The organism is Vibrio navarrensis, assembly GCF_000764325.1.
Taxonomy (GTDB): Bacteria; Pseudomonadota; Gammaproteobacteria; order Enterobacterales; family Vibrionaceae; genus Vibrio; species Vibrio navarrensis.
This window is the reverse complement of record NZ_JMCG01000001.1, coordinates 1153427-1211097: the sequence shown is the minus strand read 5'-3', so window position 1 is coordinate 1211097 and position 57671 is coordinate 1153427. Positions and strand designations below refer to the sequence as shown.

Genomic DNA, 57671 nt, shown 5'->3' with positions numbered 1-57671 from the left:
TTCAGAGCACATGCGAGTCAGCTTTGTTTCGATGACACTTCTTAGGGTGAACGCCGATTCATGACTGGCAATTTTGGTATGCATCCGCGGCCTAATCGCTGCTTTAATCTCACCAAACTCATACAACCGATACACCTCATCCGTTGTGCAAGAAAGCAATGTAGACACTTCTAAGGGGCTCAACAGCACATCGCCTAAATTTCCTTTTCTGCTTGAAGGTAGTGTTGCCATTAACTTTGTAAAGTAGGCTAACACTTGAGTGAGCACGCTATTACGCTCTAACTGCCTACTTGGTAACTGGCGGCAATCTTTAAGCAAAGCGCCAAACACCTCATTGAAAAACGTCTTTTTCCAATCTTTGATTCGAATGAGATCGGCTTTGTTTACCAACTCATCAAGTTCTTCCTGCATCACTCTTGGCCAACAAGAGCAATACTCAACAAATGACTCAAAACTGATGTTCTCAATATCGCCGTAACGATTAACGTACCATAGTAAAAAACCATAGCGCTCAGAGAGTGTCATTTCAGCCTTCAGTAATCCCAAAGGTTTTGAGTCATTTCCTGATAACCATCGAGCAACCAGTAGCGCAGCCACTGGCGCATCTTCTACCGGTGAGTTGCGGAGTTCAAAACCGCATTCGCATTGGCTAATACTCCCAGTGGTTTGGTATTCCAATCTCGATTGGCACTCTGGGCAGTGATGAACCAATTTACAACCATGGCGCTCACAAGCTTGCTGAGAAAGAAATTGCCACTGCTGGCGAATGTATGGAGCCTCACTAATACATAAAGGGCAAATAGGCGTGAAGCGTTTAGCAAGAAAAACGAAAGGATAATCAGAACCTAACCGTAAGCGCATCATAAACCCCGCATTCTAATCGTCTAGCCCGAATAATAAGATCAAACCTCCAACCCAAAGGAGATTTGAAATGGCCAAACGACGCACTAACCAAGAATGGCGAACCCTGTTCGAACACTATGAATCCAGCCAGTTATCACAACGATTATTCTGTGAACGTAACGGACTGAGTCTCTCCACTTTTTACGCTAAGCGCCAACAGTTAAAGCACTGCGAAAAACCGAACACGGTTGGCTTTGTTAAAACAGAAGTCGTTGAAAAGACCACAAAGTATCAAGCCACTCACGTTGCCGTTGCCAATATGACCCTGCTCGTCAATGATGTTGAACTGAGCATCCCACAAGGCACGCCAGCGACCTATCTCGCAGAGCTTATCGGTGCGCTGTCATGAAACGTATGCTCAGTGCTCCCGAAATCTATCTCTATCGCGAAAGCGTCGATTTTAGAAAGTCCATCAACGGCCTCGCGGCGATTATCGAAAGTGACACCGACTTACCCTTGGGCAGTGGTGCGCTGTTCCTATTCACCAACAAACAGCGCGATAAAGTCAAAGTGTTGTACTGGGATAAAACAGGCTTCGCTCTTTGGTACAAGCGCCTCGAAAAAGCCAAGTACAAGTGGCCTTCCAAAGAGCAAAATGAGGTGTTTACCCTAACTCAATTCGAGCTTGATAGACTGCTTTCTGGCTTCACGATTATCGGCCATAAACCCATTGAAATAAACGATTTTACAATGACTTAAGCGATAATAAAGTCTTATCCACCAAGCGTTAACGTCATGATTTTAGTATAATCAACGCCATGAAAAAGACGCTAAATATCAACCCAGAAAGCCAAGATGTTGCCGAGCTACAAGCGATGGTGAAAGTGCTGATGTCGGAGAAAAATGAGTGGCAACAAGAGCGTCAATCCCTACTTGAACAGCTCAAGCTTGCCTTCGACCGTCAGTTCGCTAAACGCTCAGAGGCGTTAAAGCCTTACAATGAATCCCAAGGTGACCTCTTCAACGAAGCGGAGTGTGAAGCTGCTAAGGAAGAAGAGGTTGATGTTGTCACAACGACCACCACAATGAAGAAACGCGGCAAACGTCAGCCCCTGCCAAAGAGCTTGCCTCGTGAGGTTATCGAACTTGATTTAGACGACGATGAAAAGCAGTGCACTTGCTGCCAACATCACCTGCATAAAATCGGTGAAGACCGTAGCGAGAAACTTGAGTTCACGCCAGCGGTACTCAAAGTGTTGGAATATGTTCGTCCTAAATATGCTTGCCGCCAATGCGAGCAAACTCAGGACAACAGCCGCATCGTTCAAAAGCCAGCGCCGCAAAGTATTATCCCTAAAAGCTTCGCTACAGAAAGCTTGTTGGCCAATATCATCCTCGGCAAATACCAATACGCGATGCCACTTTATCGACAAGAGTCGTTGTTTACCCAGTCGGGTATCGAACTCTCGCGCACCACCATGGCAAGGTGGATTATCCAAGTCAGTGAGAAGTTCGCTCCACTTTATGCGGCCTTGAAAGCGCACCTACTTGAGCAAATGGTGATTCAGGCGGATGAAACGCCGCTCAATGTCCTCAAAGAAGATAAACAGTGTTACATGTGGCTCTACTGCTCGGGCGCGGACTCGCCAGATGCCGCACTGCCCAATGTAAAAAATATCGTCTTGTATGACTATCAAAACAGTCGCGCGAGGTCGTGCCCTGTTGCCTTCTTGGGCGACTATGATGGGTATCTGCAAACCGATGGCTATGGTGTTTATGATGGGCTTCATCGAGTCACCAATGTCGGTTGCTTTGCGCATGCTCGGCGCAAGTTCATGGACGCGAAAAAGCTTCAAGGCAAAGGTAAGTCAGGCAAAGCGGATAAAGCGCTGGCCAAAATCCAGAAACTCTATGGGATAGAATCCCGCTTAAAAGGTGCCAGTGCCGAAAAACGGAAAGCAGAGCGCCAAGAGCATGCTAAGCCGATACTGGATGAGCTTTATGAATGGATGACAACTCAGAAAGTGCTTGAGTCTAGCCCGCTGGGTAAAGCGATAAAATACACGCTCGGTCAGTGGCCGAAGCTCATTCGCTATATCGATGACGGTCACTTATCGATAGACAATAACCGTGCTGAACGCGCAATAAAACCGCTGGTTATTGGGAGAAAGAACTGGCTCTTCTCGACCAATCCCAATGGAGCGGAAGCGAGCGCGATGCTTTACAGTATCGTCGAGACAGCGAAAGCCAACGGCCTTATCCTTTACGACTACATAGTCAAGTGCATGCAGGAGTTAGCGAAAGCAGAACCAGATATCGATGCACTCCTGCCTTGGAACTTCAAACACTAACAATATCGCCCCGTGGGTTCATGGGGCGGATACACCTAACCGATGAACTGCTTTGTATTCGGGAGAAAATTGAGCTTTTGAATGTGACAACGCAAGGCGAAGTGCACCAAAGTTATTGAGTTTTAATTGGTTCTCAAGATGGATAAGAACTCGCACCCGCATTTGGCTTGTGGTTTGCGCATGGTAGATATTGATCCGGTTGAGCTCAAGAGGGAAAGCGCCGGGAATCGCTTCATGCTGATCCAACGTGTCGAACCAGATGTCTTCAGCAAAATGAGAAAATCGCTCGTAGCCTTGTTCTTGCGATAAGCGCAGCAAAAAACTTTCGAGCGATTCGTCGGGGTAAAGTTGAATGTCTGTATTCACATATCACCACTAAAACTTAGAGTATCTAAGTTTTAGTATGATCGTGAATCCCCAAAAATCAAACTCTATGGAAACAAACCGTTAAGTTTAATCAACTTTAGAGAGGTAACATTTTAGTACGTCAATAATTTACGTATGAAATAATGCGGCCGCAATGGGATCGATACTTTCAGGGTGAAGCAGCTGATTCGATTTAGCCTTTAACACCTCTTCACTTTTGACTTGGGCAACTTGAAACAATTCCTTTAAGTCCCGTCTACTACTCTCATAATATGAAATATCATCATTTTTCAGCCAGTTGCAAAAGTCTTGAGTATTCAGCGCAACCTCTTTATCCTGACAAACTTGGATAGCAACTAACTCTTGTCGCTGTCTAAGTCCAAGAGAATTTTGCCACCTTAAATATGAGCATATTACAGCACCTTCTAACTGGGACGCCTTGCCAATAGAAGCCGTCAGTCCACCAAACTCATACGATTTCGCTTTTTTAAGTAAATACTTAAACAAAAAGTTATCGAGATCCATCATCTCGCAATTTTCACGACTCGCATGAAGAGCTCGGTCAAACGTAATCTGCCACTTAGTTCTCCTTACCCCCAAATCCGTTGCTACAGCATCATTTAGTTTAATCTGCCAGATAAGATCTTTATGGGTTTTACCTACAACTTCAATATTCAATAAATCAAACATTCCTTGCATAAAATACATCACATGCTCCGATGTAATGTTTAGCTCTTCTTTTGCCTCTTTAGGATCAAACCCTGCCGCATATTCGAATAGTTCACGCTGTTTACTCGCTGAATTTTTTGCTTTTTCTAGTGCTTCTTCGATACGTTCTCTGGTGCGAACTATACCATCGCTTGTAGCTTCCAGCAGGATATCTCCTACATCAACAAGGTCCGCGACTTCTCCCAAAATGTCATCACTTAAACGTTCATTGTATTCTCCGCTCAATGAAGCTAAGTCACCTACAACTTGTTCAATTCTTTCGTGCATCAGCTCCATGATTTGATCATCCATTGACTCAGGAGAATAAAGGTTAAAAACTACTACACGGTGCTTTTGACCATAACGATATAGGCGACCAATACGTTGAACCAATCTCATGGGGTTCCAAGGCAAGTCATAATTAATCATAATATGACACTTGTCTTGAAGGTTGATCCCTTCGCCACCAGCTTCCGTTGAAATCAAGAACTGCCCAACGTCTTCAAAGTTTCTGATAGCTTCTCTACGAACCTGATGCTTCATAGAACCATTAATCAAATTCACACAACCATCGCCATAATATTCTTCAAGGGCTGTCTTTAGATACTCTTGTGTTGAGCGATATTCTGTGAATATCAAGACTTTCTCTGATTTGTTATTTGCGAGTATTGACGGTATCAAAACCTCTTTAAATTCCTTTAGTTTGGGATCCGTTATAAGAACTTGTTCACTCTCTGCAATCAAAATATCTAACTGTTCTAACTCACCGTCAAAGAACTCTTTTCCTTGTGTAGTTTTCAAGTGTTGTTCTTCTGCTTCGCCAGAATAGCGCTCATCTTGTACCAATAGCTCATCATCAACATTTGCTGATTGAGACTCTTCAAGAAGCCTTAACTTCCGATTATGTAATGCTTGATTGATCGCTTTTGCGCTGGATGCAGCTAGTTTTCGGTAGACAGTCATAACAAAGCCAATTGCATTACCGGCTTGCCCCATCTCACTAGCTGTTTGATAACCTTTTCTCAGATAGGATTGAAGTGAACAATCAAAATCTTTTAATGCCTTGTCGTGCGTAACTCGTATCGCTTTTGTAGTTTTGCCTTTAAAGATAAAATTGCCTTCCAAATCGGTCACATCCGATTTATTGTTCCTAATAATCATCTCAGACAGGATCTCAGGGTTCAGTGCCAACGTCTCGATCTCGTCTTTTCTATCTGGGTTTAATAGCATCAATAAGCTTTGAAACTTGTCAGGTTTGCCTTGATGAGGAGTAGCAGTTAATAGCACCATGGCTTTTGTTTTAGCTCTCAAGAAATTAGCAAGTTGAAATCTATTCGATGCATCATATTTCATTCCATACTGTCTTCGACTAAGGCGATGAGCCTCATCAAAAATAACAAGATCCCAAGGCTCTGCTCGCAATAACTTTTCTAAATGATTATCTTCTTTGAACCTATCAATTGAGCCTATAACGTGTTTGTACATGCCCCATTCGCGCGCTTCATCAATATTGAAGTTCTCGCCATATATTCGGAATTCACTTAAGCCAAATTTATTATGCAGCTCTTCTTTCCACTGAGAAGTCAAGCCTGCTGGTGTAACTAATAGAACACGATCTGCTTGTCCTCTTTGCTCTAGAGCTTTTAGTAACATTCCCGTTTCTATAGTTTTACCTAAGCCAACATCATCGGCAATCATCCAGTTGAGGTGACCAGATGCTAGAATATGGTGAACCAAATGCACTTGATGTGGTAAAGGGTCAATGTCTAAGCGTGATAAAGACCCTGTATTTTCGTTCCAATTCTCAATAGCATGTGCAAGAACCTTTAGCTTAAATTTCATAGGTGTAGTTACATCACCAAAATCATTAGTACAGAATCGATGTTCTACACCTTTAATCCAAGACAGCCGCTCAAATGGTAACCAGCGAGTAATTGACGATTCAGAAAACTTGACTAGGACTTGATGGAAACCCGCAATTTCTTTTACTTTGAGTACGATCCCTTCTTTAAGACATAGCTCTACTTTAGACACTGGAACATGCTGTACCTCCATGCCAACCATAAAACCAGAAGCTACAGATGAAGCTGAAACGAGAGTCTGGCCATATTCACGATTTTGCCAACCAACCTTTAATGTAACTCCGTCGATATTATCCAAAACTTGGCGCACAAGACCGCGACCAAATTTTTCGTGTAACACCCAGCAACCTATAACAGGCTTGAGCCTCTTTTGAACATACATGGCCTTTTCCTCTCGTTCTATTTATGCTGTTTGGTTCCATAGCTCTAACAAGTAGTCATCAGTATAGTCATCACTGATAAACGATTTTTTACTCACGAACTTATTCGCCAAATCAATACCCATATCTTTAAGTAATAACATTTCATCCGAGTGTGGCAAATGGACCGATATTGCGTCTAAACCATCAAAAAACTCCGGGAGAGCAAAACCTCCAAACATCGAATCTATATTTCTGTAATGGAGACGATAACTAAATAAATAGTGATAAAAAGCAGGAAAACAGCGTCTAAGAATAGTAGACGCATACCAATGCTCAAACTCAACTTCTAAGAAATTATATATTTCTTCAAAAGCTGGGACGCCATTAAACAAATGAATTAAACGCAAAGCTTGTTTCCAACTACAATGTTTATAGGTTGAATCCGCACTCTCTCCGCTCAACCACGCTTTTGAGAAACTAATCCAATATCGTGAGCTATCTTTCCAAAATTTTTTAACTTCAAAGGCCAACTTTAACTCTTCTACTGTTGTCCCAGACTGAACTTCTCTTAATAATGCGACTTTTGTATTACTCCAACCTGGCCCACTGAATACATCAACCAAAAATGGTAATTCTCTGGCATGCCAGCCAAACTCGATTATACAGTCCACGGCAACAAAACGTGCTCGCTCTTCAATACTTAGACTGTTTTCTAAAACACTATTTTTTTCATTATTATCTTCATCATTAGCTTGCTCATCATCAATCCACAAATCATAAAGATCTAACTCGTTATTATCAGTTACATATAATTCCTCGTCTGAAATTACTTCTTCTACATAACTATATATATCAATCGATATATCATCATCCGTTTCTTCTTCATTTAATATATCGAAGTACTCATCTAGCCCTTCCACCACATAATCACCTAAACCATCGACTAGACTGTGTGATTCTCCACGTTGAACTTCGATGCAACTCCCGCTCGGGCTTGACTCTTGTGTACCAATTTTGGGTACTTCAGTTGCGACTTGCTTTATGGATGATGATCTGTCGGCAAGGTCTCCTTCATCCGACAGGTGTGAAGGTTTGAGGGTGACATTCTTTCTCTTTGAACGATGATATATTTTAACCTCTACTTCATCAGATGAGTCATTCACCCTTTTGTTTAAGCTCAAAGTTTTTCTGGATAGTTTTTTTGGCTGAGAGTCAGAACTTTCAAAATTGTACTCAACATCCACTAGCTCATTTGATTTGTCAGCCAAAAAAGCAACATCACTCTCATTTGGCAATTCAATCTCAGGATGGATAGCATAATGAGATGAATAATCAAAAACGGCTACGGTATGTTCTTTTGCTTTGGCATGGTTTCCAAGTTTCCGATAGAGATCATTTAAGACACCAAGCAGCTTATCTGAACGAGGTTTTTCATTATGTGCTTGCTCTAGTAACTTAACAGCCTGCGCTATTTCACCTATATCTACTAATCGAGCTGCCCGTATTAGGATGTCAGCCTCACAAGCAAGAGCTATTGATACAGTTTTACTCACCTAGGTTCCTTCTATTTGTAGCCCAGAATAATCTGGACAGAGCAAAAGATAAGATCAAAATCTAATATCCTTCCCTTCCTGGGTTACGACTGTAGATCCAAGCATCTAATGATGTACTTTAAGCACTAATACTTTCATTAACCACTGCATTCGCATTCACCTTGCGAATCACCCCAAACAACTCGACTACGGTGCCTTCATCAAAGAAGCCGTAGGCGCTTTCGCCGTGGTTATCAGTAAAGGGTGGCTCGAACAGCTGTGACATATCGAGAATGCCGTTGTTAACGAGGTAGTCGATCACTTGGTCGATGAATTCAATCTGTTCAGCGTTATAAGACGCTTCATCGAGAAAGGCACTAAATGCTTCTCTAGCCGCATTCTGATCTAAACCCACTAATTGACGGATAAAAGTACCTAGAGGCTTCTCTTGTAAGATTTTCTCACGGTAAGTTTCAACATCGCTAATCCCACTCGCTTCCAATAGCAACCCTTCTAAAACATCCAAATCCGCTTGTGTGATGGCCTTATTGCGCTTTAGCTTTTGGATTGTTAAATGATCTTGGTGGTCTTGAATATAGAGCTCAATTTTTTTGCGATACTGGGCTAAATCAACACTCGGGTTCTTGTACACGTTTGTCACGTCATGGACACCTTGCACCTCATCTTCAAAGTTGGTGTACACCATCTCTTTTTTATCTTTGTCCAACGCAAACATGAGATTTCGTAATTTACGACGCAGCTCTTCCAGCGTGACTAAGTGGATGTCTTGCCAAAACTCTTGAGTCTGAACATCTTGAATTAGCGGTAACTGAGCCTGTACTGCTGGAATGGTTGATTTGGCTTCTAACTGCTCGGCGAACTCGATCACTCTTCCACGGATCGTTTCAGAGATCATCCCTTTCTCTAACAGGTCTAACTGCATGGTTAGAACTAAGCTATCAAAGCGGTGTGATAGGTGATTAAGTTGCTCATCAGAATTAAAGGCTTCCGCTTCCGTTGGCAGCTGTGAAATCTGATTCTCTAGCTCACTAAACTTAGCGTCATCAATGTTATCCCAATACTTACGGTCTAAAAACGGCTCAATCGCTCGACGCTTCGGCCTTACGATAAAGTTATCGAGATTCATCCCGCTGACAATGTGGTGCAACATATCCAGTTGATAACGGTTTAACTCAAAATAGCGCTCATAGTCTTCTGGGTTTTGCTCGCGGAAATCTTCATTATTCAACTTGCTGTTGAGTAATGTGCTGAGTAAAACGCGTTTTTCGAACACCTGTTGAGTCACTGGTTTCGCGACTCCTACCGGTAAACCTTCGGGGTTCGCATCGAAGTATTCAAAGTTCTGGCAGTAATCAAACACCTTGAAGGTTTTCTTGTCGTCATTCGGGCCAAACAAGTCTTTGCACAAACGTGTTCCGCGGCCAATCATCTGGGTGAATTTCACCTTTGAACGAACCACTTTGAAGAACACAAGGTTAACCACTTCAGGTACGTCGATCCCGGTATCAAGCATGTCGACCGAAATAGCGATCCGGCAGGTAGGGTTTTTCGGGTCAAAGTCTTTACGCTCGTTTTCGTCACCGCTGAATTCATCAATTAAGCTTTGAGCATAAGTTTCTTTGAAGGTGATCACTCGCGCTAGCTTGCCCGCCCACTTAGGGTAGTTCTTATTGAATACTTCTTGTAAAAACTGAGCGTGAGGGTTATTAGCAGCAAAGATGATGGTTTTACCAATTACATCGCCGCCTTCAACGTGAACTCCACCATGCTCATCTTTACTCATTAACTGAGCAAACATCTTCTCGGCAGTATCAGTATTAAATAAGAAGTTATTCACCTCGGATGGCAATACTTCATCTCGATCTTGCAGCTCCGCTTTGTTTTCCCACTCTTCTTGTTCTTCAGGTGATAAGTCTTTGTACTTTACCCCTTCACGTAGGAACTTGGTCGCGACTGAAATCTTGGTTGGCGGCACAAGGTAGCCTTGGTCATACGCTTTTTCGTCTTCGTAAGCGTAGGTTGGCATCCCTTTTTGCAGGTCAAAAATACCATAGGTATCTTTTTCGACTTCATCTTTGGGTGTTGCTGTTAAGCCTAGGAGAAAGCCGTCGAAGTATTCAAATATCTGGCGATACTTTGAATACACGGAACGGTGCGCTTCATCGACAACAATCAAATCGAAATGACCGACGCCAAAGGGTCGCTCATTCGCGCCACGATCAAGCAAATTCTTCATGGTTGGGTATGTCGAGAAGTACAAACGACTATCGATGTTGTCTTTGCTTTGGCTGGAGTCAAGAATTGAGCAACTGACACGAGGCAGTAGCTTAACAAAGTTCTTCTTGGCTTGGGTGAGTAGTGCATTACGGTCAGCAAGAAACAGAATGTTCTTAACCCAATTATTCTTCACCAACAAATCAACAAGGCTGATCACGGTACGAGTTTTGCCCGTACCCGTCGCCATCACGAATAGCCCTTTGCGCTCATGTTCTAGCTCAAAATCTTGCAATAGTTTGGTGATGGCTGATTTTTGATAATGGCGGTTGGTGATGTCGTTGTTAATAACAAGATTGCTGTTCGGTTGGCCATTTTCAAAGAAAGGTTTACGGTCGGTACGACGCTTTACCATAAGCTCAAGTTCGGCTTTGGTGTAAAAGCCTTGAACTTGACGTGGCGGGTAGAAATGATCATCCCACAGATACGTTTCATACCCGTTGGTATAAAAAATCACAGGACGCACACCACACTGTTTTTCTAAGCAATCGGCGTAAAGCTTGGCTTGTTGTTGCCCATCTTCGGCTCGGCGGTGAGTGCGTTTTGCCTCAACAACCGCGAGCGCCGTGCCGTCGTCACCCCATAGCACGTAATCAACAAAGCCATTGCCATTAGGGTTGGCCTGCGAAATGGGCATGCCAGATACAGGGTATTCACGGTCTCGCTTATGCTCTAGTTTCCAACCGGCCTCGTGCAGAAGCACATCGATAAGATAAGTGCGTGTTTCTGCCTCGTTGTAATCGTGGGTATCTGTGACTTTTTCCGCACTTTGTTTGGCTTGTTCTATCTGCTCAAGTAAGGCTTGGTTCGCTGCTTTTAGCGCCTCGTTTTCTTTGAGCTGCTTGAGGTAAGCTTCACGCTCGACTTTGTCCGCTTGCTCTAGCAGCGTCTCTAGCTCTTGAACCCGCTTGATGCTGCTTAGCGCTTTCGTCGCCACTGCTGCATCAATTGACACTTGTTGCGAAATCAGTGCTTCATCAAAAGGCGGAACCACAAACTGACTGCGATCAAGATTAGGGGTGTAAGTGCGAATAAACCAATACAACACATGATGCAGCTCTTTCACCACTTGCAGGGCATCACGCTGTGGCAGTGTGGTTTTGCTGTGTACCGCCTCGTTACCCAGCCTAATCACCAGCTTGAGCTTAGGAAATAGATTTGTGGTGAGGTTTTGCTTAAAGCCCTTGTCATGAATGAGTGACATTAAGGCCACATCATGGCGCGGGCGAGTCATCCAGTTATCAATGTCAAATACGGTTTCAACCATTAACTCCAAGGCATTGCGGGCATAGAAACCAGCAATGCGCGGATCGGTCTTGATGTTGCGCTCCGCATTTTTGGCGCGAGTTTGAATTTCGGCACAACGGCTAGAAAACAGATCATCGCCTTTAATGGCAATATCCATAAACGCAAAGTTACTATCGCCTTGAGCGCCTTTTGAATCAACCGTATCTGACATTGAATTTCCTTTTTACATCATTATTCTTTTTAGTATTCGTTATAGCGTTAGCTTGCCTTTAAAAGCTTTTTGCATGAGAGCGTTGAAGTTATTTTCGGTTTCTTGATACAGACAAGCATTTTGCTTCAACTGTTCTTGGATCTTTGCCAGCTTCTTTGAATACGCTTTTTGATCCTTCAGATCGGGTAAATAGAACTCAAAAGCAGCTAGCTCTTTTCTATTAATTTTAGGGATATTTGCCCTAGAAGGTAAGGTTTCTAAATAATCATCAAAGGCATCTGACAAAATCAACCCCCAAATGAACTCTCTAGTCGATACTCCATCAACAGCCTCTAGAGGATACATATCTGCACTGCAAAGCCCACTAAACTCTGGAATAGCTACCTTTTTCAGATTTGGACGGATTTTCGAAAACAACACGCAACCTTTCTGAAAGTTAAATTTCCCACTTACTAGAGCATCCTCCCTTGCCGTTCTGTAAGGCAAGATTCGACCAGTTCTTTTTTCAAGATGTTCAGGTCCGATATGAGGTAAGTTTTCAAATTCGGGGAGTCGCGGATCAACTAGTTTAGAGTTAATTTCAAAAATATCGTCAAATTTAACCTTCTTTGAATTAAAGCTATTTGATCGAACATCACCAAACATATCAATAAACACTGACTGAGCGAGGCTGTTTAGCTCTTGCTCCAAAAGCTTACAGTCTTTACGCAGTTGGTCGGCTTTTTCGAGCACCGCTGCGATTTTCTTTTGGGTTTCTAGTGGGGGAAGTGGGATTTGTAGCTGTAAGAACCTCACTCGATCTAAGTTTGAAATATTTGTGGTTTTCTTTCCTAGATGACGAATGCGCTCTTGAGTCTCATCCATAGATAAAAATCTAAATAAATAATCGGGATCAATTAGCTCAGATTTAGGGCGTAACAGTGAAATGAAGCCACCAATAGTTGACTTGTATTGCGTTTTTACAACACGCACACATTTTCCAACCAACTCCCAACTATTGGCAGTTGAAATAAGAATATCACCTTGATTTACATATAATTCATCACGCTTAACGAAGCTTGAGGGGACTGCTAGCAAATCACTTTCATCAAGCTCTTTTTGGATATTTTTTGTTCGAAAACATACTACTGATTCACTACTACCAACCTCAACCTTATCATCAGGCTTAAACGTAATACCTCGGTGAAAAGTCAAGACAGAATCTAAAGTTACTAGCTTCATTTAAGCAACCCTTCCAACTCAACCACACCTTTCGCCATCTTCTCTTGCAGGGTTTTAATTCGCCCTAATATCTCTTTTGGCGAATCGTACTGCACTTCTTCATACACCACTTCTTTGTAGCGGTTGATGCTTAGATCGAAGTCGTTATTGGTGATGTTTGATACCGGAACCATAAAGCTCTGCTCGGTTCTCTTACGCTGGTATTCTGGGCTATCGCTGTTCGGCGTATTGTCGGCATTGGTTAGGGTTTTAAAGCGCGCGATGATATCGGCAATATTGCTTTGCTCGTGCGTGGGAGCTTCACCCTCTTTAAACAGTTGGGTGCGCTTATCATCCAGTGAGTAACCATCTGCCTGCATATCGTAGAACCAAACGTTATCGGTACCGCCACTGTTGGTTTTGGTGAAGATAAGAATCGCAGTACTTACCCCTGCGTAAGGTTTAAATACCCCTGAAGGTAAAGAGATCACCGCTTCCAGCTTCTGCTCGTTAACGATTTTCTGACGAATGCTCTTATGAGATTTGGTGGAGCCAAAAAGAACGCCATCCGGCACAATCACCGCCGCTCGGCCACCGACTTTCAACATACGAAGAATCAAGGCTAAAAACAGCAGTTCAGACTTTTCGGTTGGGCCCTTCTGTTTCACCTCAACTTGAATTTCGTTGCCCTGTTCGTCGATTTCGGTTTTGAACTTAGGTGCCGATTTTTTAACAATAGGGTTCTTACCCAGTGCGCGCAGCAAATCTGGTGCGACGATGTCAAAATCCACCGAGCCTTTGAATGGGGGGTTAGCTAGGATGAGGCTGTAGGCTTCGGAGATATTCTCATTGCCTTGATCCTGCAAGCTATCACGGTAATGGACCGACGGGTTTTCAATCCCATGCAGTAGCATGTTCATGGCACCGATGCGCAGCATGTGTCTATCAAAGTCAAAGCCAGTGAACATTTCATTATTAAAGTGCTTACGGTTTTCCGGTTTGTTCACTTCTTTCGCGTGATGCTCTTCAACGTACTCAACCGCCGCCATTAAGAAACCACAAGTCCCTGATGAGGGATCACAAATGGTATCGCCCACTTTGGGCTGCATCAGCTCGACCATCATTCGGATGATATTACGCGGGGTACGAAACTGACCATTTACACCTGACTGTTGCAGCTTACCGAGCAGGTATTCGTATAAATCGCCCTTGGTGTCTTTATCGTCCATGTTAATGGCGCTGAGCAATTGCACGACCTGATCGAGTAGTTTGGCCGATGGGATCATGAAAATCGCATCTTTCATGTGCTCCGCAAAACTACCTTCGTTTTGCAGCGTTTTGATTTTGGGGAATACACGATCACGGACGATTTCCATCATGACGTCTGGATCTTTATCTTTGAAGTTGCTCCAGCGCAGGGCTTGCTCGTCTGGTCCAAAGGTTGGGTTATTCAGCGGCAGACCAGTGGCTTGGCTGCGGCGCTCAGCGGTCTTTTGAAGTTCGTCTAAACGACGAATAAACAGCAGGTAGGAGATCTGCTCAATCACTGATATGGGGTTAGCGACGCCGCCTGTCCAAAACATTTCCCAAACTTGGTCGATCTGATTACGAATTTTGCCTGTTAGCATGGTGATTCTCTTTGGTAACTTGTTCGTCTCTTAACAACAAGAAAACAACTTAATGAAGTATCAATTTATCGCGCGATTTTACCATACAAACTCAGTTTTACGTTAATGTGCATCACATTGAATTAATTATAAATAAAAGTGCTATTTTTTATTCAGTTAGCTAGTATCTATTGCATCGATTTTTGTGAGAAAGTGAACGACGATGACAAGAGGAACGCAGCTCAAAATATACCTAGCGAATGGCTCTGTAACAGGCATTCGACATGCTGAAATTGTCAACTGGACAGGTCAAGCGATTGCTGTTCCTAGAGTACACATCAAAGAGCTATCTGAATGGGAAGAGACTCAGCGTCCTGGGGTTTACTTTTTGTTTGGTTACAATGCTGAAAGTGGTAATAGCCTTGTTTACGTTGGAGAGGCCGAACACATTCATAAACGCTTGTCGCAACACTTAGTTGGCAAAGAGTTTTGGAATGAAGCGATTTGCTTTACCAACAAAGATGAAAATTTAACTAAAGCGCACGTTAAATATCTTGAAGCCCGCTTGATCGAGATAATCTTAGAATCAAAGCGATACGATCTCGACAATGACAAGCAACCGCCCACCTCTTCGCTGCCTAGAGGAGAAAGAGATGCTATGGAGACTTTCATTGAAAATATCCGAACTGTTATTGGCTCTCTAGGTCATAAATTATTGGAGCCAAGGGTGTCTCTAACCTCTCCTTCTCAAACAAACGAACCAGAAAACACTGTATTACAGCTTAAGGTCAAAAAAGTGGATGCTAAAGCAATGCTTACGGATGAAGGCATTGTTGTGTTGAAAGGTTCTCAAGCGCTAACCACCGCACAGCCTAGTTTGTCTAAAGGCTATACGAAGCTACGCAGTAGCCTCGAAGAAAAAGGGATTCTAACGCCATCTGGCGATCATCTCGTCGCGGTTGAAGACATTCTCTTTACAAGTGCCTCGCAAGCCGCCGCCGTCTTACTTGGCTATCCTTGCAGCGGCCCCGATTACTGGAGAGACACTTCTGGTAAAACGTTGAAAGAGATTGAAGCCGAATCCGTTTAAGTGAACGCGGCGATGACACGTTGTTTAAACTGTCCCAATCGCAATTCGTCATATAAGAGGGCGTTGTTTGTATTATTTGACTCAATAACAGCAGAAATATTTTTCCAACTCAGTGTGCTCGGTTGGGAATAACTTGATTGGATTCGATCACTTACCGTGCTCGATAATGAAATGGGTTCATCGGCAACATTCTGCGCTCCCTCTTCTTGTTTAAGGAACATACAGGTGTCTGGAATATCCTGTTCAATTCTTTCAGCAAACTCAATCAAACTTTCTTCAGCAAAGGTATACAACCATGCTTCTTGGTTCACTGAGTCGTTAACTCTCAATATTCTTCCAAGGACCTGCCTGAAATAGAGTTCTGTTTTCACTGAGCTCATATGACAGCAAACCTGCAACCGGGGAATATCCGTACCTTCACTTATCATCCCAACACTGACTATCCACTGAACATTCGAGTGTCGAAAAGATTCAATTTCATTTAGTGGGTTTACATGGTGATAAGTCACAATGCTGGCTGATTGATTAAACTGCTCGACCAAACGTTTTTGAATATCTTTCGCGTGCTTGATAGAAGCAGCGACCACTAACCCGCCTGCGTTTGGCGAAAGTTCCCTGATCTGCGCTAGCTTTTTACAGGCACTGTTCAAGATGTAATGCATCGCTTCTTCATTGTGAATGACGCTTTGATATGAAATATCAGATTGTTTAAGGCAATCCAAAATGGACGCAAAATGTTGCCTATTGCCTCCAGACGTAATACTCAAATGCTCATTATCGATTAAGACAATTTTCGGTTGGCGACAAACTCCGTCTACAACCGCTTGCTTTAAGCCATACTGGTAATCGCAGATAAGCATCCCTTCAGGGTCAGAATATTCTGCCATCACAATCGGCAGTCTGTCTGAACGCCAAGGAGTGCCTGACAATGCCAGCGTGTATCGTGCAAGTCCTTGTATCTTTGAGACTATCTCTACACCCCAAGAGTTTGATCGACCATCTTCTTCAAACGAACAGTGATGAATTTCATCAAATACGACTAAAACTCGATGTTTGCTGATAGTGTTCCAAAAGTTATCGTCAAAAAAACGGATAGATTGGTAAGTATAAGATCCTCCCAGAGAACCTAACCCTCCGTTAAATGAGCACTCTAATTTCCATGCAAACGTTTTTTGCATCCCTTCAGCTACGGACAAAGATGGCGAAAAACAGAGCACTAAGTCAATCATACCTTCTTCAAATAAGCGCCTTGCTACCTCGGCAGCCATAACGGTTTTACCTGCACCAGGAGTCGCTTGGCAGAAGAAATGCGGTCGTCTACTGGATGCAAATTTATTGATAGCCCGCTCTGTACAGTCGGCTTGCCATGCTCTTAGCATTGTAGAGCCCTACCTTGTACCACCTGTATCCAGTTGGTTAGTGCATTGATTTTGCCCAATAGCTTAGCTGATCGCTCTCTCGCTGCGTTAAATAGAGGTTGCATCTTTTGTCTGCTGTGTGGGAAACGCGTCAATAACGACTGATATTCCTCTATCTCCCCTAGAGTAATCGCGAGCTCTCCTTCATATTGCTTTTTCTCTTGCTCCAATACCATTAGAGGTGTATCAGCAGTTTGAACCGCTATTGGATCAACGTTAACTTTACTCTTTCTAGCCACTCGGGGCTCGACTGTGAGTGCTTTGAACTCGCTAGTTTGATGGTAACGTTTCGCTCTGTGGGTCCCAACAACAGAAAGCCAACCTTTCTCCTCGAATGATAGAAGTTGCTTATACACATACTTTCGAGCGTCATCCTTACTCGGGAAGGTCACACTATTGTTTAGTAAAGCATCCCTAGCTTCTATGACTGAAAAGCCATCCATTCCTTTTTCAATCAATAAGTTAAACATGTCAGGGTTAATTCTGGTTACTTTATTCATATCACTAGTACAAACAGCTAAAACTTAGGATTGCTAAGTATACAAAAATCAGTAAAACTTAGACAATCTAAGTTACCTAGAGGTTGAAAAGAAATGTGTAAGTGCAAAAAAACAACCCAATACCAGAGAGGCTCAAAGCTGCGCGTAAAAAAGCCAAAATCACCCAAAAAGATTTAGGGGTGAAAATAGGCATGGAACCCAGCTCAGCAAGTGGGCGGATGAACCACTATGAGAAAGGTAGACATGTGCCCGATCTTGGCACGCTCGAACGAATGGCTGAAGAGTTAAACGTACCACTAAACTACTTTTTCTGTAGAAACGAGTTAAGTGCTGAACTGGCTTGCGTGATTGACAAAATGAGTGATGAAGAGAAAGCAGCGCTGTTGGACAGCCTAAGCCGTGAAAAATAGCCTCTAAGCTTTAAGCCCATTTTTGCTCAATAGCATGCTCAACGGAATGGCATCCGTAAAACGAGGGGCCACTATCTTATCTTCAGTGGCGATTGCATTTAAGTGGTAAGCAGAACCAGAGTCAATTTGATGAAGACTAAGCTGCTCTAAAGGACGATCAAACGGGTTATCTAGGTAGGGAAACTTAAATGTAAAAGTGCATGACAATATTGTTTTGTCTATCGTATCCGCATTGTCGTTGAAGCTCATAAGCAACGCGTCTTTCAAGAAGTGTTTTAATGCTCGACATTCTCCTCGGCACATTGCAAACAAAGGATATAGCAGTTCATTCTTTGTAAGTACTGGTGGCTCATCAAAGCCCATCCTTGAACTCAAACCCGCGACAAATCTGGCGAAATGCTTTTTTTGTCCTAAGTCAAACCCATAGGATGTCTTTCTACTCGAATGGCTATTAGTTTTCAACAATTTGAAATAATCTATCTTTCTTCTCCAGCTTAGCCGCGAATTCCATTGTGGTTCTGTCGCTATCACATCAGCATAAGGCATACCCACAAGCACAAAAGAGACTCTTGCTTCTTCACTTATATATTTGAATGTGTTGGCAATAACTTGTCTCTGTTCTGCGGTTGAAAACTCAACAAGTTCTTGAATTTCATTAACAATAATCAGCTCAACAGATTTCCGTTTAAGTTGCTTTACAACCGCTTCGCCAAGCGCAATTTCATTACGGCGCCGCCCCCCTCGTCCTCCTGATTTACAATCTAAATCAACCAAAAATTGGGTCAGCGTATTCTGTTCATTGATACGACTTGGCACTCTGGTGCTTAATACTGGCTGCTTTCCCCAAGTTGAACCCGATTGAAAGCGTGACAAGTAGTTGTTGATCAAAGCTGTCTTTCCACTTCCAGCCTCACCAGTTAACAAGAAAGACTCTGGTTCACCACCTAAAGAGTGATTAAAACGAAGTTGATCGAAAATGGAGTAGATTTCAGTTATCGCGGGATACTCGATAAAGCAGGTTTCAAAGGACTTTAGCTGCTCAAGCTGCTTTGGCGTTAAAATCAAACTAATACCCTTCAATATCTTCAAAATCATCGTCATCTAAATACTCTGAGGCACCGGAAACAACCTCAGATTTGAGCCCAACAGGAGCCACGTTGATTGAGCTTGGTCCCTCAGATCCGACATCATTAAACTTTGCTAGTTTCGACGTGTTACCTGTTTTAGGATGGTTGGGCTTGCTACTTTTAACACGACGGAATCTATCAGTTTCTTCCTGGATACGTTTTTTCATATACAGAAATGTATCCGCAAGAGCCTCATCATCAGCAAGATCCTTGGTGTTCAGTCTGCGTACTTTCTGTATGCGCTGGTGTTCAAAAAGTGAAAGTCCGTTTGTATACCCGCTGTTGTCTACCACCGGAACTTTTATGTACTTCTTTTCTGATTCTAGGTAAACATGAATATAGCTGATATCAGAAGGATCTGTTTTGGTCTTAACAAAGAGCTTTTTGCCATTATTAGGTGTGCAATATTTCCGGTATTCAATAAGCTCGGCGGACTGATAGCGTAAGTTATGCAGCCTGATCCCGGCCACTCCAATCGTCCTGTGTCTAAGCAATCCTAACTCTACTCTGAGTTGCTCCTTCTCAGCACCATCATAGTAAGACGGCGTCCATTTCGATTGGTGCCACTTGTGGTATGGGATCTCGCGCTCTCTAGAATCAGGCGTCATGTGGTAATAGTCGACAATCCATTTATGAAGTAATTCAAGAAATACCGATACCCTGACCACCGCATCCTTCTTTGGATTGTAATCTTGTAGTTGAGTAGGATTGGTGAATGTTTTTCCTGGCAGCGCGTTAACTAACCCTTTATTCATTTGATCGAACAACTTTTCGATCCCTGACTTTCGCCAAGGCTTCGCTGCTTGACTGTATTGAATGTCTGACACCAAAGGCCGTAACGAATCTTCCAAGCTTTGACTCCAAAACTCGGCACCGTTATCGACGACCAAGCAATCAATCTTACCGTGGCAAGGCCACTCATTCTCAATCGATGGATACTTTGCTTTAAGCCAGCTTTTATCCAAAAGTGAATTCAACAGAGCCTTTCTAACAGAGTCAAAGCTTGGCTCTCTAAAGTTGATACTGCAACCAACAATGCACTTACTGAAACGGTCATAAAGCATCGTCAAATAAGGGCGGCCCAAAGGAATATCTAGCTCATCGTCAATCAAAATCACAGGAACTGGGGTATGGTCTATTTCAACAAACTCCATAGGTTTAGTTGCAGCTACCTGCTGACCAACCGACCGATACTCCCGATCTGCATATCGTTTACCAAATCTCGCAATCGCCACTTCATAAGGGGGTAACTCATTTATTCGATTGTAAAAAGAACGTTCGGCAATTGGCTTGATTTTTCCTTCAACAATCCCTCGATTCATTTGAATCACTCGACTCTTATAATATCGGTATGCTTCTGCAACGCTAAGTCGTTCACGTGTCAGGTATACGTTCTGAATTGCCTCGTCAATCAAGGATTGCGAATCCATTTCCTTCTGGCGATTACCCTTAAACGTATGCTTCGGAATAAGTGCCCATGGTTCTCTACCTGCTTCAGAGTAGGATTTTTTCCAAGTTGCTACGGTCCGCCAACTAGGGGGAATCAGCTGTAATTCTGACTCAACGAGACTTAAGATGGGGTTCAAGTTTTTCTCAGTCCACCCACCTTTCAAGCGCTTCTCTACAAAGATAATCACTTTTATGCGGCGAAGAACCTCTTCCTGAATTTTTGCTGGCAAACTATCTATGGTCGATGATATTTCAACAGGTTCTAGAATTAGCTCTTTTGGGAGCAATTGTGATTCTTCTTCTGACGCTTCAAACTCATCAAAGAACCCAAATATGTTATTAGAGTCAGGTGGCATAGTTAGCACCAAACGCAAGTTTCTAGACCAAAGCCAATAGTGTTGAGATCCGTTTTAACGTGTCCCGAAGAGATCCAAGGTAGAGTAGAGATAAGCGTGTCTTGCTCTGATAGACCAAAATACAAAGACACCTCTTGCAACTTCACCATTTGCTTGCGTTGAATAAATGCCAAAACTCGCTTTTGAAATTCGGTCACTGTGCGCAATCCAGAGTATCGGTGTAACAACTTAAAGTTATCTAGCGTTGGTCCCATCCTAATTTGCTTCTCAGTAACGAGAACTAACCGTCTGTTGAACTCACTCAACGCTACTCTCTGCTTCTCTTCAAAGCGCTCCCTAAAATCAGGTTTAAGAATCTGGCTAGAGTGTTTGACCTCGAAGAATGTTGATTGCTCATTGTGACCTATTGCTAAAAAGTCAGGAGTATATCGGCACTTGCGGTTATTGAACTGATAGTGGAAGCCAAAAGGTTGAGAGGTAAAACTTTTGATGTTTGGGTTGTATTCGAGGTGAAAACAGAAATCGAATTCCAGAATGGAGAGAGTGCGAACAACAGCATCGTTCTTCAAGCTCATGAACTTACAGATGTTGTGTACGTGAGATGATTTCTTAGTTTGGTCAAACATAGCCAAGTCACTTTTGTTGTAAACCTACAACAAAAAAATAGACTATGAAAACTTATGGTGCAAATATGAAGAAAGCCTGCAATTTATGCGAACATATATTGCAGGCTTCAAATTGGGTGGGGCCCCAGCCACATCCCGGCACACAAGTCATTCGCTGCGGCTGCTTCCTTCCGGACCTGACCGAGTTCACGAATTATTGTTGCGAGAGGACCAGAGCCCCATAGATTCTGTTGTTAGGCTGCTGCCTAACGTGGGCACGATTATTAAGCATCGCCTGACGGATTGCAACCCCAATCTCGTAATTATCCCGACATGGTGGTTTGACCGCTTAACTCTTGCGCAAAATGGCATGATATAACCTCATCACTTTTGGCGAGTGCCAAGCAAACGCAACTGATAAACAAGGGCTTAAGAGTACCCCATCTCTCGCTGCTGATGTTTGTTTTGGTACATATCCACATCGGCTAAGTGCAACGCTTGTTGTAAACTCATGTACTGTTTTCTGCTTCGTGAAATACCAACCGACGCTGTGACAACTAGCGGCATACCGAGCAAATCGGAGTCAATCACAAAACGACTGAAGCGTTGTAGTGAATTCTCCACTTCGCTCTGCGCGATTTTACCAATCAGGATGAACTCATCCCCACCGACGCGGAATGCTTTACCCGACCATTGCTGGCGGATCTGCTGGCCAATTCTCTTCAGCACCATATCTCCACTATGATGGCCATAAGTATCGTTGATCGGTTTAAATTGGTTGAGATCGATGTAGAGAACCGTCAAATCGCCGGGATACCCTTGCCATATTTCTGTACCAGTGAGCGACGATTCCCCAACCCGGTGAGGTTATCGGTATTCGACTGACGATAGAGATAAAAAGAGATAAGCACGACAAAAATAAACAGCGCTGTAAACAGCGCCTGCGTACGCGAGGCAAATAGCTGCTCCATTTGCAAAGAACTGCGCCAATTTGGGCGCAGGTCGTAGTGCTCAGTGATGGCATCCAGATCGAGCATTTGAATTGCTTTTGAAAAATAGGGAGCGAGTTCTTGTCCACGGCCATTGTTAGCAAGACCAATCGATACTTTAGAATGGTGGAAAACACCGATCGACTCGTCTTGTTCAATGGCTGGCATCGATTTAGTGCGTAGCAAATAGTTTAATGTGGCGGTATCCATGGCGATGTAGTCAACTTCCTCACCAAGCAAAGCCTCAACCATTTGCTGATGATCCCGATAACGAACAAGTTCTTTAAGCGGCAGCATCTGGCTGAGCAGCGCATCAAAGAAGTCGCCTTTGACCACACCGATTTTCTCCGCGATCAGTTGAGAAACATGCGAATAGACCTTCTCCTTGTAGCCGATGCGTTTAACCATCACCGATTGGGGAGCATAGTGAGGCACAGTAAACTGGGCAATCTGTTCACGGGCGCCGGTATAAGTGAGCGGTGCAATCATATCCACTTCTTGCCTAGTAAACTCGCCCAACATATTTCCCCACGTCTCGTTAGCATGGCTGACTATTTGACAGTTGAGGGCCAAGATCTGACAGCTCTGCTGCACCACGTCGGCGGTAATGCCGTCAATGCGACCATCAGGATGATAAATCACGTAAGGAAAAATCGGCTCAAGTTTAATTGTAAGCGGCTGATTTAAATCGATGCGACTACTCGCAAGGGCGATCTGCAATGCTCTTTTACGAATAGAAAATTGATATTCGCTGATCTCATCGCGAATGCGCTTTTGTACTGCTTCGCTATGAATGTATTTGGCGAACGCTGCAAGCTCTTTCTCGTACTGGCCTTTGGCACTGACAATCGACACTGGCTTAATCGAGATCTGGTCATTCAGTAGCTGTGCATCCAGCCCTCGTAATAGCATCGGCTTTAGCTGATTGATGGCATCGACAACGCCATCAACCGCTCCCGTTTCCAGCAATTGGAATGCCTGTTCATGGCCCTGATAACTCACCTGTTTAATATGCGGATAATTGGCCGTAATCAGCTTGCTATAAATTGTCTCATCGGGTACCCCAACCACGGAAACATCGTCCAAGGTGCTTTCGTTAAACGAGTAGAGATAGGTGTATTCGATATTAGTGGGATAGGAATAACTAAACAGCTTGGCGCGCTCAGGAGTGAAGGTGACATTGGCGGCATAGTCGGTTTGCCCGCTGGCGACGGAGTGCAACACTTCGTCGAAGCTGGGTTGATGGACATAACGAACATCCAGTGAAAAATGCTCCGCTAAGGCATCAAACAAAATGCGCGTGACGACATCATCCGCTTCTGTGGCAACGGTGATCTCTGTGTTTTTTGCCCACGAGCTATACGGAAGACAAAACAACAGGCCAACCAGCAGCCACCAAATTTCCCTGACCATACTGACAACTTTTTCTGCTAATTATTTAGAAACAACTCAATAAGCCTGAGTGATTGATATGAAACATATACCAATTGTCATGAATATGCATACGGTAAATTAGCATTCTTTAATATTGGTCACTTTTCTTACCAAGCTTAATCTTGCTCTTCCATCTCTTCGGCGGCTTTAAGAATGTAGTCGGTCATCCAAGCAGTACCCAACAAACAGATCCAAACCACAAAGACAGAGTTAGGCACCTCAACGCTTGGCGTGACCACCAAAGCGGCGAACCCAACGGTTGGCAGGGTCCAACACAATAAGGTATTCCACGAGAAGCTTTTCAGTGTATTCAAACTTTCCATGCAGGCCATGATGCCCGTGATACACAGCGCGACTAAAACGGCGTTGGGCAGATCTGCGACCCAAAGAGGGATGAGTAGGAGAAGCGGCCACCAGCTATGGCGGTTTGACGGTTTCCAATGACGAGCCGCCCACCAAATCACCATCACAGACAAAGTTTGTACAACCGTTACCCACGGTGTGCCACCAAGCTTTCCTGCCGATTGAGTCACCATAATGCCGACCTGAAGGGTGAGTACAATCATGCCAGAGGTTAACAGCACGCCAAGGCTGCTTTTTCGCGAGAAAACCACCATCAAAAGTGGAAACAAAATCCAGACACAGACGGACAACGCAATTGGCTGCAACGACAGAGTGAGGCCGTAAGCGGTCATAGCGGCAAGGAGGATAAGGCCAAAGAAGCCGCCTTGAGGCAGAATCCATAACGCTGGGATCACCAACGCCAAAACGGGAATATCACCCGGATTCATACTGATGGCTCTGGCACACACTACCGCCAGCAAGCTAGTGATGACAAACTGAAGTACGGAAAATATCATAGCGCCTCCTTAAGACCCGTTTCTGTACAACTCAGACTCAGCGTAACGATGGAAACTTTACGGTAAAAGGGTGTACGCTAAGCGGGCTCGTTTTCCAGAATCTCTGGCTTACCAATCCTTGGTAATCACGAACTAGGACAGCTTCAGTATGGACCAATTTTTGTCACAAATCTTTGCCGTGATTCACCAAATTCCATTTGGCACGGTAACGACTTATGGAGAGGTTGCTCGAATGGCGGGCTATCCCGGCTATGCTCGCCATGTCGGCAAAGCGCTGGGTAACTTACCCGAAGGCAGCAAATTACCTTGGTTTCGGGTGATCAATAGCCAAGGGAAGATATCACTCAGCGGAGAGGATTTTGTGCGGCAAAGAGAAAAGCTCTTAGCCGAGCAGATAGAGGTCAATCAAAACGGGCGGATCAATCTGCGTAAATACAAATGGCAGCCATAACGGCTGCCATTCTCGCAAGCATAAGAAATTTTGAGGTTAACGTACACCAACCAGCATTAAATCAACGTGATGCGTTCTGCTGCCATCCGTCACAACTGGCGTGATGGTGTCGGTGGTAAATCGCAAACGCCCATTCACTTCAATGCGCGCACGAACATTGTAAGTATGCTTGAAATTGATTTTCTTTGCATCGTAAGCCAAGTCAAATGACATCGGCACTTGCGCTCCATTGGTGATGAACTTGTATTTTGCGATCACTTTCGATGGCGCATCCGCACGCGACACATCTTCAAGCAGCACAATCACCGTTGCATCATCCGGCAGCGCGATACGTTCACGGTAACTGACCGTTCCTTTGATGGTTTTGATCCCCTGATCTTGGACAATTGGCTCGGCGCTCTGACAACCGACTAAAATAACGCCAACAAGGAGCGACATCACGGCACGAATAATTTTCTTCATAAAACAGATCTCATTGATAGTTCACCAAGGATTATAGGTCTGCGATTGCGTTCTGTCTTGCACAACAGAACTTTACGCCCGATATTGACTAAGCTAAAAATAACGGTTTCACTGTCGCGTACCAATCAGAACCAACAACAACATGACACAGGTCACTCAAAGGAACGCCAAATTATGAGTAAACCCTTAAAAGAACTCTTAAGTTTGCTGCAATTAGAAAAACTGGAAGAAGGTCTTTTCCGTGGACAAAGTGAGAATCTCGGTCTTCCTCAAGTTTACGGCGGCCAAGTACTGGGGCAGGCACTGTCTGCGGCTCGCTATACCGTGTCGGAAGATCGAACGGTGCACTCTTTTCATAGCTATTTTCTCTATCCGGGCGATCCCGAGAAAGCGATCATTTATGATGTAGAAAACCTGCGCGATGGCCGAAGTTTCAGTACTCGACGCGTCAAAGCGGTGCAAAATGGCCGGCCGATTTTCTACCTCACCGCTTCGTATCATGGCGATGCGCCGGGGTTTGAACATCAAAATCCGATGCCCGATATTCCGGGGCCGGAGAATTTCGCGTCCGAGACAGAGCTCGCCAGCCATATTGCCGAGTTCCTCCCCCAAAAACTGCGCAAAACATTCTGCGGCGAGAAGCCGATTGAAACCCGCCCGGTGACGGTGATTAATCCGCTTAAACCGCAAAAAGCCGAACCGAAACAGTATCTGTGGATCCGCGCTAACGGCGACATGCCGGACAGCCAGTTGATCCACCAATATCTACTCGCTTACGCTTCCGATTGGGGATTTTTGGTCACCGCGCTACACCCACATGGCGTATCGTTAATGACGCCCAATTTTCAGGTCGCCACCATTGATCACTCGATCTGGTTCCACCGTCCATTCAAGATGGATGAGTGGCTACTGTACGTGATAGAAAGTCCAACCGCTTCAAACACGCGCGGTTTGGTACGCGGTGAGATCTACAATCAGCAAGGGCATCTCGTCGCGACCGCCGTACAAGAAGGCGTGATGCGCTTTACCGACAAATAAGCAGCATTCGATCACTGCGTTGTACAAAACGCTACAACGCGTTTAACGGCAACGCAGTGGTGTATTTAAGCGGTTCCATGGCAAAAGTCGAGGTCACATTGGAAATCTCCGCGACGCTGTTGACCAACTTCTTGTAAAACTCATCAAAACTTTTCATATCTTTGACCAACACTTTCATCATGTAGTCGTATTCTCCTGCCATACGGTAGAACTCCATCACCTCTGGAAACTCATTGACGGTTGAGACAAAACGGTTATACCAAGCATACGAGTGGTCACAGGTTTTCACTTGCACAAAGGCTATAAAGGAGAGATCCAACTTTTCTGCATTGAGAAGTGCAACTCGCTTTTCAATAAAGCCTTCGTCTTCAAGGCGCTTCAAGCGTTTCCAGCACGGCGTGGTGGTTAAGTTCACCTTCTCGGCCAAATCATTGAGTGACAAAGTGCCATCTTGCTGCAACAGCGCTAACAAGGTGCGATCGGTTTTATCTAACATCTCAGTTTCACCGCTTTCAGAGAAAAATTTTCTACAATATAGAGAAATCACCAACAATAAAGCAAAACATTTCTCCACATGAGTAGGTACTTTGTTACTATCGAACCCATTATGGAAAGCCAATATGTGTACTGATCACGACTGGATTAACAACGCCATCCGCAAGATTGAAGCGGACTATCAACGCTCAGCGGATACCCACCTGTTCAAACTCGACCTTCCTTCGTTGCAAGGCATTGATATCTATCTTAAAGATGAAAGTACCCATCCAACCGGTTCTCTCAAGCACCGTTTGGCGCGCTCCCTATTTCTCTACTCGATTTGTAACGGATGGATTGGTCCGGAAACCACTGTGATTGAAGCCTCATCGGGCAGTACTGCGGTGTCTGAAGCCTATTTTGCGCGTCTACTTGGCCTGCCATTTATCGCCGTAATGCCCAAATGCACTGCACGCAGAAAAATTGAGCAGATCGAGTTCTATGGTGGCCAAGCGCATCTTGTCGATCGTTCGGATCAAATTTACGCCGAATCACGCCGCTTAGCGCAAGAACTCAACGGCCATTACATGGACCAATTTACCTATGCAGAGCGCGCTACCGACTGGCGCGGCAACAATAACATTGCCAATTCAATTTTCAGCCAAATGACCCTTGAAGAGCACCCCGAGCCGAGTTGGATCGTCATGAGCCCGGGCACTGGCGGCACTTCAGCCACCATCGGCCGCTTTATCCGCTATCAGAAGCTAAACACCAAACTGTGCGTGGTAGACCCAGAAAATTCAGTTTTCTTTGATTATTACCAATCGCGAAACGCAGAAATCACACTGGATGCAGGCAGCAAAATAGAAGGGATCGGCCGCCCACGCGTCGAGCCAAGTTTTATTGCTGGCGTAGTTGATGAAATGCGTAAGATCCCCGATGCCGCTTCAGTCGCCAGTGCTCATTGGCTATCCAAGCTGATTGGTCGCAAGGTCGGCGCGTCCACCGGCACAAATCTGTATGGCGTGCTGCAATTGGCGTGTGAAATGAAGCAGCGTGGTGAGCAAGGTTCGATTGTCACTCTTCTGTGCGACAGCGGCGAGCGCTACCTCGACACTTACTACAACCCGCAGTGGGTCGAACACAATATTGGCGATATTACGCCATATTTAGAACAACTGGCGATCATCGAACGTGATGGCTGCGTCGAGCCCCTTTGCTGCCCAGCGTGATTCCTCGTTAAGGAAAGCTGAAAAGAAACATGCCCGCACACTGGCGGGCATGTTTTACGCTTTCTGCTGTTTCTTTTCGAAAGCGGCCAGTTGTTCTGGCGTAGCTGGAGGCTGGTGATTGGCTTTCCACTCATCGTAACTCATGCCATACACCCTTTCTCTGGCATCATCTAGGCCGATATCCAGTTGCAGCGCCTGCGCTTCTGCCAAGTACCACTTGCTAAAACAGTTGCGGCAAAAGCCTGCTAAAATCATCAAATCGATGTTTTGCACCTCTTTATTGGCATCAAGATGGGCCAGTAAACGACGAAATGCCGCTGCATCCAACTTATCCTGCTGCTCCTGCGTCAATTGCTGATATTTAAACTCTGCCACTTTACCTTCCTTTTGATCATATCCAGCCTCGGTTGGCATCAACCGTGACTTACCCGCCCTTTGGTATCATGGCTGAGCGCTTTATTCAACTCGGCTTCGACATGACCGGGAGCTTCAGTGTGACGAGATAACAAGCGATACATGGCCGGGATCACCAGCAGAGTCACCAGCGTGGCAAACGCCATACCAAAGAAGATCACCGTACCGACAGCAACACGGCTCTCATATCCCGCCCCATTGGACATAATCAGTGGAATAGCGCCTGCCAGTGTGGTGAAGGCCGTCATCAAGATTGGTCGCAGACGCCTCGCCGCCGCGTCAACAATCGCTTTTTCGAACTCAAAGCCGCGATCACGCAACTGGTTGGCAAATTCGACAATCAAGATGCCGTTTTTCGTCACCATACCGATCAGCATAATCATTCCGATCTGGCTATAGATGTTGAGCCCTTGACTCATCACTATCAGCCCGAGGAAACCACCAAACACCCCCATAGGAACGGTGAACATCACCACGAGCGGGTTAATGAAGCTCTCAAATTGCGCAGCCAGTACTAAGTAAGCAACCAATAACGCCAGCGCGAACACCAACAAAATGCTGGACTGATTCTCTTTGAAGTCTTTCGACTCTCCGGAATAACTGACCGAAATATCACCCGGCAGCAACTCAATCGCTTGTTGATCCATAAACTCCAATGCTTGGCCTAGCGTTGCCCCGTCAGACAAGTTCGCCGTAACGGTAATGGCTTTCTGCTTGTTGTAGTGAGAAAGACGAATGGACGAGGCGATCTCCTCAATTTTTGTCACTGTATCAAGCGTCACCAGCTCGCCACTGCTTGTGCGTAGGTAGATCTGGCTAAGATCGGCGGCGTTGTTAAAACGATTTTCATCACCACGCAGGTAAACATCGTACTCTTCGCCTCGGTCGACAAAGGTTGTCTCTTTTTTGCCGCCCAGCATAATTTCTAACGTGTCTGACACATCGGCAATCGAAATGCCCAGTTCCGCTGCGCGCTTCTTATCTACCGATACCACCAGCTCAGGGGTTTTCTCCGAATAGTTGATCTCTGCCCCTTCCATTAGCGGCGACTCTTCGGCGAGATTTTTCAGTTTTTCCGCCCACACTTTCAGCTCGTCATAGTCTGAGCCACCAAGAACAAACTGCACGGGTTCGCTCGAACCACCACGGAAGCCGGGCATAAACGGAAACACGCGCACATCCGGAATCCCCGCCAAGGCTTTGCGCACTTCGCCAAGTGCTTGCTGCGCCGTCACGTTACGCTCGTTCCAATCATCCAAAATCATGATAACGAAGCCAGTTTGGTCGCCTGCTTGTCCGCCAAACGCGGGCGATTGAATGCTGAATGACTTCAAGAACCCCTGCCCAAGTAGCGGCATTAAACGCTGTTCAACCAAATCCATGTTAGCCGCCATGCGGTTGTAACTGGTTGCATCCGCGCCGCGTACAAAGGCAAAAATCACCCCGCGATCTTCTTGTGGTGTTAATTGTGCGGGCACTTGATTCATTAAGCTGTAACTGCCACCCACACAAGCGAGAATGATGAGAGGTGCCAGCCAGCGCCACGCCAAGGCTTTTTTCAGCACGGCGCGATAACCGCTTTCTAGTTTGGCGAAGAGAAAATCGACCAAATCATTGAAGCGATTTTTCTTCACGTTGGCTTTGAGCATTTTGCTGCCCAGTACCGGCGTTAAGGTCAAGGCGATCAAAGACGAGAAGATCACCGACATCGCCAGCAGCACCGAAAACTCGGTAAAAAGCAAGCCGACCATGCCATCCATAAAGGAGATAGGCAGAAAGACCATCACCAGCACCAAGGTCGTGGCGATAACCGCAAAGCCCACTTCGCGAGTGCCTTTATAGGCTGCCAACAATGGCGGTTCACCTTGCTCAATGTGGTGGAAAATATTTTCCACTACCACAATGGCATCATCGACCACCAGACCAATCGACAAAATCAGCGCCATTAAGGTAATGAGGTTGATGGAGAAGCCGAAGTAGTAGGCGGCAATAAACGAAGAAATCAATGACACTGGCACCGTCACCGCCGGAATCAGCGTCGCTCTCACTTGACCGATGAAAATGTACAGCACCAAAATCACTAAGCCACCCGTGATAAAAAGGGTGCTGTAGACTTCAGAAATGGAACGTTCAATGAACACCGTCGAGTCATAATCAATCGCTAAACGGGTGCCTTCGGGCAGAAACTTCTGCACTTTCTCCACTTCTTCATGAACACGTTTGGCCACTTCCAGCGGGTTGGCATCCGACTGCGGGACAATCCCCATACTGACGTTTACCACGCCGTCACTCTTGAAAGTCGAGTTTTCGTTCTCGGCGCCAATGAAAACATCCGCCACATCTTTCAAATAGATCGGCGTATTGTCGCTGGCACGTTTGACCACCAAGTATTGGAAATCTTCCACGGTTTTGTAGCTGCGCGCCGTCCTGACCGACATCACCGTCTGATCGTTTCGCACCACACCGCCCGGACTTTCGAGGTTTTCACTGCGCAGCGCCGAAGTGATATCGGTGGCGGTGACACTGCGCCCCGCCATCAACTCCGGTTGCAATTTGACGTACATCACCTTGTATAAACCGCCAGAAACATCCACCGAGCTGACACCAGTGATCAAGCTAAAACGGTCCATCAACACGCGCTCAATGTAATCGGCGAGCTGAGTGCGATCCATTTCTGATGAGCTTAAGTTGATGTAGACCGACGCCTCACCGCTACCGTTGTTTTTATAGACAATCGGATCGTCGGCTTCTTCCGGCAGAGCACGCTGCGCACGGGCTACCGCGTCTCGCACATCACTGATCCCCGTGTTGAGGTCGTAACCCAGTTCAAAGGTGATGGTGATACGCGAAGAGCTGTTGCGCGTGGTAGAAGAGATTTCGTCAATCCCACTAATGCCGGAAAGTTGATCTTCCAGCACCGAGGTGATTTGACTTTCAATGATGGTGGCCGATGCCCCGTCATAACGGGTACTGATCGACACAACCGGACTCTCGATATCGGGCATTTCCCGCACCGAGAGCTTAGTAAAAGAGACAAAGCCAAACACGCACAGCAGCAAACTCAGTACCAGCGCCGCTACCGGTCTTTTGACCGACACATCAGACAACAGCATGCTTAGCTATCCTTCTTGGTTGCTGGCTGAGCGTTGTTGGCACTACCAAGCTCTTTGACTAGCACGCCATCGCGCATATTGACGATGCCCTGCACCACGATTTTGTCACCGATATTCACGCCCGATTCGATGACGACTTGGTTTTCAACCCGAGCGCCAAGCAGCACCTCAGTACGACGCGCTTTGTTATTTTCATCAATCACGTAGACGTAACGTTTTGTGCCGGAGTACTCCAATGCCTGCACTGGAATAATTGGCGCTTCGATGGCAGGGAAAGCTAAGGCCGTATTGAGCAACATGCCCGGCTTAAGCTTGTTCTCTGGATTGGCAAATTGGATACGAACGCGCAGGTTGAGCGTCTCTGCATTGATGCGTGAATCGATGCCGACGATCTTTCCTTGGAATATCTCATTTTTCCATGCATTAGAGCTGGCCGTTACTGCCATTCCCAGCGAAATCTGTGACAGGTAACGTTCTGGAATATGTAGGTCGAGCTGCATCAGCGAAAGATCATCTAATGTCAACAACTCCGTTCCAGCGCTGACCAGCTTTCCGCGACTGAAATTGATAAAACCGACAGTGCCCGCAAACGGCGCCGAGATATGCAAGTCATTCAAACTCGCCTTTGCTGCTGCCAAGCGAGCTTCGGCAATCTCAACACTCGCTTTTTGCGCGTCTATCTCAGTTTGGGTGATGGCATTGCGTTTTACCAAACGCTCGTACTCTTTCAGTTTACGCTGCTCATCCTTCAAATAAGCATTGGCTTCTGTTTGCGCCGCCAGTGCCTTGTCATCTTCCAACTTAATCAATAACTGCCCTTGGCGTACGTTTTGGTTCGCTTTGACCTGAATCGACTCCACTTTTCCGGAGACTTCAGAGGCGATCACCACCGACTGTACTGCCTCAAGCTTACCAACCAAAGAGAGTGACTGGTTTATCTGGTGAGTTTGAACCTGTTCTGCAACCACCGTCACTGCGGTTGGCCCTTTAGGTGCAGCGCTTGCCAGCGACGAGTGTCCTGACAACGTGAGCACCAACATAGAAATTAGAATGCGCTTATTCATAGTCCATCAATCAAAGAATGTAGGTTGGAGAGTTTTGCTCAATTCATCTGAATACATTTTATTTGGCGAGAAACGCCAAGCAGAGCAAAAGTATTTGAGTTTGTTAGTTTATCAGCTCAAAACTCAGGTAACGTCAAGTTGTGTAAATTATCGCAAACCTTGTACGCACGATAGCGACCATTCAGATCAAATGGCGACTTAACACTCAAAATGAATACTTTCTGGCAACTTTGTCCAAAAAGGAAGCATTCAAACCAAAAACGCCAGAAAAAGGCTTTACAGTCACAAATGGTTTGTTATGATGCGCTCCGCACTTGAGCGATGCGTTGGGAAAACGTCGCTTAAGCTTTTCAGTTAGTGAAAAGAAAAACACCCTGGAGGGGTTCCCGAGTGGCCAAAGGGAGCAGACTGTAAATCTGCCGGCTCCGCCTTCGATGGTTCGAATCCGTCCCCCTCCACCATATTTCTTCTTGTGATTTTGTCATGAGAAAGCACTTGGAAAGTCGTGTTGGGAAAACACTTTCTAAGTATAAAAATACTCGGAGGGGTTCCCGAGTGGCCAAAGGGAGCAGACTGTAAATCTGCCGGCTCCGCCTTCGATGGTTCGAATCCGTCCCCCTCCACCATATTTTTTCTTGTGATCTTGTCATAAGAAAGCACTTGGAAAGCCGTGTTGGGAAAACACTTTCTAAGTATAAAAATCCCCTGGAGGGGTTCCCGAGTGGCCAAAGGGAGCAGACTGTAAATCTGCCGGCTCCGCCTTCGATGGTTCGAATCCGTCCCCCTCCACCATATTTTTTCTTGTGATCTTGTCATAAGAAAGCACTTGGAAAGCCGTGTTGGGAAAACACTTTCTAAGTATAAAAACCCTCTGGAGGGGTTCCCGAGTGGCCAAAGGGAGCAGACTGTAAATCTGCCGGCTCCGCCTTCGATGGTTCGAATCCGTCCCCCTCCACCATACACAGAAAGCCAGCTCATTGAGCTGGCTTTTTTGTTTTGCTTCTAGGCTTGATAGGCAAATAACATTAGCGCAATAAAAATCCCGCTCACCAATGTGAGCGGGATTTTATTAAGACTAAATTGGAGTGGGTTGTTTTATCCCTGAATACCGACAATCAGCCAAGGCGCGTTGTCTTGGGTGAGATCACGCTCTAAGTGCCAAATGTCCTCGATATCTTCTTCAATGCCTTCAACCGCATCACGATAGCGACCGCTGAACTGCAAGCTCAACTGCGCTTTAGTGGCGTCGTACTCGGCGCGAACGATCTGTGCATCAACGTACATCACTTCCGTATGCTGCTCTCCACCGAGCTTTTCACGCTCTGCTTTCAGATCGGCAAACAGTGTTGGTGAGACATACTCTTCAATCGTATCCAGTTGATTGTGGTTCCACGCACCTTGCAGCGTTCGATAGTGCTCACGCGCACCATTGACAAATACGACTTGGTCAAACCCTGGTGGGTAGTTGTGCGGCACATCAGATTGGTTGGCAAAACCAAAACTGCCATTGGATGAAGAACCCGCAGTTTGTTCAAAATTATGTACATTGGCTTGCTCAAACTTAGGCGCTTGACCACCAAATGCAGGCTGTTGACGATGCTGATTCATACTGCCCTGCTTGGCGGCAAGCAAGCTACGCATCAGTTTAAAGATGATAAAGGCAATCAGGCCGATAATCAGGATATCCATAAATTGGATCCCTTCAAACGCACCACCGAAGAAAGCCGCCAGCAAGCCACCTGCTAACAATCCCCCTAGGATTCCGCCCATAAGACCTTTCTTCGAACCCTGTTTCGCACCCTGATCTTTGCCGATGGTGTTGGTATCCTGCTGCTGTTGTTTTGGTGCTGGCGCGGTTTTGTAGCTCTTACCGAGCGATTTACCGCCACCAAACTTTTTCGCTTCTGCAATCGGCATTACCGCGACAGAGACGATGAGCAGGGCAACAATCGATAATAAACGTTTCATCTTTATCCTTTTGTTATCTGATTGAAACAAATTCCAACCCTCGGGAAGGCCAAGTATTGGCACACTAGCAAGAGAATTGGTCACTTGGAATCATACAAGTATCTTAGTTGCTTTTAAATGCTGGCGATAATTGGACTTGTATCAGAATATTGCTATAGAGAAGGATTTACACCGTGATGAATTATTGACGGGTATATCAGACACGTCTAAAATATTGAACATTGTTCAATTTGTAGTAGCAGAAAATGGCCCGTAGAAACGATCACACCAGAGAAGAACTGGTTGCCTTAACCCTTCAAACCGTAAAAGATTTCCTCAGCGAAAATTCCTATCACGAACTCAGTTTGCGCAAATTGGCAAACATGATTGGTTATGTGCCCAGTACTTTGGTTAATGTTTTTGGTAACTACAATTTGCTCTTGCTCCATGCCATTGCTCAGACCTTGGATGAACTGTCTAACGAAGCCATGACCGCCATGCAAAATTCGCCAGACAGTAAGCAAGCGCTGTTTAATCTCGCCTACTGCTACCATGATTTCGCCCAGCGTAACCCCTACCGTTGGCAACTGATTTTCGAACACAACATGAACGGCGCTGAGCTGCCAGAGTGGCAAGCGAAGCGAATTGATCACATGACAGGCATGCTGGAATCTTTACTCATCCAGATAAGCCCTGAGCATAGCCCTTCTGAAGTTTTGCAAGCCAGCCGAGTGCTTTGGTCCGGCGTGCATGGCATTACACTCTTGAGCGTCGACGACAAGTTTTTCTCAGCCGAACCGGTAGATGGCAAACAGCTGATTAACAACCTATTGTCTAATTATCTTGCCAACTGGTAACCACAAGGCTTAATCATGTCCCGCAATCGACAACCTTCGCTGTTAACGCAACGAAAGTTTTTGCCTTATTTTGTCACACAATTCTTCGGCGCTTTTAACGACAATATTTTTAAGAATGTTTTGTTGCTGTTTGTTGCCTTTGCGGGCACAGGCGCGCTGCCAGTTTCAAGCAATCTATTTATCAATTTAGCGGCAGGACTTTTTATTCTGCCCTTTTTCCTATTTTCTGCCTCCGCCGGTGTTTTGGCCGATAAATACGAAAAGTCGTGGTTTATCCGCAAAGTTAAATTATTTGAAATTGTCATCATGCTGCTTGGCGCAATTGGCTTTATTACCGAAAGCTACGGCGTTTTGCTGCTTTTACTTTTTTTGATGGGCACCCAATCGGCGTTTTTTGGGCCAGTCAAATACGCCTTATTGCCGCAACAGTTAACAACGAAAGAGCTGTTGCCGGGTAATGCGCTGGTTGAAGCGGGTACCTTTATCGCTATTTTGCTTGGTACGCTTGGCGCAGGGATCATCGCTTCTGCTGAACAGGCAAAATACATCGCTGCGCTGAGTGTGGTGATTTTCGCTCTGTTTGGCTACCTTTCGAGTCGCGCGATTCCGATGGCAGCGGCCAGCGCGCCCAATATTAAGTTTCGCTGGCAACCTTATCGCCAGACCAAGCACACGCTCTCTATCAGCAAAGCGGATCCGGTCATTTTTAAGGCCACTCTGGCGATCAGTTGGTTCTGGTTTTTGGGCGCTGCCTATCTGACTCAGTTTCCTAATTTTACCCAGCACTACCTCAATGGCAGCGAGAGCGCAGTCTCATTTCTTTTGGCACTCTTTTCCGTCGGCATTGCGCTCGGCTCTCTGTTGTGTAACACACTTTCCAAACAGCGTATCGATGTGGGCATTGTGTCAATTGGAGCTGTCGGCATGACCATTTTCGGTTACCAAATGGCCACCGCCATTCCAGATGGCTTACCTCAGTTCCAAACTTTCGCTGAATTCATTGGCTTTGAATCACTTTGGCCTCTGTTTTTTCATCTGTTGATGATTGGCGCTTGTGGCGGACTGTTTATTGTGCCGTTGTACGCACTGATGCAACATCGCGCTAAAGAGAACGAGCGGGCGCAGGTGATCGCCGGGCTGAACATCATCAACTCCTTGTTTATGGTCGCCAGCGCCATTCTCGGTATTATTTGCCTGAGTGTGATTGAGATGAGTATTCCGTCGCTGTTTGCTCTGCTCGCGTTACTCAACTTACTCGTGGCGGCATACCTGTTCTTGTCTGCACCTATGTTTGTCGTCCGTTTTTTGGTTTGGCTGCTGACCCACACTCTCTATCGCGTTAAACACAAGAATCTGCACCACTTGCCCGAACAAGGCGGAATGCTCATCGTGTGCAACCACGTCAGCTATATGGACGCGTTACTGCTCAGTGCAGTCTGCCCGAGATTGATCCGGTTTGTGATGGAAGAAGAGTACGCCTCTTTGCCGCTCTTGAATCGCTTTTTGCGCACCGCGGGGGTGATCCCCATTTCTGCGTCTAACCGCAGTTCGATACGCCGAGCCTTTAATGACGTAGAACAAGCGTTGAGCGAAGGCCATATTGTGTGCATCTTCCCTGAAGGACGGTTAACCCCTGATGGAGATATCCAGCCCTTTATGCGCGGTATTGACATCATCTTACGCCGCAGCCCGGTTCCTGTGCTACCAATGGCAATCAAAGGGTTGTGGGGCAGCTTTTTCAGTCGTGCTCGAGGCAGGGCGTGTAAGGGTCTGCCACAGCGTTTTTGGTCTCGCTTGGAGATAGAAGCTGGCGCACCTGTACCACCCAGTGAAGCCTCAGCGTCACTGATGCAGGAGAAAGTGCAGGCACTGCGCGGTGATTGGAAATAACCGCAAGCGTTCAGTTTATATGAACGCTTGTTCAATTCATTAAGACTTGCTGATCGTGGTGTTACGCTATACTGTCGCCCCGATCCTTGATTGCGCTGATTCTCTTGAAAACAAACTTGCTTGTCTTTGGCCTTGCACTACTTAGCTGCCTTACGCCATTTGTCTCCTCGCCGATGGCACTGGTGATCGGCTTTCTCTTAGCGACAACTGGTTTAGTGCCCTCTCATCTACCGATCTCGACTTACACCAAAAAGCTCCTCGCTTACTCGATAGTTGGCCTTGGTTTTGGCATTCATTTCGAGCAGGCATTGGCCGTCACTGCCGATGGTATCGGGTTAATTGTTGCCACCATTTTTGGCACACTGAGCTTAGGTTGGTTAATAGCCAAGATGATCAGACTAGAAAGCACTACCGCTTATCTGATCTCGGCAGGTACGGCGATTTGCGGTGGCAGCGCTATTGCCGCCGTGGCACCTGCGATGAAAGCAAAAGACGATCAGATCGCGCTCGCCCTAGCGACCGTCTTTGTGCTCAACTCTCTGGCGCTGTTTCTGTTTCCGGTGATTGGTCACGCGCTGGATTTAGATCAACAGACGTTTGGCACTTGGACGGCGATTGCCATTCACGACACTTCTTCCGTTGTTGGTGCCGCTTCGGCTTATGGAGAGCAAGCACTCACCACGGCAACAACGTTAAAATTGGCAAGAGCGCTCTGGATAGTACCGATCGCACTTCTCAGCGCTTGGCTGTTTCAGCGCAAAGGCGACAACAAAACCAAGCGGGTTGTTATCCCCTATTTTATCTTGTGGTACTGCGTGGCAATTGGCATCAGCGATACCCTGCCGCAATTTGACTGGATCTATCAAGGTATCTTTGCTGTAGCGAAGCAGGCATTGGTTGTATGTCTGTTTTTGATTGGGTGCAGCATTTCGGTGGAAAAACTCAAAAGCGCGGGCGCAAAACCGCTGCTGTTCGGTATCGGTTTGTGGCTGGTGATATCGAGCACATCACTCGGTTGGCTGCTGCTCCGTTAGCTCTCCGTCGATTGAGTGATGCCATTACTGCCAAGCGTTTGCTGGCGATGCAGCACAAACAACGCCGACAAAATAAGAAAGGCCGTTAATTCCGCTAGCGAGCGATAGAGCCCTTCGCTACTGAGCGCGACGCCGATTTGCAACAGTACGACACCGAATAGAATTCGCTTAGCCATAACCTTATACCTTTATCATCTTCAAAACCTAGATGATTATGATTCACAGTTATAACTAAGCGAAATTCCCTTTGCGACTAAATCATTCCTAAATTGACTAATTCGCCAAATGGCCCTCTGCGAGCGTTTGTGCCAGCCACTGTTTGATCTCATGACGTGCTGGTTTAATCGCGCCACTTTGTAGTGAGTCGGGCAATAGATAGTAGGCGACTGGCCACTTGAATTTTTCCAGTTTCCCCATTAAATGCGCATCGTAGATGGGTTTGGCGAAGAGTGCCGTGGATTGCAACACCGCGACAGGGCGATGACCAAACTCGTCGTCGACAATCGGCACTACGATCGCGGCTGCGATCTCAGCGTGCTGACACAACGCACTTTCAATCTCTTCGCAATGAATGTTTTCTCCGCCGGAGATAAACAAGTTGTCCGCTCGGCCAACGATCCGCAGCTCCTCATCCTGCCATTCACCAAGATCTTTGCTGTCAAACCAGCCTTGCTCATCGGTAAGAGGCGTTAATGCACCTTGATAGTAGTAGCCTTGCGCCAAGGTTTGTCCGGCAATATAAATCCGTCCTTCAACCAATTTCACTTGGCGATTTTTCAGCACATGCCCAGCATTGCTCATACCATCGATTGCCTTGGCCGTAACGGTTGAAGCCGCTTCAGTCATGCCATAGCCGAGCCAAGTTTCAATCCCTTGCTGCTGCGCTCGGGTTGCAAGCGAATGCTCAACATGGCTGCCCCCCAGAAGGACATGCGTGAGCGATAGACTGGTATCGGTATCCAGCAAGCGCTTGAGCTGCGTTGCGACCAGAGAAGCGTGCGTGACCGACAAAATGTCGTCGGCAAGTCTGCCTTGGCCGATTTTCAGCGTCGCGCCCGCCAGCAACCAACGATAAACAATGGCGACGCCAGCAACATGGTAAAGCGGCAGAGAAAGCAGCCAGCAATCTTGCGAGGTAAAGGAAAACTCTTGCAGTAAACCCTGTGCAGAAGCAAAGTGCTGCGCATGGGTGTGCGCTACCGCTTTGGCCGCGCCAGTTGAACCCGAGGTAAAAAGCACGCTTGCCAAGCGAGAAGAATGATACGCCATCGGCTCTGTGTCTGATGCAGCCATGTGCAGCAGTTGCGGATGAAAACGTGGCAGCTGAGCCCAATCTTGCTGAACGTCGACCTCTGGGCAATCGCCCAAAGCGGTGCAATAGATAAAACGGCGCTGCTCAGGGCGGTAAAGCGCGTTAAGTTTTGCTGTCAGCACCTTCGCTGGAGCGGGCATAACAAACGCCACCAAAGCGCCTAACTGCTGCGCGGCTAAACAGAGCAAGACACTTTCCGCACGATTTTTGCCAATCAGCGTCACCACCTCATCGCTTGTAACGCCCTGCTCTGCTAAGAATCCGGCGTAGCTATCGACCACTTGCGCTAATTGCTGCCAAGTAAGCGAGCAAGCAGGCAGCTTCAGCGCCTGCGAAAAAGGGGTCGTTTGCGCCCAATGGCGCCACATCGGCAGTGCCGCAGGCACTGTATCCTTGTTCATGACTGCCAAACCAAGTTCTGCTCAGCAAGAGGCATCACTGGCAGCTCACAACCCGGCCACGCTACGTGCAACTGCGCTTTAAACAGGCCAATGGTATCTAATCCCGGAGTGACATTCGGCAGTTTCCAGTGGGACAGACGTGCCAACTGGCTCAGGCCTAAGCTCGATTCCAGGCTTGAACTGATAACCGTTTTAATACCAAGTGCCTGAGCACGCTCGATCAAACCGATACAGCGTTGCACAGAGCCAATCAAGGTCGGCTTGATGACGATCGCTTTCACGCCGGTTAAATCCTCCAGACGAAAATCGTCTCGTTTCACCGCCTCTTGCAAGGTTTCATCCCACGCAATGGCGATACCAGTGTTAATGGCAAACGACAAACTGTCGCCCGGCTTTTGACACGGCTCTTCAATGAAAACGATGCGCTGACGCAGAGAGGGGGTGATGTACTGGGCAAATTTGTTGGCTTTTCCCGGCGTCCATGCACGATTGGCGTCCAGACGCAGCGTGAGATCTGGGATGCTTTCCAAAAACAGATTGACCAACATGCCGTCACGGATCGGCTCATACAAACCGACTTTGACTTTTGCTACCTTGTCTCCCGGCATGGCACTCAAAATAGGCAGCAGTTCGTCAGGATCGCCAGTACACAAAGGTGCGGCAAGGTAATTTCCCTCGACAGGAAAGGCTCCCGAGAGCTCCAACAGCGCCATCGACAGGCCAAACGCAACCGATGGATACAAAGCATCAAACTCTAACGCTTGCCCGGCTAGCCAAAGTTCAAGCTGGGCTTGCGCCTGCAGGCCAGCCTCTTCGACCGACTCGAGACTGAAACCGGGTAAAGGGGCGATTTCACCGTAGCCTCGTTGCCCATTCAGGTTTAGCTCAACAACATAGCCGACTCGCTCTGTCAGCTTTTCATCTCTTAAAATCACGCCGCTGTCCATCGGCAGCGTATAACGAAAAAGTTTGGCTGATTTCATGATTATTCCTTGATCTCTTAACGCCAATTGCTCTTTGTTGCACAACAAAGAGCAGAAAAGTGCGGCCACAACGCAACCAGTCACTGCGCTGCGGCCGATAGTTCTCAGCGATTAAGGATTGCGCGGGAACTTATTGAAATCAGGTCGACGTTTCTCGTTGAAAGCGTTACGTCCTTCCTGACCTTCATCGGTCATGTAGAACATCATGGTGGCGTTACCCGCTAACTCTTGAAGCCCCGCTTGGCCATCACAATCGGCGTTGAGGGCCGCTTTCAGACAGCGCAGAGCCATCGGGCTATGTTGCAGCACTTCGCGGCACCAGCGCACCGTCTCTTTTTCCAATTCTTCAACAGGGACAACAGTGTTCACTAGCCCCATATCCAACGCTTCTTGCGCGTTATAGAAACGGCACAAGAACCAAATCTCACGCGCTTTTTTCTGACCGACGATGCGCGCCATGTAGGAAGCGCCCCACCCTCCGTCAAATGAGCCGACTTTAGGGCCAGTTTGGCCAAATTGCGCGTTGTCAGCCGCGATGGTTAAGTCACACATCATATGAAGCACGTGACCACCACCGACCGCCCAACCTGCGACAGAGGCGATAACGGGTTTCGGACAAGTGCGAATATCACGTTGGAAATCAAGCACATTTAGGTGGTGAACACCGGAGTCATCTTTATAGCCGCCGTAATCGCCGCGAATCTTTTGGTCACCGCCAGAACAGAACGCGTCTTCACCTAGACCGGTCAAAATAATCACACCGACGTTAGAGTCATAGCGAGCATCTGCAAGCGCTTGGATCATCTCTTTAACGGTTTGCGGGCGAAATGCATTACGCACTTGGGGACGCGCGATGGTGATTTTAGCAATGCCATCTTCCGACTTGTGATAGTGAATATCTTCATAGCCTGCGCTGCAGTCGTTCCAACTGACTGGGGCGTAGAGTTCTTCTTCGGTGATGCCTACGGTTTTAGCCATGGTGATTCCCATTGTTTTCGTTGTGGTTATCGTTGATAAACCGATTGAATAAATGCGCGGACCGTTTTCGCGAACGCCATAGGCTGTTCCTGATGAACGTTGTGGCCCGCCTGACTGATTGGCGTACAAGGCAAACCGCTTTGCAACGCCAATGTGCTAAATTTTGTGTCTTTTGCACCGCATACATAATGCACTGGCAGCGAAAGAGCCTGAATATCGGCTAGCAAGTTCGCTTGCTTGCCAAGAGAAGTCGATAACAGCATATCTGCTACGGCAGCGCCAAGATTAGCACTACGTTTTGTTATCAGAGTTTGTCTTTGCTCATGGTTTAGTGAGGAAAATACCGGCTGTTGATACCAATCGGACAATACCTGCTCAATGGGTTCGTGGCGAAAGCGATTTGCCCAGCGAGTATCCGCTCGTAGCCGCTCTTCTCGCTCTGAGACACAAGCAAGGCCAAAATGGCCGCCTTCCAAAATGACCCCTTGCAGATTCAGTTGGGCAAACAGGCCACTCACCAGACTTTGCATCACAATGCGTGCGCCAAGCGAATAGCCGAGCAGAATCAGTGGCGTGCCGGGATTAATCACCGATTGCACTTGCTGCGCGACAAACTCACCGCATGCAAGGGCATCTTGGCAGCGCACCGCTTGGTGAACGCCATGGCCCGGCAAGTCGATAGCGATGTGCTCAAACTCAGTGAGGCAAGCTTGCAGCGCTGCCCAATCGGCGCTGCTACCAAGTAAGCCGTGTAAATAGACCAAGGTGGGCGCGGTCACACTAGAGCTCGGCAACGGCACGGCAAAGAGCCTTAACATCGTTGCTGGCTTCAAGTGGCGCGGTTTTCACTTCCACCAGCAAGGTGCCTTGGCCAGAGGCCAAATGCTGCTCAATCATTTGCCCGCATTGCGTCAAGTTTTGTGGCTGCGCATAGGCCAAAGCAAACTGACGCGCAGCGAACTCAAAACCAAAGCCGTGTGGCATTTGATACAAACTTTGCCTTTGCTGCGCAGGGACAGGCAAGAGATCAAAAATCGCGCCGCCATCATTATTAACCACCACCAGCACCGCCGGAAGTGGGTTGTGGGCAAACAGCGCTAAAGAGTTGAGATCATACAGCGCAGAAGTGTCACCCAAAATCATCAGAAGCGGCTGTTGCTGCGTGCGCTGCACACCCGCTGCGGTAGCAAATAGGCCATCAATACCCGACGCGCCGCGATTGGTAAACACAGCCCGGCCATCTAACCGAGCCACCATATCCGCTAAGCGCACAAATAAACTGTTGCCCAGAAAAAGCGTTGCACTCGTTGCCCATTGCCCAAGTTGGCAGGCAAGAGAGAGCTCACTGATTGGCTGCTTGGCAATTTTTTCGGCGACCCATTGGCTTTGCTGCGAGTACCATTTCAGCTCGTCTGCCCAGCCCGCATGCGGCGAGTGGCAGTGCCATTCACTCAGTGCTTGGCACTGCCACTGCTGCGCGCTGGCGACAAAGTGTCGCTGCGGAAGATGTGCTGGGTTATTTCGCTCCAACTGAGGAGAGATATACCAATAGGTGCATTGACTCGAAATCTGCGTTGGTAGCCACTGATTCCAGCGCTTTGACACCAGACGGCTGCCAAACTGAACCACCAACTCCGCCTGTGCAAGTTGCGCCGAGGCTTTCGGGTTTTGTAGCCAGATATCATACCCTGACCACTCAGAGGTTACGCCACTTTGCACATCACACAGCACTGGCCAGCCAAGCTGCTTGGCGAAGGCCAACGCCGCTTGCGCATCCGCCAGAGGCAAACTGCCAATCACCACCAGCCCTTTTTTCTGCCACCACGCCTCGCCAATGGGCAAGGTGTTGTGCAGATGAAGTGATTGCGCGCTATAAACTTGCTCACTGCGCAACCAAGAGGCAATCGGTGCGAGATACTCGGCGTAGAGCGCTTTTTCGCCATCGGAATAAAGTGGTTCGGGGAAAGGACAATTGATGTGCACCGCGTGCCCGGCGACTGCTTGTCGGTGCATGACTTGATCAACCGAAGTCAGCAGCCAGGGCAGACCAATCGAGGTGTTAGGGCTGGGCAAATCCAGCTCGGCGCAAACATGAGAAGCGAAAATGCCCACTTGGCGAATCGCTTGGTTGGCGCCGCAATCCACCAGCTCAACAGGCCGATCGGCCGTAAGCAGCACCAATTTCTCGCTGGTTAGGCCCGCTTCTGCCACCGCTGGCAACAAATTGGCGACGGCGGTTCCCGAAGTGACGATGATAGCCACTGGCCTACCACTGGCTTTGGCTAAACCGAGAGCCAAGTAGCCCAATCCACGTTCATCAAAATGAGTGTGCAAATGAAGCTTCGGGTTAGCGTCGGCTTCTAAGGTCAGCGGCGTCGAGCGAGAGCCCGGAGCCACGCACACCTGTTGCACACCAAAACGGCACAGTTCTTCCAGCAGAACTTGGCACCAAACTCGATTTAATAGCGCTTGGTCGTGTTTCATGAGGCAACACCCAGCGGTGGGTACTCTGCGATGAGTGATAATAAGGTGGACATTTTCTTGTCCAACTCGGCCCATTCGTGCTTAGCAATCGAACCGGGGACGATGCCTGCGCCCGCAAACAGTTGTAACTCGTCATCGACGAGCAATGCGCTGCGGATAGCGACACAAAACTCCGCTTTATCATGGCTCAAATAGCCGACCGAACCGGCATACCAGCCGCGAGAAAATGGCTCATTGTCGAGAATAAACTGCATCGATGCCTGACGAGGCAATCCAGCCACCGCCGCCGTCGGTTGCAGCGCCGAGAGAAGCTGCACGCCATTGATCCCTTCTTTAAGGTGGGCATGAATATCACGTTTCAAATGCTGCACTTTGCGCAAACGCACTAAACGCGGCTCCGCTTCCACTTGCACCGTCTCGGCATGTGGCGTCAAACGCTCGACAATGTCATCCACCACATATTGGTTTTCGTTGAGGTTTTTAGCATCTTGCGCCAGCCAATTGGCCAGTTCGAGATCGTGCGTGGCATTAACGCCGCGGCCAATCGTCCCAGCTAACGCTTCGGTATGCAGTTCTCTATCGTGTCTGAGATAGAGCCGTTCTGGCGTTGAGCCAATGAAACTGTGTTTTCTATCTAGACTTAACATGAAATGAAAACTGTGATGATTGTGCTGAGCACTGGCTTTAAGCAACTGCGAGGCGCACAATGGCGTATCAAGCTGCACGCTGGTTTTACGCGCCAGCACCACTTTCTTAAAAGCATTTTGCTCAATGCCGTGCAGCACCTTATCTACCAAACTCTGCCACTGATCCTGACTTGGCAAATGATCGATGTGGCCAATGTGCGCAGCCAGCGGCGCCAGTAGTGGAACGTCGCACACCAGCTTGCGTAAACTTGCCAGTAAGCGGGAACGCTCAGCGCCCAAATTGACCGCAAGGGAAAGCTTGCCATCTTGTTGAAGTAGTTCGATCTGCGGCAAAAAGAAAAATGAGGACATACAGCGACGATTTTTCTCACTCAGTCCATCAAATGAACGCCCTCCCCACACCCGCTGCCCCGGAGCCAAAATTGCGTAAGCAGGTGCTGGCTCGGTAAACGTATGCAGTTGGCCAAGCGCCACCACCTGTTCGCGGCCATCACGAGAATGCCAATAGAATTTAGGGAAAATAGGCTGCGCTTCAAGCCAATCAATTAAGGTGAATTTCAGCGCGGTGTCGATGGGCTCAATCAGACGGCTCTCGTCCTCTCCAGCATTTTTGACTCGTTCAATCAGTTGGCCAATGGCTTGATGAAAATACGACAAATCGACCTCGAACATTAGAGGATAAAGAAATACTGTCGCTACTCTATTGATAGACCCTGATCAAATCAAGGTTGTAGGACATCTTTTACCAGATCCTGTGATAACAGGCGCTCATTCGTTAGCGCTCTTTCAAACACAGAAAGTGCGTATTACAGAAACTTTAGGGTTAATTGCACTTTGCTGTAGATTTTTATCCTAAAGAATGTCAAGTTAGTGTGCTTTAATAAAGAAATTATCGATTTTTCAGGAATTATACAATGCAAAATATCGGGATGTCGTCAAAACTTGATAATGTCTGCTATGACATCAGGGGTCCGGTACTCAAACATGCTAAACGCATGGAAGAAGAAGGGCATAAAATCCTTAAACTCAATATCGGAAACCCCGCCCCGTTTGGCTTTGACGCCCCTGATGAAATTCTGGTCGATGTGATTCGTAATCTGCCAACCTCTCAGGGCTACTGCGATTCCAAAGGTATCTACTCCGCCCGTAAAGCGGTTGTACAGCATTATCAGCGCAAGGGAATTCGCTCGCTTGATGTCGAAGATGTCTACGTGGGTAACGGTGTGTCTGAACTGATTGTAATGGCGATGCAAGCGCTGCTGAACAACGGTGATGAAATGTTAGTGCCAGCGCCAGACTATCCATTGTGGACGGCGGCCGTGTCGCTTTCTGGCGGCAAAGCGGTGCACTATTTGTGTGACGAAGAGTCGGATTGGTATCCTGATCTCGAAGACATGAAAAAGAAAATCACGCCTAAGACGCGCGGTATCGTGCTGATCAACCCCAATAACCCGACAGGGGCGGTTTACAGCCGAGATTTTCTACTGCAAATGATCGAAATTGCTCGCCAACACAAGTTGATGATTTTTGCCGATGAAATCTATGACAAAGTGCTGTACGACGGCGCCGTGCACACCTCGGTTGCAACGCTGACTGACGATGTGCTGGTGATGACGTTTAACGGTCTGTCGAAAGCCTATCGTGTGTGCGGTTTCCGTGGCGGTTGGATGTTCCTCACCGGACCAAAGCATTTGGCTCAAGGTTACATCAATGGGTTGGACATGCTGGCGTCGATGCGCTTATGTGCCAACGTACCCATGCAGCACGCCATCCAGACTGCGCTCGGGGGGTATCAGAGCATCAATGAGCTCATTTTACCGGGCGGACGTTTGCTGGAACAGCGTGATCGCGCGTGGGAACTGATCAATCAAATTCCCGGTGTGTCGTGTGTTAAACCGAAAGGCGCGATGTATCTCTTCCCGAAAATCGACGTGAAAAAGTACAACATCACCGACGATCAGAAGATGGTATTCGACTTCCTAGTGCAAGAAAAAGTGCTGTTGGTGCAAGGAACTGGGTTTAACTGGCCCAAACCCGATCACTTTCGCATCGTGACTTTGCCGCACATTGAAGATCTCGAAACCGCGATCGGCCGTTTCGAACGTTTCTTACACACTTATCGACAGTAGTAATTAGTGTAAAACTTTCATATGCTTAAAGGTGTTCCCTCTGGAACACCTTTTTGTTTGCTGTCGATGAGGTCTGTGATGAAAGAAAGCCATTTTTTTGCCCATCTCGCCAGAATGAAATTGATCCAACGCTGGCCGCTCATGCGCTCTGTCTCCACCGAGAACGTCTCGGAGCATAGCCTGCAAGTGGCGTTTGTCGCTCACGCTTTAGCGCTGATTAAAAACAAGAAATTCGCTGGCAATGTCAACCCAGAACGAGTTGCTCTGATGGCGATGTACCACGACACCAGCGAAGTATTGACTGGGGATTTGCCAACGCCAGTGAAGTACTACAATCCTGACATTGCCAAAGAGTATAAAAAGATCGAAGCAGCGGCGGAAAAAAAGCTCCTGTCGATGCTGCCTGAAGAGTTTCAGGACGATTTTCGTCCTTTCCTACTCTCAGAAGAAGCACCGCAAGACGAAGCCAACATTGTAAAGCAAGCCGACTCGATCTGCGCCTACCTAAAATGTTTAGAAGAGCTCAGTGCTGGCAATCACGAATTTGCCTTGGCTAAGAAACGACTAGACATCACTTTAGCCGAGCGTGAAACGCCGGAAATGGTCTATTTCCTGCAGACCTTTGCCCCCAGTTTCGAGTTATCGCTCGACGAAATCAGTTAATTCCCAAGCGGAGCAAGACAGTGCAAGTAACCCTTAGCCCACAATGGCTGGAACGCCATGATGATGAACATAAGATCCGCAGAGACGATCACCGCAGCCCCTATCAACGTGACCGGGCGCGAATACTGCACTCGGCCGCTTTTCGTCGCCTGCAAGCCAAAACCCAAGTGCATGGCAACAGTCTGGAAGATTTTCACCGCACTCGCCTCACCCATTCGCTAGAAGCAGCGCAACTGGGTAGCGGCATTGTCGCGCAAATTAAGAAGAAACAAGCGGAGTTTCGCGATCTGCTGCCAACTGAAAGCTTGATCGACTCACTTTGCCTTGCTCATGATATCGGCCATCCACCCTATGGGCATGGCGGTGAAATCGCGCTGAACTACATGATGCGCAACCACGGGGGCTTTGAGGGCAACGCGCAGACCTTTCGCATTGTGACCCAACTGGAGCCGTATACCGAACATTTCGGCATGAATTTATCACGCCGCACTCTATTGGGTTTGATCAAATACCCCGCTCTTATCAGTCAAACTCAAGCGCTCGTGCAACCTAAAGCGGTTTCCCACCAGAGACAGCTCAAAGCCAGTGACTGGATGCCCGCGAAAGGCATTTATGACTGTGACCGAGCGCTGTTTGAATGGGTGTTGGCGCCACTTAACACCCATGACCAGCAGTTGCTTGGCCAAATGCGCATCGCGCCAGAAAATCCTTGTGCTCATCGTAAAACGCGCTTCAAATCTCTCGACTGTTCGATCATGGAGCTGGCCGATGATATCGCCTACGGTGTGCACGACCTCGAAGATGCTATTGTGCTGGGTTTGGTCAATCGCGGGCAATGGCAAGAAGGCACGGCCAGTAAACTGGCGGATTGTGGTGATGCTTGGTTTGAACAACATCTTAGTTCGATTGGTGACATGCTGTTTAGCGGTAAACACCATCAAAGAAAAGATGCCATCGGCGGCATGGTCAATGCGCTACTAACCAGCATCAGTGTCCAGCGCGTAAACGCTGATTTTGCCAGCGAACTGCTGGCGTACAACGCCTTTCTTGAGCCGGGAATGGACCAAGCACTGACCATACTCAAAAACTTCGTCAGCCACTACGTCATTCAGATCCCACAGGTGCAGATTGTCGAATATAAGGGCCAACAGATCATCATGGACCTCTTTGAAGCCTTTAACGCTGATCCCAAACGCTTACTGCCGATTACAACCCGGCAGCTTTGGCAAGCAGCGCAAGAGGAAAGTGCTCAGATGCGGGTGATCGCCGACTACATCTCCTTGATGACCGACGGCCATGCACAGCGTTTACACCAGCAGCTCTTCTCTTCACACCATTAACGTTTACGATAGTTTTGCTCAAACACCCCAGGCGGCATTTGCGCAATTTGAAACTCAATCATATTGTGAAATGCCGTCAGTAATGGCGTGAAGTCGCGCTGTGGCTCAAGCAGAGACAAAAGATGATAGCCCGCTTCCAGCGTCGACAAACTGTTTTCACTCGGCGCTTTACGAATCACGTAATTGCCAACCAGATTGTCTGGCAGCTTGACGCAAGGCAATGCATGCAAGTTGCTCGATAACTGCCACATTTTAAACGCTTTCTTCCAGGTTCCGTCCAGTAAAATCACCCTGAGTTTGCCCGTTGCGGCGTTTTTCTGCGTAAGGTCACTGAGTGGATACGCCTTGTCACTGGGATAAAGCAGCCAGTGTTGGTAACCTTCTTCACAAAGCAGATGGTTCAGCTCTTGATGGTGTGTGAAGTCCTCTCCGATAAAGCTGCGGCTATTGGCGAGAGAGAGCGAGAGAATTCTCGCGCTGCCCAATGGACGATGTTCTTCACTCGGATGTTGAAGAATGATAAGTTCGGTATCTGCTGGCAGTGCACGAATCCACTGACACAGACAGGCTTTTTTCGCTTTACCACATCGGGAACAATAACGGGACATAGAGTGAACCTTTTTATCTTTCTTTCAATTATCAGTGCCGTGTGCCTTGCGCTGCAATATCCCGCGTTGAGTGAGCTCGCTGAGTGGAATAAATTGGCCATCGAGCAAGGGCAATGGTGGCGAATCCTAACAGGAAATTTCACTCATACCAACTTTGCCCATTTGGCGATGAATCTCGCGGGGTTGTGGGTCATCTGTTATCTGTTCAAACCGCGTTGGGCAAGCGTCGCTTGGTTACTTGGCTTGGTTAGTCTGCTGGTCGGTGTGGCAAACCTCTCGACCTCTATGTCGAGCTATGTCGGTATTTCGGGCACTTTGCACGGACTGTTTGCTTACTATGCCTTGACAGAGTATCTGCATGGTCGAAAGAGCAGTGGGCTATTGGTTGTCGGAGTGATAGGAAAAGTGTGGTGGGAACATAGCTTTGGCGCGTCAATTTCGACCAGCGAGCTGATTGCTGCGCGAGTGGCGATTGAAGCCCACCTGTTTGGTATGCTTTCTGGCTTGGCTTTCGCCCTGATATGTCTGGTTATCGATAAAAAAAGGCCGGTGTAACACCAGCCTTGTCAGAGATGGAACCGTAGCGAGCCAATACTACTCCAACTTGATCCGCTCTTGATTCTTCGCCACCGTTGACGGGCCAATGCCTTTAACACGCGCTAAATCTTCCGCCGACTGAAAGGGACCATTCGCTTCGCGATCTGCAACAATCTGCTGCGCTTTCTTAATCCCAATGCCTTTCAGCAACGCGGCGATTTCCTCCGCACTAGCGCTATTGATGTTGACGGTGATCTCAATCCCTTCATGCTTGTCGACTTTCGCTGGTGCCTCGTTAGCGTTCGCCGTAAAGGAAAACAAGCAACTCAAAACAAGCGCGATAGATACCAGTATCCGTTTCATAAACCTCTCCTTTGATTGTGTATTGCTTGTTTATACAAACGCCAACAAAGGAAAGAAACGCGGTTGGATAAAAAATAAAACGGGTCACTTTCGCAACCCGTTTTAAGTAACATGTCAATTACACCACAACTAGTTAGTTGCTCACGACGTAATACTCGATATCGGTATTAGCACGCAAAACAGACAAGATCGACGCCAAGTCACGTTGTGCAGACATACGCTGAAGTTGCGTTGCAAGTTGAGGTGCCAACGCTGGGTCTAGGCTTTCTTGCACTTTTTCTAGCGCAACCACCACCACGTTGCCCGCGTTGTCTCGGGTTTGAGCGTAAACAGCTTTACCTTCGTCTGGTTTGGCCATCGCAAACACGGTTTGCGCTAATGGTGAACGGCGATCGATCTGCTCGACATCGCCAAAGGCTAAGCCTTTTTCAGCCACAAGCTCAGTATTGCCCTCTTTCAGCGCCACAACCAAGTCGCTCGCAAGTTCAATCGCTTGTTGCTCGCCTCTGACTTTCGATAGTTCCTCAACCACTTTTGATTTCACCTCATCCAGTGGTAGCACCGTCTCTGCACGAGCGTCTTCGACGCGCACCACAACAATGTGCTCTGGCGCGATTTCAATCGCTTGTGAGTTGAGACCATCTTCCTTCACTTCAACGGTTTGAAGCGCTTGCATGACCGCAGGGGTACGCAGCACAGCAGGCGCATCCACTTCAGAGATGAAATCGGTACGTTGCACTGCTATTTCAACCGCTTTAGAGGTTTGATCAAGTGAATCTGGGTACTCAAACGCCACTTTTTCTAGCTCACTTTGCAGATCGTAGAACTGATCAATCGCTTGCTGATCGCTCAGCTCTTGTTTGATCTGCTCTGCCACTTGCTCATACGGTTTGCTTTCAGGTTCACGCAGCTCTTCAAGCTTGATGATGTGATAGCCAAAGTCAGACTTGACCAGACCAGTCGTCTCTCCCGGCTTTTGCAGGGCAAATGCTGCGTCTTCAAATGCAGCATCCATCACATCACGCTCAATCCAGCCAAGATCGCCACCATTTTCCGCGCTGGCAAAATCATCGGATTTCTCTTTCGCAAGCGCGGCAAAATCGGCACCCGCATTAAGCTCATCTAAAATGGCTTGTGCTTTCGCTTCATCATCGCCTTCGACCAGAATGTGAGCCACACGGCGCTGCTCTTCTGATGAGTATTTATCCAAGTGTTCTTGGTAATACTGCTTCGCTTGTTCATCTGATACTGAAATCTGCTTTTTCAGATCTTGTGCATTCAGCTCAATGTAAGCCACTTTTACTTGCGCAGGGCGAGTGAAATTGGTTTTGTTGTCGTTGTAGTACTGTTGAATCTCGTCATCGCTGAGCGTGACTTTGCTCGCGAAGTCATCCAAATTTAAAACAATCGAGCGGATGTCACGAGTTTGAGTAAACAGCTTACCTTCAGAATCCACTTCGCCAGGTAGAGTAAACTCACTGGCTTGTAGCGCTTCCATCAACTGGCTACGCACCATCTGGCGACGCATGTACTCAGCAAAGGTATCAGGCGAGTGGCCAGCACGACGCAACATTGATTGGTAGATTTCTTGGTTGAATTTACCTTCCACTTGGAATTCTGGCATATTCAAAATAATGGTACGGATCTGCGCGTCGCTAATACGTAATCCGAGAGACTCTGCTTGCTGATCGAGCAATACATCGTTGATCATCTCGTTAAGTACCGATCTACGAAGCGATTCAACATAACCAGGATCGGCGAGCAACTGGGTAAAGTAATCACCCATCTGCGATTGCATACGGTTACGCGCATTCTGGTAAGCCATTTCAAACTCACCACGACCGATTTCTCTGTTGCCCACTTTTGCCGCTGCGTTATTGCTACCGCTGACTAGGTAGCTACCAACACCTGCAAAGATGAATGAAAGGATGATCAATCCTAGGATAATTTTTACCGCGATGCTATTCACGCCTTCGCGTAATCGATCCATCATAACTAAACTACTCTCCGCTCACGAAGCCATCTGCTTCTCAACAAACTAATCGCGCGATAATACCAGAAAAAGAAATGCGCATCAGGTAGGATGCGCATAATTTAGAAAAGTTCGGCTGTTACAACACAAAATTTGCTTCAAACTGATTTGTTAGAACAAAAACCATTCAACTGCAATCAGTTACAAGCATCTTTCAGCGCTTTACCCGCTTTGAATGCAGGTACTTTTGCTTCTGCGATTTGGATTTCTTCACCCGTTTTTGGGTTACGACCAGTGCGTGCTGCACGAGTACGTACGCTAAACGTACCGAAGCCAACTAGAGCGACCTGCTCGCCAGACTCAAGGGTGGTGCTTACGGCTTCAATGAATGCATCCAGGGCACGACCTGCTGACGCTTTAGAGATATCTGCATTTGCAGCGATGGATTCTACTAGTTGAGTTTTGTTCACTGTTATTCCCCTTTGTGCCATCTGTGATTATTTTTTTAGATGACTTTCGTTCCATTAAAACAAAAAATCAGCGCCAAGCCTTATTACAAAAGGGCTGGCCGCTATCGAGGTCTAAGTTAGCTCTCAAAAAAAACGCTGACAAGCCTTTTCGGACCTGTCAGCGCAAAGTTTTACTTATTTTTGCAGCACATCACTATTTTTTCGCGTCAAATTCAACCCCAGTTGGGTCTTTTTCTAACGCAACTTTCAAAACCTCATCAATCCACTGCACCGGAATGACTTGCAGATCAGCAATCACATTGTCTGGAATGTCTTCGAGATCGCGCTCGTTATCCTTAGGAATCAACACCGTTTTGATACCGCCACGGTGAGCCGCGAGCAGCTTCTCTTTCAAACCACCAATGGGTAGCACTTCACCACGCAGCGTGATTTCACCTGTCATGGCCACTTCCGCTTTGACCGGATTACCCGTCAAGCTAGAAACCAAGGCGGTACACATTGCGATACCCGCACTTGGTCCATCTTTTGGTGTCGCACCTTCTGGTACATGCACGTGAATGTCTTTTTTCTCGTAGAAATCGCTGTTAATGCCTAACTTTTCTGCACGAGAGCGCACTACGGTCATTGCGGCCTGAATCGACTCCTGCATCACGTCGCCCAGTGAGCCAGTTTGCGTCAGCTTACCTTTGCCTGGCATCGCCTGCGTTTCAATGGTCAGCAGATCACCGCCCACTTCTGTCCAAGCCAGACCAGTCACTTGGCCAATGCGGTTGCTTTCATCCGCTTTTCCGTAATCGAAACGCTGCACACCAAGATACTCTTTCAAGTTTTCCATGGTGACCGTCACCGACTTCAGTTCAGGCTTGAGCAGAATGTTCTTCACCGCTTTACGGCAGATTTTCGACACTTCACGCTCAAGACCACGCACACCCGCTTCACGGGTGTAGTAGCGGATAATGCCAACAATCGCCGAGTCTTCAATGGTGATTTCATGCGGTTTCAAACCATTTCGTTCAACCTGTTTCGCCACCAAATGGCGCTTAGCGATGTTGAGCTTCTCATCTTCGGTGTAACCAGAAAGACGAATCACTTCCATACGATCGAGCAGAGGGCCTGGAATGTTCATCGAGTTTGAGGTCGCGACAAACATCACGTCGGAGAGATCGTAATCCACTTCCAAGTAGTGATCATTGAAGGTGTTGTTCTGTTCTGGATCAAGTACTTCGAGCAGCGCCGACGCCGGGTCACCGCGCATGTCCGACGACATTTTGTCGATTTCATCCAGCAAAAACAGCGGGTTCTTCACGCCAACTTTTGCCATTTTCTGAATGAGTTTACCCGGCAATGAGCCGATATAAGTACGACGATGACCGCGAATTTCGGCTTCATCACGCACCCCACCTAACGCCATACGTACATACTTACGGCCTGTAGCCGCGGCAATTGAGCGGCCTAACGAAGTTTTACCCACACCTGGAGGACCGACCAAACATAGGATAGGCCCTTTCAACTTGTTGATGCGATTTTGCACCGCCAAGTATTCTAGAATACGCTCTTTTACCCGCTCAAGACCGTAGTGATCTTCATGAAGAATCTCTTCTGCTTTCGCCAGATCCTTCTTCACTTTGGAACGTTTGTTCCAAGGCACGTTCACCATCCAATCAATGTAACTACGAACTACCGTCGCTTCTGCTGACATAGGAGACATCATTTTCAGCTTTTGCAGTTCTTGTTCGGTCTTCTCGCGCGCCTCTTGTGGCATTTTTGCATCGATGATCTTCTGTTTCAGCACTTCAAATTCATCAACGCCGTCTTCACTCTCACCCAGTTCTTTCTGGATCGCTTTCATCTGCTCATTCAGATAGTACTCGCGCTGAGATTTTTCCATCTGCTTCTTGACGCGATTGCGAATGCGTTTTTCAACTTGCAGTAGGTCAATCTCAGATTCCATTTGTCCCATAAGAAATTCTAAACGTTCGGTGACGTCGACAATTTCAAGCACCTTCTGTTTGTCTAGAAGTTTTAAGGGCATATGGGCAGCAATGGTATCAGCAAGGCGCGCTGCGTCATCAATGCCACCTAATGAAGTTAATACTTCAGGCGGAATTTTTTTGTTCAGCTTGATAAAACCTTCAAACTGATTGATCGCACTGCGCACGATCACCTCTTGCTCACGCTCATCCAACTCTGGAGTCAGAACATATTGCGCTTCTGCGAGGAAAAATTCGCTCTCTTTAAAATGGGTGATCTTGGCGCGCTGCTGGCCCTCCACCAATACTTTAACGGTGCCATCTGGTAATTTCAGTAGCTGTAAAATGGTCGCGACCGTACCAACGTTAAAGAGGTCATCAATCTTAGGTTCGTCTGTATCTGCCTGCTTTTGTGCCACCAGCAGAACTTGCTTGTTGGTTTCCATTGCCGACTCAAGGCAACTGATGGATTTTTCTCGGCCAACAAACAAAGGAATCACCATGTGTGGATAAACCACCACGTCACGCAGAGGTAGTACGGGGATCTCGATAAGCTCGGAACGTTCCAAGTTCATATAATTCTCTCTTCCACTTACTGATATGAGCAGTATATGGGGGCTAATTATTTGGATTCAATAATAGAAATTAAAAAAGGAGGTAATTACTTACCTCCTTTTTCGTTTTGGGAACTTACTCTGCGCCAGCGGCTTGGCTTTCAGCGTTGCTGTAGATTAAAAGCGGTTCTGACTCACCGTTAATCACCGATTCATCGATAACGACTTTGCTTACGTTATCCATGGATGGCAATTCGTACATGGTTTCCAGTAGTACGCTCTCAAGAATAGAGCGCAATCCACGAGCACCTGTTTTACGCTCCATCGCTTTTTTCGCAATCGCGCGCAGTGCATCTTCACGAAACTCAAGCTCGGCATCTTCAAGTTCGAACAACGCCGCGTACTGTTTGGTTAGCGCATTCTTCGGTTCACAAAGGATCTGAATCAGTGCTTCTTCATCCAGTTCGGTTAATGAAGCTGTGACTGGAAGACGGCCGATAAACTCAGGGATCAAACCATATTTCACCAAATCTTCAGGCTCAACCTGAGTGAACAACTCACCAACGGTTTTCGTTTCATCTTTCGAGCGCACTTCCGCCCCGAAACCAATACCTGTACCAGTAGCAACACGTTTCTCAATCACTTTATCTAGGCCTGCAAACGCACCACCACAGATAAAGAGGATTTTCGATGTATCGACTTGGAGAAACTCTTGCTGAGGATGCTTACGTCCACCTTGTGGTGGTACTGAAGCGATGGTGCCTTCAACCAGTTTTAGCAGTGCTTGTTGAACACCTTCACCTGACACATCACGCGTAATTGATGGATTTTCCGCTTTGCGAGAAATCTTATCAATCTCATCGATATAAACGATGCCACGCTCGGCTTTCGCGACGTCGTAGTCACATTTTTGCAAAAGCTTTTGGATGATGTTTTCAACATCTTCACCCACGTAACCCGCTTCTGTTAATGTGGTCGCATCTGCCATGGTGAAAGGCACATCAAGGAAACGCGCTAGCGTCTCTGCAAGCAACGTTTTGCCGCTACCCGTTGGGCCGATCAGCAAAATGTTACTCTTACCCAGTTCGACGCCATCGTTAGTCGTATCACCATTACGTAAACGCTTGTAGTGGTTATATACCGCAACCGCGAGCACTTTCTTCGCTCGGTCCTGACCAATTACATAGTCATCAAGATGTTCGCGAATTTTACGCGGCGTCGGTAACGCTTCGGATTCACGCTTTGGAAGCACATCTTTGATTTCTTCACGGATGATGTCGTTACAAAGGTCGACACATTCATCACAGATGTAAACGGAAGGACCCGCGATTAACTTGCGAACTTCGTGCTGGCTTTTACCGCAGAAAGAGCAGTATAACAGTTTACCGCCACTGCCCTCTTTGCCTTTATCTGTCATTCGCTAACCTCTTAGCCTTTACTCATTATGCTTTGAGTGTATAA

Annotated in this window: 47 protein-coding genes, 4 tRNA genes, 1 other RNA gene and 2 pseudogenes (1 of these 54 cut by a window edge); 19 read left to right on the top strand and 35 right to left on the bottom strand. The window is 47.1% G+C overall.

Annotated features, from left to right (window positions below; translation table 11 throughout):
* Positions 1-852, bottom strand: a pseudogene (locus tag EA26_RS05525) (TniQ family protein); its annotated part reaches 36 nt to the left of the window's first position; the annotation flags it as partial.
* A gap of 79 nt (positions 853-931) precedes the next feature.
* On the opposite strand from EA26_RS05525, the gene tnpA reads away from it, so the two are divergent.
* The 3 genes from tnpA to tnpC are packed head-to-tail and all read left to right on the top strand — an operon-like array spanning position 932 to position 3194.
* Entirely contained in the window at positions 932-1252 is a 321-nt protein-coding gene (gene tnpA / locus EA26_RS05520; RefSeq protein WP_039423672.1) for an IS66 family insertion sequence element accessory protein TnpA, read from the top strand.
* Positions 1249-1602 (top strand): IS66 family insertion sequence element accessory protein TnpB, encoded by a 354-nt coding sequence (tnpB, locus tag EA26_RS05515; protein ID WP_039423669.1) that lies wholly within the window; start codon positions 1249-1251, stop codon positions 1600-1602. Before tnpA ends, tnpB begins: the two co-directional genes overlap by 4 nt.
* A 59-nt stretch (positions 1603-1661) precedes the next feature.
* Positions 1662-3194, top strand: a complete 1533-nt coding sequence (tnpC, locus tag EA26_RS05510; RefSeq protein WP_039424673.1) for an IS66 family transposase — start codon at positions 1662-1664, stop codon at positions 3192-3194.
* 21 nt (positions 3195-3215) lie between these two features.
* On the opposite strand, the pseudogene EA26_RS05505 reads toward tnpC, so the two are convergent.
* From EA26_RS05505 to EA26_RS05480, 6 genes and pseudogenes are all read right to left on the bottom strand, one after another.
* Positions 3216-3560: pseudogene (locus EA26_RS05505) on the bottom strand (TniQ family protein); the annotation flags it as partial.
* A gap of 129 nt (positions 3561-3689) precedes the next feature.
* Complete coding sequence (locus EA26_RS05500; RefSeq protein ID WP_039425075.1) at positions 3690-6512, bottom strand: DEAD/DEAH box helicase; 2823 nt, start codon at positions 6510-6512, stop codon at positions 3690-3692.
* 21 nt (positions 6513-6533) lie between these two features.
* Entirely contained in the window at positions 6534-8045 is a 1512-nt protein-coding gene (locus EA26_RS05495; protein ID WP_039425072.1) for a tetratricopeptide repeat protein, read from the bottom strand.
* A 118-nt stretch (positions 8046-8163) separates the two neighbouring features.
* Complete coding sequence (locus EA26_RS05490) at positions 8164-11778, bottom strand: DEAD/DEAH box helicase family protein (protein ID WP_039425069.1); 3615 nt, start codon at positions 11776-11778, stop codon at positions 8164-8166.
* Positions 11779-11817: 39 nt separating this feature from the next.
* The gene (locus EA26_RS20045) at positions 11818-12999 is read right to left on the bottom strand and encodes a restriction endonuclease subunit S (protein WP_052079624.1); all 1182 of its coding nucleotides are present in this window, start codon (positions 12997-12999) and stop codon (positions 11818-11820) included.
* On the bottom strand, positions 12996-14606 hold the full coding sequence (locus EA26_RS05480) for a type I restriction-modification system subunit M (protein WP_039425067.1): 1611 nt from the start codon (positions 14604-14606) through the stop codon (positions 12996-12998). Before EA26_RS05480 ends, EA26_RS20045 begins: the two co-directional genes overlap by 4 nt.
* A 202-nt stretch (positions 14607-14808) precedes the next feature.
* On the opposite strand from EA26_RS05480, the gene EA26_RS05475 reads away from it, so the two are divergent.
* The gene (locus EA26_RS05475; protein WP_039425064.1) at positions 14809-15675 is read left to right on the top strand and encodes a GIY-YIG nuclease family protein; all 867 of its coding nucleotides are present in this window, start codon (positions 14809-14811) and stop codon (positions 15673-15675) included.
* On the opposite strand, the gene EA26_RS05470 is transcribed toward EA26_RS05475, so the two are convergent.
* Together EA26_RS05470 and EA26_RS05465 are read right to left on the bottom strand one after the other, a co-directional pair.
* Complete coding sequence (locus tag EA26_RS05470) at positions 15672-17054, bottom strand: DEAD/DEAH box helicase (RefSeq protein ID WP_039425061.1); 1383 nt, start codon at positions 17052-17054, stop codon at positions 15672-15674. The genes EA26_RS05475 and EA26_RS05470 overlap by 4 nt on opposite strands.
* Positions 17048-17593 (bottom strand): VspR family transcription factor, encoded by a 546-nt coding sequence (locus EA26_RS05465; protein WP_039425057.1) that lies wholly within the window; start codon positions 17591-17593, stop codon positions 17048-17050. The genes EA26_RS05470 and EA26_RS05465 overlap by 7 nt, the downstream gene beginning before the upstream one ends.
* A 101-nt stretch (positions 17594-17694) precedes the next feature.
* Between EA26_RS05465 and EA26_RS05460 the strand changes: the two genes are divergently transcribed.
* A complete protein-coding gene (locus EA26_RS05460; RefSeq protein ID WP_039425052.1) occupies positions 17695-18003 on the top strand; it encodes a helix-turn-helix domain-containing protein in 309 nt (102 codons plus the stop codon).
* A 3-nt stretch (positions 18004-18006) separates the two neighbouring features.
* On the opposite strand, the gene EA26_RS05455 is transcribed toward EA26_RS05460, so the two are convergent.
* The 7 genes from EA26_RS05455 to EA26_RS05435 all read right to left on the bottom strand — a co-directional run bounded on the left by EA26_RS05455 (position 18007) and on the right by EA26_RS05435 (position 24823).
* The gene (locus tag EA26_RS05455; protein WP_039425049.1) at positions 18007-19104 is read right to left on the bottom strand and encodes a TniB family NTP-binding protein; all 1098 of its coding nucleotides are present in this window, start codon (positions 19102-19104) and stop codon (positions 18007-18009) included.
* Positions 19070-20935: a TnsB C-terminal domain-containing protein gene (locus tag EA26_RS05450; protein ID WP_039425047.1), complete on the bottom strand. Its 1866-nt coding sequence runs from the start codon at positions 20933-20935 to the stop codon at positions 19070-19072. The genes EA26_RS05455 and EA26_RS05450 overlap by 35 nt, the downstream gene beginning before the upstream one ends.
* A gap of 2 nt (positions 20936-20937) precedes the next feature.
* A complete protein-coding gene (locus EA26_RS05445; protein ID WP_017789020.1) occupies positions 20938-21561 on the bottom strand; it encodes a TnsA endonuclease N-terminal domain-containing protein in 624 nt (207 codons plus the stop codon).
* 119 nt (positions 21562-21680) lie between these two features.
* Positions 21681-21777, bottom strand: an RNA gene (gene ffs, locus EA26_RS20250) — signal recognition particle sRNA small type.
* Positions 21778-21969: 192 nt separating this feature from the next.
* On the bottom strand, positions 21970-22344 hold the full coding sequence (locus EA26_RS22150; protein WP_226978295.1) for a GGDEF domain-containing protein: 375 nt from the start codon (positions 22342-22344) through the stop codon (positions 21970-21972).
* The gene (locus EA26_RS05440) at positions 22341-23942 is read right to left on the bottom strand and encodes a substrate-binding periplasmic protein (protein WP_226978294.1); all 1602 of its coding nucleotides are present in this window, start codon (positions 23940-23942) and stop codon (positions 22341-22343) included. The genes EA26_RS22150 and EA26_RS05440 overlap by 4 nt, the downstream gene beginning before the upstream one ends.
* A gap of 137 nt (positions 23943-24079) precedes the next feature.
* Complete coding sequence (locus tag EA26_RS05435) at positions 24080-24823, bottom strand: VP0952 family biofilm-associated protein (RefSeq protein ID WP_039425038.1); 744 nt, start codon at positions 24821-24823, stop codon at positions 24080-24082.
* 148 nt (positions 24824-24971) lie between these two features.
* On the opposite strand from EA26_RS05435, the gene EA26_RS05430 reads away from it, so the two are divergent.
* On the top strand, positions 24972-25274 hold the full coding sequence (locus tag EA26_RS05430) for a DNA base-flipping protein (RefSeq protein WP_039425036.1): 303 nt from the start codon (positions 24972-24974) through the stop codon (positions 25272-25274).
* Between the two features lie 36 nt (positions 25275-25310).
* On the opposite strand, the gene EA26_RS05425 is transcribed toward EA26_RS05430, so the two are convergent.
* Positions 25311-25736, bottom strand: a complete 426-nt coding sequence (locus tag EA26_RS05425; RefSeq protein ID WP_039425033.1) for a YbaY family lipoprotein — start codon at positions 25734-25736, stop codon at positions 25311-25313.
* Positions 25737-25910: 174 nt separating this feature from the next.
* Between EA26_RS05425 and tesB the strand changes: the two genes are divergently transcribed.
* Complete coding sequence (tesB, locus tag EA26_RS05420) at positions 25911-26774, top strand: acyl-CoA thioesterase II (RefSeq protein WP_039425030.1); 864 nt, start codon at positions 25911-25913, stop codon at positions 26772-26774.
* 31 nt (positions 26775-26805) lie between these two features.
* On the opposite strand, the gene EA26_RS05415 is transcribed toward tesB, so the two are convergent.
* Positions 26806-27270: an Lrp/AsnC family transcriptional regulator gene (locus tag EA26_RS05415; RefSeq protein WP_039428793.1), complete on the bottom strand. Its 465-nt coding sequence runs from the start codon at positions 27268-27270 to the stop codon at positions 26806-26808.
* A 124-nt stretch (positions 27271-27394) separates the two neighbouring features.
* Here EA26_RS05415 and EA26_RS05410 point away from each other — a divergent pair, with 124 nt between their 5' ends.
* Positions 27395-28480, top strand: coding sequence for a PLP-dependent cysteine synthase family protein (locus EA26_RS05410; RefSeq protein WP_039425028.1), 1086 nt, complete (start codon positions 27395-27397; stop codon positions 28478-28480).
* A gap of 54 nt (positions 28481-28534) precedes the next feature.
* On the opposite strand, the gene EA26_RS05405 is transcribed toward EA26_RS05410, so the two are convergent.
* The 3 genes from EA26_RS05405 to EA26_RS05395 are packed head-to-tail and all read right to left on the bottom strand — an operon-like array spanning position 28535 to position 33071.
* Positions 28535-28855 carry a DUF1244 domain-containing protein gene (locus EA26_RS05405; RefSeq protein ID WP_039428790.1) on the bottom strand — a complete coding sequence of 107 codons (321 nt, stop codon included), beginning with the start codon at positions 28853-28855 and terminating at the stop codon, positions 28535-28537.
* A gap of 38 nt (positions 28856-28893) precedes the next feature.
* Positions 28894-32007 carry a vibriobactin export RND transporter permease subunit VexH gene (gene vexH, locus EA26_RS05400; protein ID WP_039425025.1) on the bottom strand — a complete coding sequence of 1038 codons (3114 nt, stop codon included), beginning with the start codon at positions 32005-32007 and terminating at the stop codon, positions 28894-28896.
* A gap of 2 nt (positions 32008-32009) precedes the next feature.
* Positions 32010-33071 (bottom strand): efflux RND transporter periplasmic adaptor subunit, encoded by a 1062-nt coding sequence (locus tag EA26_RS05395; protein WP_039425022.1) that lies wholly within the window; start codon positions 33069-33071, stop codon positions 32010-32012.
* A gap of 376 nt (positions 33072-33447) precedes the next feature.
* On the opposite strand from EA26_RS05395, the gene EA26_RS05390 reads away from it, so the two are divergent.
* The 4 genes from EA26_RS05390 (at position 33448) to EA26_RS05375 (ending at position 34029) form a co-directional block, all read left to right on the top strand.
* Positions 33448-33532: transfer RNA gene (locus tag EA26_RS05390), tRNA-Tyr, on the top strand.
* Positions 33533-33612: 80 nt separating this feature from the next.
* Positions 33613-33697, top strand: a tRNA-Tyr gene (locus tag EA26_RS05385).
* Between the two features lie 81 nt (positions 33698-33778).
* Positions 33779-33863 (top strand) — tRNA-Tyr (locus tag EA26_RS05380).
* A gap of 81 nt (positions 33864-33944) precedes the next feature.
* Positions 33945-34029 (top strand) — tRNA-Tyr (locus EA26_RS05375).
* 137 nt (positions 34030-34166) lie between these two features.
* Here EA26_RS05375 and EA26_RS05370 read toward each other — a convergent pair.
* Positions 34167-35039: a Tim44 domain-containing protein gene (locus EA26_RS05370; RefSeq protein ID WP_039425019.1), complete on the bottom strand. Its 873-nt coding sequence runs from the start codon at positions 35037-35039 to the stop codon at positions 34167-34169.
* A gap of 245 nt (positions 35040-35284) precedes the next feature.
* On the opposite strand from EA26_RS05370, the gene EA26_RS05365 reads away from it, so the two are divergent.
* The 3 genes from EA26_RS05365 (at position 35285) to EA26_RS05355 (ending at position 38799) form a co-directional block, all read left to right on the top strand.
* Positions 35285-35875, top strand: coding sequence for a TetR/AcrR family transcriptional regulator (locus EA26_RS05365; protein WP_039425017.1), 591 nt, complete (start codon positions 35285-35287; stop codon positions 35873-35875).
* A gap of 15 nt (positions 35876-35890) precedes the next feature.
* Positions 35891-37765 (top strand): MFS transporter, encoded by a 1875-nt coding sequence (locus EA26_RS05360; protein WP_039425015.1) that lies wholly within the window; start codon positions 35891-35893, stop codon positions 37763-37765.
* A gap of 104 nt (positions 37766-37869) precedes the next feature.
* On the top strand, positions 37870-38799 hold the full coding sequence (locus EA26_RS05355; protein ID WP_039428788.1) for a YeiH family protein: 930 nt from the start codon (positions 37870-37872) through the stop codon (positions 38797-38799).
* On the opposite strand, the gene EA26_RS05350 is transcribed toward EA26_RS05355, so the two are convergent.
* The 7 genes from EA26_RS05350 to EA26_RS05320 all read right to left on the bottom strand — a co-directional run bounded on the left by EA26_RS05350 (position 38796) and on the right by EA26_RS05320 (position 46276).
* Positions 38796-38975, bottom strand: coding sequence for a hypothetical protein (locus EA26_RS05350; RefSeq protein ID WP_039425011.1), 180 nt, complete (start codon positions 38973-38975; stop codon positions 38796-38798). The genes EA26_RS05355 and EA26_RS05350 overlap by 4 nt on opposite strands.
* A 97-nt stretch (positions 38976-39072) precedes the next feature.
* Positions 39073-40512 (bottom strand): o-succinylbenzoate--CoA ligase, encoded by a 1440-nt coding sequence (gene menE / locus EA26_RS05345; RefSeq protein WP_039425008.1) that lies wholly within the window; start codon positions 40510-40512, stop codon positions 39073-39075.
* Positions 40509-41495 carry an o-succinylbenzoate synthase gene (menC, locus tag EA26_RS05340; RefSeq protein ID WP_039425005.1) on the bottom strand — a complete coding sequence of 329 codons (987 nt, stop codon included), beginning with the start codon at positions 41493-41495 and terminating at the stop codon, positions 40509-40511. The genes menE and menC overlap by 4 nt, the downstream gene beginning before the upstream one ends.
* A gap of 111 nt (positions 41496-41606) precedes the next feature.
* On the bottom strand, positions 41607-42473 hold the full coding sequence (gene menB / locus EA26_RS05335; protein WP_039428787.1) for a 1,4-dihydroxy-2-naphthoyl-CoA synthase: 867 nt from the start codon (positions 42471-42473) through the stop codon (positions 41607-41609).
* A gap of 26 nt (positions 42474-42499) precedes the next feature.
* Positions 42500-43291, bottom strand: a complete 792-nt coding sequence (gene menH, locus EA26_RS05330) for a 2-succinyl-6-hydroxy-2,4-cyclohexadiene-1-carboxylate synthase (protein WP_052079622.1) — start codon at positions 43289-43291, stop codon at positions 42500-42502.
* Complete coding sequence (gene menD, locus EA26_RS05325) at positions 43254-44957, bottom strand: 2-succinyl-5-enolpyruvyl-6-hydroxy-3-cyclohexene-1-carboxylic-acid synthase (RefSeq protein WP_039425002.1); 1704 nt, start codon at positions 44955-44957, stop codon at positions 43254-43256. Before menD ends, menH begins: the two co-directional genes overlap by 38 nt.
* Positions 44954-46276: an isochorismate synthase gene (locus EA26_RS05320; protein WP_039425001.1), complete on the bottom strand. Its 1323-nt coding sequence runs from the start codon at positions 46274-46276 to the stop codon at positions 44954-44956. The genes menD and EA26_RS05320 overlap by 4 nt, the downstream gene beginning before the upstream one ends.
* 242 nt (positions 46277-46518) lie before the next feature.
* Between EA26_RS05320 and EA26_RS05315 the strand changes: the two genes are divergently transcribed.
* From EA26_RS05315 to EA26_RS05305, 3 genes are all read left to right on the top strand, one after another.
* A complete protein-coding gene (locus tag EA26_RS05315; RefSeq protein WP_039424998.1) occupies positions 46519-47733 on the top strand; it encodes a pyridoxal phosphate-dependent aminotransferase in 1215 nt (404 codons plus the stop codon).
* A 78-nt stretch (positions 47734-47811) separates the two neighbouring features.
* Positions 47812-48396: a 5'-deoxynucleotidase gene (gene yfbR / locus EA26_RS05310; RefSeq protein WP_039424995.1), complete on the top strand. Its 585-nt coding sequence runs from the start codon at positions 47812-47814 to the stop codon at positions 48394-48396.
* Between the two features lie 20 nt (positions 48397-48416).
* Positions 48417-49736: an anti-phage deoxyguanosine triphosphatase gene (locus EA26_RS05305; RefSeq protein ID WP_052079185.1), complete on the top strand. Its 1320-nt coding sequence runs from the start codon at positions 48417-48419 to the stop codon at positions 49734-49736.
* On the opposite strand, the gene EA26_RS05300 is transcribed toward EA26_RS05305, so the two are convergent.
* Positions 49733-50344 carry a tRNA-uridine aminocarboxypropyltransferase gene (locus EA26_RS05300; protein WP_039424991.1) on the bottom strand — a complete coding sequence of 204 codons (612 nt, stop codon included), beginning with the start codon at positions 50342-50344 and terminating at the stop codon, positions 49733-49735. The two genes, EA26_RS05305 and EA26_RS05300, sit on opposite strands and share 4 nt — an antisense overlap.
* Positions 50345-50347: 3 nt before the next feature.
* On the opposite strand from EA26_RS05300, the gene rrtA reads away from it, so the two are divergent.
* The gene (gene rrtA / locus EA26_RS05295; protein ID WP_039424987.1) at positions 50348-50899 is read left to right on the top strand and encodes a rhombosortase; all 552 of its coding nucleotides are present in this window, start codon (positions 50348-50350) and stop codon (positions 50897-50899) included.
* A 39-nt stretch (positions 50900-50938) separates the two neighbouring features.
* Here rrtA and EA26_RS05290 read toward each other — a convergent pair whose 3' ends face one another.
* The 5 genes from EA26_RS05290 to clpX form a co-directional block, all read right to left on the bottom strand.
* The gene (locus tag EA26_RS05290) at positions 50939-51244 is read right to left on the bottom strand and encodes a ComEA family DNA-binding protein (protein WP_039424984.1); all 306 of its coding nucleotides are present in this window, start codon (positions 51242-51244) and stop codon (positions 50939-50941) included.
* 133 nt (positions 51245-51377) lie between these two features.
* Positions 51378-53237: a peptidylprolyl isomerase gene (ppiD, locus tag EA26_RS05285; RefSeq protein WP_039424983.1), complete on the bottom strand. Its 1860-nt coding sequence runs from the start codon at positions 53235-53237 to the stop codon at positions 51378-51380.
* Between the two features lie 176 nt (positions 53238-53413).
* Positions 53414-53686 (bottom strand): HU family DNA-binding protein, encoded by a 273-nt coding sequence (locus tag EA26_RS05280; protein ID WP_039424980.1) that lies wholly within the window; start codon positions 53684-53686, stop codon positions 53414-53416.
* 193 nt (positions 53687-53879) lie between these two features.
* The gene (gene lon / locus EA26_RS05275) at positions 53880-56231 is read right to left on the bottom strand and encodes an endopeptidase La (RefSeq protein WP_039424977.1); all 2352 of its coding nucleotides are present in this window, start codon (positions 56229-56231) and stop codon (positions 53880-53882) included.
* 115 nt (positions 56232-56346) lie between these two features.
* Positions 56347-57627, bottom strand: a complete 1281-nt coding sequence (gene clpX / locus EA26_RS05270) for an ATP-dependent protease ATP-binding subunit ClpX (RefSeq protein ID WP_039424974.1) — start codon at positions 57625-57627, stop codon at positions 56347-56349.
* Positions 57628-57671: the final 44 nt, after the last annotated feature.

Coding starts and splice junctions, on each gene's coding strand:
- tnpA (WP_039423672.1), top strand. CDS start 932: ATGGCCAAACGACGCACTAACCAAGAATGGCGAACCCTGTTCGAACAC.
- tnpB (WP_039423669.1), top strand. CDS start 1,249: ATGAAACGTATGCTCAGTGCTCCCGAAATCTATCTCTATCGCGAAAGC.
- tnpC (WP_039424673.1), top strand. CDS start 1,662: ATGAAAAAGACGCTAAATATCAACCCAGAAAGCCAAGATGTTGCCGAG.
- EA26_RS05500 (WP_039425075.1), bottom strand. CDS start 6,512: ATGTATGTTCAAAAGAGGCTCAAGCCTGTTATAGGTTGCTGGGTGTTA.
- EA26_RS05490 (WP_039425069.1), bottom strand. CDS start 11,778: ATGTCAGATACGGTTGATTCAAAAGGCGCTCAAGGCGATAGTAACTTT.
- EA26_RS20045 (WP_052079624.1), bottom strand. CDS start 12,999: ATGAAGCTAGTAACTTTAGATTCTGTCTTGACTTTTCACCGAGGTATT.
- EA26_RS05480 (WP_039425067.1), bottom strand. CDS start 14,606: ATGCTAACAGGCAAAATTCGTAATCAGATCGACCAAGTTTGGGAAATG.
- EA26_RS05475 (WP_039425064.1), top strand. CDS start 14,809: ATGACAAGAGGAACGCAGCTCAAAATATACCTAGCGAATGGCTCTGTA.
- EA26_RS05470 (WP_039425061.1), bottom strand. CDS start 17,054: ATGCTAAGAGCATGGCAAGCCGACTGTACAGAGCGGGCTATCAATAAA.
- EA26_RS05465 (WP_039425057.1), bottom strand. CDS start 17,593: ATGAATAAAGTAACCAGAATTAACCCTGACATGTTTAACTTATTGATT.
- EA26_RS05455 (WP_039425049.1), bottom strand. CDS start 19,104: ATGACGATGATTTTGAAGATATTGAAGGGTATTAGTTTGATTTTAACG.
- EA26_RS05450 (WP_039425047.1), bottom strand. CDS start 20,935: ATGCCACCTGACTCTAATAACATATTTGGGTTCTTTGATGAGTTTGAA.
- EA26_RS05445 (WP_017789020.1), bottom strand. CDS start 21,561: ATGTTTGACCAAACTAAGAAATCATCTCACGTACACAACATCTGTAAG.
- EA26_RS05440 (WP_226978294.1), bottom strand. CDS start 23,942: ATGGTCAGGGAAATTTGGTGGCTGCTGGTTGGCCTGTTGTTTTGTCTT.
- EA26_RS05435 (WP_039425038.1), bottom strand. CDS start 24,823: ATGATATTTTCCGTACTTCAGTTTGTCATCACTAGCTTGCTGGCGGTA.
- EA26_RS05430 (WP_039425036.1), top strand. CDS start 24,972: ATGGACCAATTTTTGTCACAAATCTTTGCCGTGATTCACCAAATTCCA.
- EA26_RS05425 (WP_039425033.1), bottom strand. CDS start 25,736: ATGAAGAAAATTATTCGTGCCGTGATGTCGCTCCTTGTTGGCGTTATT.
- tesB (WP_039425030.1), top strand. CDS start 25,911: ATGAGTAAACCCTTAAAAGAACTCTTAAGTTTGCTGCAATTAGAAAAA.
- EA26_RS05415 (WP_039428793.1), bottom strand. CDS start 27,270: ATGTTAGATAAAACCGATCGCACCTTGTTAGCGCTGTTGCAGCAAGAT.
- EA26_RS05410 (WP_039425028.1), top strand. CDS start 27,395: ATGTGTACTGATCACGACTGGATTAACAACGCCATCCGCAAGATTGAA.
- vexH (WP_039425025.1), bottom strand. CDS start 32,007: ATGCTGTTGTCTGATGTGTCGGTCAAAAGACCGGTAGCGGCGCTGGTA.
- EA26_RS05395 (WP_039425022.1), bottom strand. CDS start 33,071: ATGAATAAGCGCATTCTAATTTCTATGTTGGTGCTCACGTTGTCAGGA.
- EA26_RS05370 (WP_039425019.1), bottom strand. CDS start 35,039: ATGAAACGTTTATTATCGATTGTTGCCCTGCTCATCGTCTCTGTCGCG.
- EA26_RS05365 (WP_039425017.1), top strand. CDS start 35,285: ATGGCCCGTAGAAACGATCACACCAGAGAAGAACTGGTTGCCTTAACC.
- EA26_RS05360 (WP_039425015.1), top strand. CDS start 35,891: ATGTCCCGCAATCGACAACCTTCGCTGTTAACGCAACGAAAGTTTTTG.
- EA26_RS05350 (WP_039425011.1), bottom strand. CDS start 38,975: ATGGCTAAGCGAATTCTATTCGGTGTCGTACTGTTGCAAATCGGCGTC.
- menE (WP_039425008.1), bottom strand. CDS start 40,512: ATGAACAAGGATACAGTGCCTGCGGCACTGCCGATGTGGCGCCATTGG.
- menC (WP_039425005.1), bottom strand. CDS start 41,495: ATGAAATCAGCCAAACTTTTTCGTTATACGCTGCCGATGGACAGCGGC.
- menB (WP_039428787.1), bottom strand. CDS start 42,473: ATGGCTAAAACCGTAGGCATCACCGAAGAAGAACTCTACGCCCCAGTC.
- menH (WP_052079622.1), bottom strand. CDS start 43,291: ATGTTAAGGCTCTTTGCCGTGCCGTTGCCGAGCTCTAGTGTGACCGCG.
- menD (WP_039425002.1), bottom strand. CDS start 44,957: ATGAAACACGACCAAGCGCTATTAAATCGAGTTTGGTGCCAAGTTCTG.
- EA26_RS05320 (WP_039425001.1), bottom strand. CDS start 46,276: ATGTTCGAGGTCGATTTGTCGTATTTTCATCAAGCCATTGGCCAACTG.
- EA26_RS05315 (WP_039424998.1), top strand. CDS start 46,519: ATGCAAAATATCGGGATGTCGTCAAAACTTGATAATGTCTGCTATGAC.
- yfbR (WP_039424995.1), top strand. CDS start 47,812: ATGAAAGAAAGCCATTTTTTTGCCCATCTCGCCAGAATGAAATTGATC.
- EA26_RS05300 (WP_039424991.1), bottom strand. CDS start 50,344: ATGTCCCGTTATTGTTCCCGATGTGGTAAAGCGAAAAAAGCCTGTCTG.
- EA26_RS05290 (WP_039424984.1), bottom strand. CDS start 51,244: ATGAAACGGATACTGGTATCTATCGCGCTTGTTTTGAGTTGCTTGTTT.
- ppiD (WP_039424983.1), bottom strand. CDS start 53,237: ATGATGGATCGATTACGCGAAGGCGTGAATAGCATCGCGGTAAAAATT.
- lon (WP_039424977.1), bottom strand. CDS start 56,231: ATGAACTTGGAACGTTCCGAGCTTATCGAGATCCCCGTACTACCTCTG.
- clpX (WP_039424974.1), bottom strand. CDS start 57,627: ATGACAGATAAAGGCAAAGAGGGCAGTGGCGGTAAACTGTTATACTGC.